Source organism: Streptomyces sp. NPDC006458 (genome assembly GCF_040612135.1).
Lineage (GTDB): Bacteria > Actinomycetota > Actinomycetes > Streptomycetales > Streptomycetaceae > Streptomyces.
The window spans coordinates 48697-105673 of the sequence record NZ_JBEXPR010000022.1 but is presented as its reverse complement, the minus strand read 5'-3'; the positions used below and the strand labels follow the sequence as shown (position 1 = coordinate 105673).

47 protein-coding genes, 9 tRNA genes and 1 other RNA gene (1 of these 57 cut by a window edge) are annotated in these 56977 nt (G+C 71.6%); 35 read left to right on the top strand and 22 right to left on the bottom strand.

Going from position 1 to position 56977, the window contains the following annotated elements; genetic code table 11:
• The 12 genes from ABZZ79_RS27700 to ABZZ79_RS27645 all read left to right on the top strand — a co-directional run.
• A protein-coding gene (locus ABZZ79_RS27700) for a hypothetical protein (RefSeq protein ID WP_356693131.1) crosses the window boundary here: on the top strand, nucleotides 1-40 show its final stretch. The gene continues 182 nt to the left of window position 1, outside the view; the window shows 40 of its 222 coding nt (coding positions 183-222); the start codon falls outside the window, past its left edge; it ends in the stop codon at nucleotides 38-40.
• Nucleotides 37-780 carry a hypothetical protein gene (locus tag ABZZ79_RS27695; protein WP_356693129.1) on the top strand — a complete coding sequence of 248 codons (744 nt, stop codon included), beginning with the start codon at nucleotides 37-39 and terminating at the stop codon, nucleotides 778-780. The genes ABZZ79_RS27700 and ABZZ79_RS27695 overlap by 4 nt, the downstream gene beginning before the upstream one ends.
• A 69-nt stretch (nucleotides 781-849) precedes the next feature.
• The gene (locus ABZZ79_RS27690; protein ID WP_356693127.1) at nucleotides 850-1260 is read left to right on the top strand and encodes a phage tail tube protein; all 411 of its coding nucleotides are present in this window, start codon (nucleotides 850-852) and stop codon (nucleotides 1258-1260) included.
• 29 nt (nucleotides 1261-1289) lie between these two features.
• Nucleotides 1290-1769: a hypothetical protein gene (locus ABZZ79_RS27685; RefSeq protein WP_356693125.1), complete on the top strand. Its 480-nt coding sequence runs from the start codon at nucleotides 1290-1292 to the stop codon at nucleotides 1767-1769.
• Nucleotides 1770-1779: 10 nt separating this feature from the next.
• A complete protein-coding gene (locus tag ABZZ79_RS27680; protein WP_356693123.1) occupies nucleotides 1780-2190 on the top strand; it encodes a hypothetical protein in 411 nt (136 codons plus the stop codon).
• Between the two features lie 189 nt (nucleotides 2191-2379).
• Nucleotides 2380-5313 carry a phage tail tape measure protein gene (locus tag ABZZ79_RS27675; protein WP_356693121.1) on the top strand — a complete coding sequence of 978 codons (2934 nt, stop codon included), beginning with the start codon at nucleotides 2380-2382 and terminating at the stop codon, nucleotides 5311-5313.
• A gap of 11 nt (nucleotides 5314-5324) precedes the next feature.
• Nucleotides 5325-8663 carry a hypothetical protein gene (locus ABZZ79_RS27670; RefSeq protein ID WP_356693119.1) on the top strand — a complete coding sequence of 1113 codons (3339 nt, stop codon included), beginning with the start codon at nucleotides 5325-5327 and terminating at the stop codon, nucleotides 8661-8663.
• A gap of 18 nt (nucleotides 8664-8681) precedes the next feature.
• On the top strand, nucleotides 8682-9134 hold the full coding sequence (locus ABZZ79_RS27665; RefSeq protein WP_356693117.1) for a hypothetical protein: 453 nt from the start codon (nucleotides 8682-8684) through the stop codon (nucleotides 9132-9134).
• Between the two features lie 70 nt (nucleotides 9135-9204).
• Entirely contained in the window at nucleotides 9205-9918 is a 714-nt protein-coding gene (locus tag ABZZ79_RS27660; protein WP_356693115.1) for an N-acetylmuramoyl-L-alanine amidase, read from the top strand.
• A gap of 3 nt (nucleotides 9919-9921) precedes the next feature.
• The gene (locus ABZZ79_RS27655) at nucleotides 9922-10137 is read left to right on the top strand and encodes a holin (RefSeq protein WP_356693113.1); all 216 of its coding nucleotides are present in this window, start codon (nucleotides 9922-9924) and stop codon (nucleotides 10135-10137) included.
• A complete protein-coding gene (locus ABZZ79_RS27650; protein WP_356693111.1) occupies nucleotides 10137-10571 on the top strand; it encodes a hypothetical protein in 435 nt (144 codons plus the stop codon). Before ABZZ79_RS27655 ends, ABZZ79_RS27650 begins: the two co-directional genes overlap by 1 nt.
• Nucleotides 10571-10843, top strand: a complete 273-nt coding sequence (locus ABZZ79_RS27645; protein ID WP_356693109.1) for a hypothetical protein — start codon at nucleotides 10571-10573, stop codon at nucleotides 10841-10843. The genes ABZZ79_RS27650 and ABZZ79_RS27645 overlap by 1 nt, the downstream gene beginning before the upstream one ends.
• A gap of 114 nt (nucleotides 10844-10957) precedes the next feature.
• Here ABZZ79_RS27645 and ABZZ79_RS27640 read toward each other — a convergent pair whose 3' ends face one another.
• Together ABZZ79_RS27640 and ABZZ79_RS27635 are read right to left on the bottom strand one after the other, a co-directional pair.
• The gene (locus tag ABZZ79_RS27640; protein WP_356693107.1) at nucleotides 10958-11491 is read right to left on the bottom strand and encodes a flavoprotein; all 534 of its coding nucleotides are present in this window, start codon (nucleotides 11489-11491) and stop codon (nucleotides 10958-10960) included.
• Nucleotides 11488-12702 carry a helix-turn-helix transcriptional regulator gene (locus ABZZ79_RS27635; protein WP_356693105.1) on the bottom strand — a complete coding sequence of 405 codons (1215 nt, stop codon included), beginning with the start codon at nucleotides 12700-12702 and terminating at the stop codon, nucleotides 11488-11490. The genes ABZZ79_RS27640 and ABZZ79_RS27635 overlap by 4 nt, the downstream gene beginning before the upstream one ends.
• Nucleotides 12703-12807: 105 nt before the next feature.
• Here ABZZ79_RS27635 and ABZZ79_RS27630 point away from each other — a divergent pair, with 105 nt between their 5' ends.
• From ABZZ79_RS27630 to ABZZ79_RS27620, 3 genes are all read left to right on the top strand, one after another.
• Nucleotides 12808-13068 (top strand): hypothetical protein, encoded by a 261-nt coding sequence (locus tag ABZZ79_RS27630; RefSeq protein ID WP_356693104.1) that lies wholly within the window; start codon nucleotides 12808-12810, stop codon nucleotides 13066-13068.
• Nucleotides 13065-13247, top strand: coding sequence for a hypothetical protein (locus ABZZ79_RS27625; RefSeq protein WP_356693102.1), 183 nt, complete (start codon nucleotides 13065-13067; stop codon nucleotides 13245-13247). The genes ABZZ79_RS27630 and ABZZ79_RS27625 overlap by 4 nt, the downstream gene beginning before the upstream one ends.
• Nucleotides 13248-13562: 315 nt before the next feature.
• Nucleotides 13563-13973 (top strand): hypothetical protein, encoded by a 411-nt coding sequence (locus tag ABZZ79_RS27620; protein ID WP_356693100.1) that lies wholly within the window; start codon nucleotides 13563-13565, stop codon nucleotides 13971-13973.
• 109 nt (nucleotides 13974-14082) lie between these two features.
• Here the strand turns inward: ABZZ79_RS27620 and ABZZ79_RS27615 are convergent.
• The 4 genes from ABZZ79_RS27615 to ABZZ79_RS27600 form a co-directional block, all read right to left on the bottom strand.
• Nucleotides 14083-14155: transfer RNA gene (locus ABZZ79_RS27615), tRNA-Lys, on the bottom strand.
• Nucleotides 14156-14243: 88 nt separating this feature from the next.
• Nucleotides 14244-15779 carry an amino acid permease gene (locus tag ABZZ79_RS27610; RefSeq protein ID WP_356693098.1) on the bottom strand — a complete coding sequence of 512 codons (1536 nt, stop codon included), beginning with the start codon at nucleotides 15777-15779 and terminating at the stop codon, nucleotides 14244-14246.
• Nucleotides 15780-15905: 126 nt separating this feature from the next.
• On the bottom strand, nucleotides 15906-18149 hold the full coding sequence (locus ABZZ79_RS27605) for a DEAD/DEAH box helicase (RefSeq protein WP_356693096.1): 2244 nt from the start codon (nucleotides 18147-18149) through the stop codon (nucleotides 15906-15908).
• A gap of 844 nt (nucleotides 18150-18993) precedes the next feature.
• Nucleotides 18994-19344, bottom strand: a complete 351-nt coding sequence (locus ABZZ79_RS27600) for a metallopeptidase family protein (protein ID WP_043502155.1) — start codon at nucleotides 19342-19344, stop codon at nucleotides 18994-18996.
• A 128-nt stretch (nucleotides 19345-19472) separates the two neighbouring features.
• Here ABZZ79_RS27600 and ABZZ79_RS27595 point away from each other — a divergent pair, with 128 nt between their 5' ends.
• The 8 genes from ABZZ79_RS27595 to ABZZ79_RS27560 all read left to right on the top strand — a co-directional run bounded on the left by ABZZ79_RS27595 (nucleotide 19473) and on the right by ABZZ79_RS27560 (nucleotide 26804).
• On the top strand, nucleotides 19473-20951 hold the full coding sequence (locus tag ABZZ79_RS27595; protein ID WP_356693093.1) for a metallophosphoesterase: 1479 nt from the start codon (nucleotides 19473-19475) through the stop codon (nucleotides 20949-20951).
• Nucleotides 20952-21031: 80 nt separating this feature from the next.
• Nucleotides 21032-21104, top strand: a tRNA-Glu gene (locus tag ABZZ79_RS27590).
• Between the two features lie 36 nt (nucleotides 21105-21140).
• Nucleotides 21141-21215, top strand: a tRNA-Asp gene (locus ABZZ79_RS27585).
• A 24-nt stretch (nucleotides 21216-21239) separates the two neighbouring features.
• Nucleotides 21240-21313 (top strand) — tRNA-Phe (locus ABZZ79_RS27580).
• A gap of 73 nt (nucleotides 21314-21386) precedes the next feature.
• The gene (locus tag ABZZ79_RS27575) at nucleotides 21387-21713 is read left to right on the top strand and encodes a hypothetical protein (RefSeq protein WP_356693091.1); all 327 of its coding nucleotides are present in this window, start codon (nucleotides 21387-21389) and stop codon (nucleotides 21711-21713) included.
• 69 nt (nucleotides 21714-21782) lie between these two features.
• Nucleotides 21783-25754, top strand: a complete 3972-nt coding sequence (hrpA, locus tag ABZZ79_RS27570; RefSeq protein ID WP_356693089.1) for an ATP-dependent RNA helicase HrpA — start codon at nucleotides 21783-21785, stop codon at nucleotides 25752-25754.
• A gap of 96 nt (nucleotides 25755-25850) precedes the next feature.
• Nucleotides 25851-25925 (top strand) — tRNA-Asp (locus ABZZ79_RS27565).
• Between the two features lie 672 nt (nucleotides 25926-26597).
• Nucleotides 26598-26804 (top strand): DUF6274 family protein, encoded by a 207-nt coding sequence (locus tag ABZZ79_RS27560; protein ID WP_356693087.1) that lies wholly within the window; start codon nucleotides 26598-26600, stop codon nucleotides 26802-26804.
• Nucleotides 26805-27353: 549 nt separating this feature from the next.
• Here ABZZ79_RS27560 and bldC read toward each other — a convergent pair.
• Both bldC and ABZZ79_RS27550 read right to left on the bottom strand, forming a co-directional pair.
• A complete protein-coding gene (bldC, locus tag ABZZ79_RS27555) occupies nucleotides 27354-27560 on the bottom strand; it encodes a developmental transcriptional regulator BldC (RefSeq protein ID WP_003949541.1) in 207 nt (68 codons plus the stop codon).
• 501 nt (nucleotides 27561-28061) lie between these two features.
• Entirely contained in the window at nucleotides 28062-28904 is an 843-nt protein-coding gene (locus ABZZ79_RS27550; RefSeq protein ID WP_356693085.1) for a hypothetical protein, read from the bottom strand.
• A gap of 223 nt (nucleotides 28905-29127) precedes the next feature.
• Between ABZZ79_RS27550 and ABZZ79_RS27545 the strand changes: the two genes are divergently transcribed.
• Nucleotides 29128-30228: a Glu/Leu/Phe/Val dehydrogenase dimerization domain-containing protein gene (locus tag ABZZ79_RS27545; protein WP_356693083.1), complete on the top strand. Its 1101-nt coding sequence runs from the start codon at nucleotides 29128-29130 to the stop codon at nucleotides 30226-30228.
• A gap of 303 nt (nucleotides 30229-30531) precedes the next feature.
• Nucleotides 30532-30786, top strand: a complete 255-nt coding sequence (locus ABZZ79_RS27540; RefSeq protein WP_356693081.1) for a DUF3073 domain-containing protein — start codon at nucleotides 30532-30534, stop codon at nucleotides 30784-30786.
• A 69-nt stretch (nucleotides 30787-30855) separates the two neighbouring features.
• Here ABZZ79_RS27540 and purM read toward each other — a convergent pair whose 3' ends face one another.
• From purM to purS, 7 genes are all read right to left on the bottom strand, one after another.
• Entirely contained in the window at nucleotides 30856-31956 is a 1101-nt protein-coding gene (gene purM / locus ABZZ79_RS27535) for a phosphoribosylformylglycinamidine cyclo-ligase (protein ID WP_356693079.1), read from the bottom strand.
• 34 nt (nucleotides 31957-31990) lie between these two features.
• Nucleotides 31991-33520: an amidophosphoribosyltransferase gene (gene purF / locus ABZZ79_RS27530; RefSeq protein ID WP_356693077.1), complete on the bottom strand. Its 1530-nt coding sequence runs from the start codon at nucleotides 33518-33520 to the stop codon at nucleotides 31991-31993.
• A 61-nt stretch (nucleotides 33521-33581) separates the two neighbouring features.
• Nucleotides 33582-34346, bottom strand: coding sequence for an META domain-containing protein (locus ABZZ79_RS27525; protein WP_356693075.1), 765 nt, complete (start codon nucleotides 34344-34346; stop codon nucleotides 33582-33584).
• 36 nt (nucleotides 34347-34382) lie between these two features.
• Entirely contained in the window at nucleotides 34383-35177 is a 795-nt protein-coding gene (locus ABZZ79_RS27520) for a sterol carrier family protein (RefSeq protein WP_356693073.1), read from the bottom strand.
• Between the two features lie 84 nt (nucleotides 35178-35261).
• Nucleotides 35262-37520: a phosphoribosylformylglycinamidine synthase subunit PurL gene (purL, locus tag ABZZ79_RS27515; RefSeq protein ID WP_356693071.1), complete on the bottom strand. Its 2259-nt coding sequence runs from the start codon at nucleotides 37518-37520 to the stop codon at nucleotides 35262-35264.
• Nucleotides 37517-38221, bottom strand: a complete 705-nt coding sequence (gene purQ, locus ABZZ79_RS27510; RefSeq protein WP_356693069.1) for a phosphoribosylformylglycinamidine synthase subunit PurQ — start codon at nucleotides 38219-38221, stop codon at nucleotides 37517-37519. The genes purL and purQ overlap by 4 nt, the downstream gene beginning before the upstream one ends.
• Nucleotides 38218-38481, bottom strand: a complete 264-nt coding sequence (purS, locus tag ABZZ79_RS27505; protein ID WP_015659417.1) for a phosphoribosylformylglycinamidine synthase subunit PurS — start codon at nucleotides 38479-38481, stop codon at nucleotides 38218-38220. The genes purQ and purS overlap by 4 nt, the downstream gene beginning before the upstream one ends.
• Before the next feature lie 311 nt (nucleotides 38482-38792).
• Between purS and ABZZ79_RS27500 the strand changes: the two genes are divergently transcribed.
• The 8 genes from ABZZ79_RS27500 (at nucleotide 38793) to ABZZ79_RS27465 (ending at nucleotide 43375) form a co-directional block, all read left to right on the top strand.
• Nucleotides 38793-39110, top strand: a complete 318-nt coding sequence (locus tag ABZZ79_RS27500) for an Lsr2 family protein (RefSeq protein WP_356693066.1) — start codon at nucleotides 38793-38795, stop codon at nucleotides 39108-39110.
• A 162-nt stretch (nucleotides 39111-39272) separates the two neighbouring features.
• A tRNA-Gly gene (locus ABZZ79_RS27495) sits at nucleotides 39273-39344 on the top strand.
• 80 nt (nucleotides 39345-39424) lie between these two features.
• A tRNA-Gly gene (locus ABZZ79_RS27490) sits at nucleotides 39425-39497 on the top strand.
• 156 nt (nucleotides 39498-39653) lie between these two features.
• The gene (locus ABZZ79_RS27485; protein WP_356693064.1) at nucleotides 39654-40604 is read left to right on the top strand and encodes an ABC transporter ATP-binding protein; all 951 of its coding nucleotides are present in this window, start codon (nucleotides 39654-39656) and stop codon (nucleotides 40602-40604) included.
• Nucleotides 40601-41413, top strand: coding sequence for an ABC transporter permease (locus ABZZ79_RS27480; protein WP_356693062.1), 813 nt, complete (start codon nucleotides 40601-40603; stop codon nucleotides 41411-41413). Before ABZZ79_RS27485 ends, ABZZ79_RS27480 begins: the two co-directional genes overlap by 4 nt.
• Nucleotides 41414-41426: 13 nt before the next feature.
• The gene (locus ABZZ79_RS27475; RefSeq protein WP_356693060.1) at nucleotides 41427-42665 is read left to right on the top strand and encodes a histidine kinase; all 1239 of its coding nucleotides are present in this window, start codon (nucleotides 41427-41429) and stop codon (nucleotides 42663-42665) included.
• Complete coding sequence (locus ABZZ79_RS27470; protein ID WP_356693058.1) at nucleotides 42662-43276, top strand: response regulator transcription factor; 615 nt, start codon at nucleotides 42662-42664, stop codon at nucleotides 43274-43276. The genes ABZZ79_RS27475 and ABZZ79_RS27470 overlap by 4 nt, the downstream gene beginning before the upstream one ends.
• A gap of 23 nt (nucleotides 43277-43299) precedes the next feature.
• Nucleotides 43300-43375 (top strand) — tRNA-Gly (locus tag ABZZ79_RS27465).
• An 82-nt stretch (nucleotides 43376-43457) separates the two neighbouring features.
• On the opposite strand, the gene ABZZ79_RS27460 is transcribed toward ABZZ79_RS27465, so the two are convergent.
• The 6 genes from ABZZ79_RS27460 to ffs all read right to left on the bottom strand — a co-directional run bounded on the left by ABZZ79_RS27460 (nucleotide 43458) and on the right by ffs (nucleotide 52385).
• Nucleotides 43458-44357 carry a phosphoribosylaminoimidazolesuccinocarboxamide synthase gene (locus ABZZ79_RS27460; protein WP_356693056.1) on the bottom strand — a complete coding sequence of 300 codons (900 nt, stop codon included), beginning with the start codon at nucleotides 44355-44357 and terminating at the stop codon, nucleotides 43458-43460.
• Between the two features lie 134 nt (nucleotides 44358-44491).
• The gene (locus ABZZ79_RS27455) at nucleotides 44492-46000 is read right to left on the bottom strand and encodes a N,N-dimethylformamidase beta subunit family domain-containing protein (protein WP_356693054.1); all 1509 of its coding nucleotides are present in this window, start codon (nucleotides 45998-46000) and stop codon (nucleotides 44492-44494) included.
• A 345-nt stretch (nucleotides 46001-46345) separates the two neighbouring features.
• Complete coding sequence (locus tag ABZZ79_RS27450; RefSeq protein ID WP_356693259.1) at nucleotides 46346-48178, bottom strand: hypothetical protein; 1833 nt, start codon at nucleotides 48176-48178, stop codon at nucleotides 46346-46348.
• 293 nt (nucleotides 48179-48471) lie between these two features.
• Nucleotides 48472-49746: a phosphoribosylamine--glycine ligase gene (gene purD, locus ABZZ79_RS27445; protein WP_356693052.1), complete on the bottom strand. Its 1275-nt coding sequence runs from the start codon at nucleotides 49744-49746 to the stop codon at nucleotides 48472-48474.
• A gap of 142 nt (nucleotides 49747-49888) precedes the next feature.
• Nucleotides 49889-52201: a DNA polymerase III subunit gamma and tau gene (locus ABZZ79_RS27440; protein ID WP_356693050.1), complete on the bottom strand. Its 2313-nt coding sequence runs from the start codon at nucleotides 52199-52201 to the stop codon at nucleotides 49889-49891.
• 87 nt (nucleotides 52202-52288) lie between these two features.
• Nucleotides 52289-52385, bottom strand: an RNA gene (gene ffs, locus ABZZ79_RS27435) — signal recognition particle sRNA small type.
• A 72-nt stretch (nucleotides 52386-52457) separates the two neighbouring features.
• On the opposite strand from ffs, the gene ABZZ79_RS27430 reads away from it, so the two are divergent.
• A tRNA-Ser gene (locus tag ABZZ79_RS27430) sits at nucleotides 52458-52545 on the top strand.
• A gap of 441 nt (nucleotides 52546-52986) precedes the next feature.
• Nucleotides 52987-54090, top strand: coding sequence for a M23 family metallopeptidase (locus ABZZ79_RS27425; protein WP_356693048.1), 1104 nt, complete (start codon nucleotides 52987-52989; stop codon nucleotides 54088-54090).
• Nucleotides 54091-54897: 807 nt separating this feature from the next.
• Here ABZZ79_RS27425 and ABZZ79_RS27420 read toward each other — a convergent pair.
• Nucleotides 54898-56745 (bottom strand): copper resistance protein CopC, encoded by a 1848-nt coding sequence (locus ABZZ79_RS27420; RefSeq protein WP_356693046.1) that lies wholly within the window; start codon nucleotides 56743-56745, stop codon nucleotides 54898-54900.
• Nucleotides 56746-56977: the final 232 nt, after the last annotated feature.

Here is a 56977-nt window from a genome sequence, read left to right as displayed (position 1 = left end):
CCGCCGCAGGACGGCCGACACCGAGAGCGAGGCGACGTGAGCAAGACGGTCCTGGTCAACGTGCGCGCGTTCGCCGCCGGCGTCGACCTCACCAGTCAGTCCAACAAGATCGAACTGTCCTCGGAGGTCGAGGACAAGGAGACCACCAACTACGGCTCGAACGGCTGGAAGGAGAGCATCGGCGGCCTCGGCTCCGCCGAACTTTCCGGAGAGGGGCAGTGGGAAGCGGGCGACCCGGGCAAGGTCGACGACGCGTCATGGGCGCACCTCGGCACGGTCATCCCCTGGTCCGTCAGCGCGAACAACGACGCCAGCGTGGGCAGCCTGGCCTACCTCATGTCTGCGCTCCGCTCGAACTACACGCTCGGCGGAACGGTCGGCGACGTCGCCCCGTGGACCGGCACCGGCAAGTCGTCGAGCCCGCTGGTGCGCGGGCAGTTCGCCCACCCGCCCGGCCTCGCCCGCACCGCGACCGGCACCGGCACCGGCCTCCAGGTCGGCGCCGTCCCCACGGGCCGACGGATGCACGCCGCGCTCCATGTCCTGTCAGTGGCCGGCACCGCCACCCCGACCATCACCGCCCGCATCGAATCCAGCGTGGACAACACGTTCGCCGCGCCCACTACCCGGCTGACGTTCACCGCGGCGAGCGCCGTCGGCGGGCAGATCCTGCGCACGTCCGGCAGCGCGATCACGGACACGTGGTGGCGGATCGCCTGGACGATCTCGGGCACCACGCCGTCGTTCCTGTTCGTCGGCTCGCTCGGCATCGGCGCGTAGCCACCCCGCACACCCCGCACCCCGGCCCGCACCGGGGCCACACGCCTGCCCTGGAAGGGGGCCCACACCATGCCCAAGATGGTCCTGCTCGCCGAGTACCTGAGCATCAACGCGAACGTCCTGAACACGTACACCAAGAAGGCCGAGGTCTCGATCGAGGTCGAGGAGAAGGACGTCACGACGTTCGCCTCCCTCGGCTGGAAGGAAGTCCTCGGCGGCCTGAAGAGTGGCGAGCTGGGGCTGGAGCTGTTCAACGACTACGCCGCCGCGGCGCTGGACGCGATCATGTGGCCGCTGCTCGGCACCGTTGTCCCGTTCGAGGTGCGCGCCGACCAGGGCGCGGTCAGCACCTCGAACCCCAAGTACACCGGCAGCGTGCTGATCAAGAGCTGGAACCCGATCACGGGCAGCGTCGGCGACGAGGCCACGGTGTCGGTCACGTACCCGACCTCGGGCGCGGTGACCCGCGCAACCGTCTGATGTCCGGCGGGCCGCCGTTCTCGCTCGGCGTGGAAACGCATGAGGGCCTGGCCGCCCTGGTGCGTGCGATCCGCGCGGAGGAGGACGGCAAGCAGCTGCGCAAGGAGCTGGCCGCGAACATGCGGGCAGCGCTCAAGCCCGGCGCCGACGAGGCAAAGAGCCAGATCATGTCTCTGTCCTCGGCCGGCCTCAGTACGGCGCCCGCGCTGCGGACGTCCGTGGCCCGCAAGATCCGGCCCGAGGTGAAGCTGGGCGGCCGCTGGTCGGGCGCCCGCGTGAAGGCCTTCAAGTTGAAGAACGTGCGGGGTTTCGCGAACGCCCCGAAGAGGCTGAACCGCGCGGGCGGCTGGCGGCACCCGGTGTACGGCAACCGCGAGATCTGGGTCCAGCAGCACGGCAAGGTCGACTGGTTCGACCGCGCATTTCAGGGCCGTGAGGGCGAGTACAAGGCGGCCGTCGAGGCGGCCATGGAGAACATGGCCCGGCGCATCGCTGCGCGGGCAGACTAAGGAGACCCCGTTGTATCTGGTCTACAGCCCCGAGGGCAGCGACGAGCCGAAGCGCTTCAAGTACAACCCCCGCAAGATCATGTCGGTGGAGCGGGAGAACATCGAACGCCTCACCTCCCGCAACTGGTCGGCGTTCACCAAGGACGTGATCCAGGGCAACAGCCTGTGCCGCCGCGTCCTGCTGTTCACGTACCTCAAGCGCGAGCACCCCACCGTGAAGCTCGACGACGTCGATTTCGCGTGGGACGAGCTGAAGCTGGAGTACTCCAAGGCCGAGCTGATCCAGCTGCGCGAGGGCGTCTCGGAGAACGCGACCGGCGACGAGCGGGCGGCCACCCTCGCGCAGCTGGACCTTGAGATCGCCGAGGCCTTCGACGACCCGGAGGACGAGGGAAAAGCGAGTCTGCCCGTCGCCGACTGAGCCGCCTCGGCGATGCGGCCCACCTGCTGGGCATCCTGGCCCGCGACTGGGACGCCTTCACCGTCGAGGAGACGGACGTCTATCTCGCCTGGCTCGACGCCTACGAGGAAGCCCAGCGCAAGGCCAGTGAAGAACTGAAGAACAGCTGAACAGGGGCCGCCGTGCCCCCTGACCACAGGGGGTGCGGCCGTGAGCGACACGTCGCTGGTCTTCAACCTGGTCGCCCGGGACAACACCGAGCAGGGCCTGTCCTCCGCCCGGGAGCGGTTCGACACGGCGGCCGCCGGCATCGGCGCGGGGGTGGCGGCCGCGCTCGGCGCCGGCATCGCGGCAGAGATGGACCTGGAGGCGGCCAGCACCAAGCTGGCCGCCCAGCTCGGCATCGGCCCGGCCGAGGCGGCCGAGCTGTCGCAGATGTCCGCGCGCGTCTACAGCGAGGCCTGGGGCGACTCCACCGAGACCGTCAACGAGGCGATCCGCGGGGTCTACCAGAACATCGGCAAGAGCACGGCGGCCGAGAGCGGCCTGGAGGACGTCACCACCAAGGCACTCGCGCTCGCCGAGACGTTCAACACCGAGGTCGGCCCGGTCACGGCTGCAGTCGGCCAGCTCGTCCGCACGGGCCTGGCCGACAGCGCAGACGAGGCGTTCGACATCATCACCACCGGATTCGGCACCTCCGCCAACAAGGCGGATGACCTACTGGAAACGCTGAACGAGTACTCGACGCAGTTCAGACGGGTCGGCCTGGACGGACAGACCACGATCGGCCTGATCCACCAGGGCATCGTCAAGGGCGCCCGGGACGCCGACGCGGTCGCCGACGCCATCGGAATTTTCGGCGAGGTGGCGCTCGGCAGCAGCAAGGCCACACAGGCCGCGTTCGGCTCGATCGGCCTGGACGGCCTGAAGATCGGCGCGATGATGCGCGCCGGAGGCAGCCAGGCCACTGAGGCACTCCAGATGACCATGGACGCGCTGCGGGGCACCGAGAACAAGACGACCCGGCTGAACGCGGCGCAGGCGCTGTTCGGTGACCTGGCCAACACCCAGGCCGACGCCCTGTTCGCCCTCGACCCTGCCAGCGCTGCGGCGGCCTCGGGCATGGACAAGGCGACCGGTTCCACCGACAAGCTCGCCGACGCCATGGACGACAGCGCGTCGAAGGCGTTGACGAGGTTCAAGCGCACGGCCCTGCTGGAGATCGGCGCCGTCGCCGGCGTGTTCCTCGACTTCGCCACCGAGAACGAGGCCGTGATGCGGCCCCTGATGTACACGCTGCTCGGCCTCGCCGGGGTCGTCCTGGTCGTCAAGGGCGCGATGATGGTCTACGCAGCGGGGGCGGCCGTCGTGGGCGCGGCCCACTGGCTGATGGACACCGCGGCCATGAAGACCACCCTCGGGTGGCTGCGGATGAACGCGGTCGGGCTGTGGGCCTACGCCCGCATCGCGGGCGCCGCCATCGTCTCGGGCGCGGCGACCGCCGCCGCGTGGACGGGGTCGGCGCTGGTGGCGATCGGCACGTGGATCCTGAGCGTGATCCGGGCCGCCGTCGTCTCCTCCGTCCAGTTCGCCATCATGGCCGCCAAGGCGGTCTGGTGGGCGGCGACCATGGCCGCCCAGTGGCTGATTGCCATGGGCCCGGTCGGCTGGGTCATCGCGGTGGTGATCGGCCTGGTCGCGCTGGTCATCGCCAAGTGGGACAGCGTCAGGCGCTGGACCGGCCTGGTCTGGGACTGGGTCGTCGGCAAGGTGGCCTCGGCTGTCGGCCGTGTCCTCGCCGTCGTCACGTGGATGGGCCGGATCCCCGGCTGGGTCTCCGGGTGGTTCAACTCGGCCAAGAACTGGGCGGTCAAGAAGGCCCTGGAACTGGTCGGCTGGATGGTGAGCTGGCCCGGCCGGATCAACGCCGCCATCGGCTCCATGCGCGGCCTGCTCGTCAGCAAGGGCATGGACGTCGTCCGCGGCCTGTGGAACGGCATCAGGTCCATGGGCGGATGGCTGCGCAGCCAGCTGTACTCCTTCGCGAAATCGGCCGTTCCGGGCCCGATCGCCAAGGCCCTCGGGATCGCCTCGCCCTCGAAGGTGACCCGGGCCCAGGGCCAGTGGATCGCGCGCGGCCTGGTCCTCGGCATGACCGGGTCGCGCAAGCAGGTCCAGGCCGCCGCAGCGAAGCTGGCGGACATCATCCGTGCCGCGCTCGCCCCGGGCGGCCGGCGCACCAAGGCCCTGGCCAAGGCGGACTTCGGCACCGAGCGGCTGCTGCGGCTGGCCGACCGCGAGGCAGTGGTGGCCACCAGACTGAAGACCGCCACCAAGCGGCTGGACGACCTGGTCAAGGCCCGCGCCAAGCTGGTCGCGGACGTCAAGAAGGGCGTTCTCGACAGCGCCAACATCACCACCCTCGCCGGGCAGGGGCCGGTGTCGGCGGAGACCCTGCTGACGAACATGACCGACAAGCTGGCCGCCGCCAAGAAGTTCGCCGCCGATCTGGTCGCACTGCGCAAGAAGGGCGTCCGGTCCGACCTGATCGCGCAGATCGCACAGGCCGGCGTCGAGGGCGGGGCGAGCGCCGCGGCCGCCCTCGCCACCGCCAGCAAGGGCACCATCAGCCAGATCAACTCCACCCAGGCGCAGATCGTCGCCGCGGCGGGCAAGGCGGGCACGGTGGCGGGTGACGCCCTGTACGGGTCCGGCATCCACGCCGCCAAGGGCCTGGTGGCGGGCCTGAAGGCCGAACAGAAGAACATCGAGAACGCCATGCTCACGATCGCGCTGGGCATGCAGAAGGCCATCAAGAAGGCCCTCGGTATCAAGAGCCCGTCGACCGTGCTGGCCGACCAGGTCGGCCGGTGGATCCCGCCCGGCGTGGTGGCGGGCATGCAGCGCACCGCGCCGCAGCTCGACGAGGCCATGCGGACCCTGGTCCGGCCCGAACTCGCGGCCCCCGCACGGCCGCTGACCGCGCCCACCATGGCGCCGCTCATGGGCGCCCAGGCCGCAGGCGGCACCGCCCGCGTCGTGCTCGATATCCAGGGCGCGGACAGCGAGCTCAAGCGGCTGTTCCGCAAGATGGTCCGCGTCGACGGGCGCGGCCGGGTGCAGATCCTCACCGGAGAATAGGAGGCTCGGTCGTGGCGTTCCCGCAGACCCCGCTCCAGGTCCAGATCGAGCTGTTCGCGGGCGGGGTGTGGACGGACATCACCACGGACGTCTACACCCAGGACCGGATCACGATCGAGCGGGGCCGCCCCGACGAGGGGCAGCGCACCGACCCCTCGCGGTGCTCTCTCGTCCTCAACAACCGGTCCGGGAAGTACTCCCCCCGCAACCCGCTGTCGCCCTATTACGGGCTGATCGGCCGCAACACGCCGGTCCGGGTGTCCGTGCTGGCGGGCAGCCAGTTCCTGCGGATCCCCGGCGCCGTCGGCGACCACGCGTCCACCCCGCACAACGCCGCCCTCGCCATCACCGGGGACATCGACGTGCGGGTGGACGCGCTGCTGGTGAACTGGCTGGACGCCGGCGACGGGCTGGCGACCACCGAGATCATCGGGAAGATGGCCGCACTGGCCTCCGACAAGGCCTGGTTCCTCGGCGTCCGCAGCAACCGGCTGTATTTCGAGTGGTCGGCGGACGGGGTGAACGTGCTCGGCGCGTCGTCGACCGCCCGGCTGGTCGTCCCGCCCTCGGGCCGCCTCGCCGTCCGGGCGACGCTCGACGTGGACAACGGGGCCGGCGGACGCACCGTCCGGTTCTACACCGCGCCCTCGGGCACGGCCGGACCGTGGACGCAGCTCGGCGCCGACGTCGTCCAGGCCGGGACGACGTCCGTCTTCAACGCCACCGCCGCCGACCTGCGCATCGGCGATGCCACGGTCACGTCGATGACCCCGGCGGCCGGCCGCTGCATGGCCGCCGAGGTCCGCAGCGGCATCGGCGGCACGGTCGTGGCGAACCCGGTGTTCACCGCACAGGCCATCGGGACGACGTCGTTCGCCGACGGGGCGGGCCGCACGTGGACGCTCAACGGCGGCACCCAGATCACCAACCGGCGCACGAGGTTCGTGGGCGAGGTGTCGAACTGGCCGCCGCGCTGGGACGTCTCCGGGCGGGACGTCCGTGTGCCCATCGAGGCGGCCGGCGTCCTGCGCCGCTACGGGCAGGGGCAGAAGCCGTTCGACTCCACGCTGCGGCGCCGTATCCCCGCCTACAGCCCCGCCGCCTACTGGCCGCTGGAGGAACCGTCCGGCGCGACCCAGGGCTACAGCCCGCTCGCAGGGGTGCGGCCGATGGCCGTGTCCGGGGTGGCGTTCGGGGCGGACGACACCCTCGGCGGCGCCTCCACCGTGCCCGCCTTCGACCAGGACGGCGAGGGCCGCGGCACCATCCCCGCGATCCCCGCGGGCGCCTGGCAGGTCGAGTTCGTGTACCGGCTCGACACCATGCCGTCGTCGCTGAACACCGTGCTGGAGGTCAGCACCACCGGCACCGCGAAGAAGTACACGATCCGGGTCCAGACGAACAACGTCCGGGTGGAGGCCCTCGACGACGACGGCACCGTCCTTGCGACCATTTCGACGACGGCCCCGGATTTCACCGGCCGCTGGAACCGGCTCATCCTGTCCGCGGTCCAGAGCGGCGGGAACGTCGACGTGCACGTCGGCTGGGTCGGTGTCGGTATCTCCGGCTGGGGCGCGAACACGCTGTACGCCGCCACCGAGGGACGGCCCACGTCCGTCAGGGTGATGGGCGTCCCCGGGAACCTGAAGGCGGGCCACATCACGGTGTTCCCCTCGATCGACCCGGCCGCGTTCATCGGCGCCGACGACGGGTTCGCCGGCGAGAGCGCGGGCGAGCGACTGCGCCGCCTGTCCGGCGAGGAAGGCAAGTACGTCCTGGTCCACGGCGACACCACCGCCCAGGTCGTGATGGGCGCCCAGCGGCCCCAGACGTTCCTCGACCTCATCGAGGAGGCTGCGGACACCGACGGCGGAATCCTCTACGAGCGCCGCGACCAGCGCTCCCTCGCCTACCGCGGCCGCGAGACCCTCTACAACCAGCCCGTCACCCTCGCTCTCGACTACCAGGCGGCCGGACTCGCGCACCCGCTGGAGCCCGCCGACGACGACCAGGGCGTGCGCAACGACCGCACCGTCGAGCGCGCCGGCGGCTCGTCCGCCCGTGCCGTCCTGGAGTCCGGGCCGCTGTCCGTCCAGGCCCCGCCCGACGGAGTCGGCCCCTACGACGACTCGCTCACGGTGAACGTCGACAGCGACGGCCAGCTTGAGCAGCACGCATCCTGGCGGCTGCACCTGGGCACGGTCGACGAGCTGCGCTACCCCGTCGTGGGCGTCGACCTCGCGGCCGGACCCGGCCTGATCGACGCGGCCACGGCCCTGGACTGCGGCGACCGCCTCACCATCGCCAACCCTCCGCCCTGGCTGCCGCCCGGCACGATCGACCTGCTCATGCAGGGACAGACCGAGGTCATCGGCCACCCGGTCGACTGGAACATGACCTTCAACTGCACCCCCGCGTCGCCCTGGAGGGTGGCCGTGCGCGACGACACCGTGCGGGCCCGCCGGGACACCGCCGGCGCGCAGCTGGCCGCCGCGGCCGCATCCGCCGCCACCGCCCTGCACGTGCTCACCGCCACCGGCCCGCTGTGGACCACCGACCCGGCCGACATGCCGCTCGCCCTCACGCTGGGAGGCGAGGACGTCACCGCCTCCGCGATCACGTCCTGGCTGAAGGACACCTTCACCCGGACCGTCGCAGGCGGCTGGGGCAGCCCCGACACCGGCCCGGCCTGGGCGGTCACGGGCGGAGGGACGACGGCCGACTACAGCGTGGGCAGCGGCTACGGCGTCCACGTCCTGGCGACGCTGGACGTCTCCCGGCGCACCTCGCTGGCCGCGGTCCACCCGGACGCGGACGTCTACGCCGACATCACCACCAGCGCCCTCGCCACCGGCACCGACGGCCTCTACGGGGCGGTCACCGCGCGCACCCTGGACGGCAGCAACTTCTACATGGCCCGGCTCCAGTTCAGCCAGACGAACACGGTCACGCTGTCCGTCCGCAAGGTCGTCGCGAACGTCCAGACACAGCTCGGCAGCGCGTACACGCTGCCGGGCGTGACCCACGTCGCGGGCCAGTACATCCGCCTGCGCCTCCAGGTCTCCGGCAGCACCCTGCGCGCAAAGGCCTGGCTCGCGACGGCCCCGGAACCGACCGGGTGGCACATCGAGGCGGCCGACACCTCCCTCACCGCGGCAGGCCAGATCGGCACCCGCTCGATCCGGGCCACCGGCAACACCAACGCCGCCACCGTCGAGGTCCGCTACGACAACGTCGAGGTCGTCAACCCGCAGACCATCACCGCGGCCAGATCGGCCAACGGCATCGTCAAAGCACAGACAGCGGTCACAGCCGTCCGGCTCACCCAGCCCGCCGTCCGGGCACTGTAGAGACAAGGAGAGTGACCCGTGCCCGACCTCTCGGCCGGATCCACCGTCAAGGCCCTCGACACGCCGCCGACCGCGGCCGACGCACAGTCCGCGTCGGTGACCACCACCTCGACGTCCTACACCACCACCGGCACCGACTGCGCCGTGAGCTTCGTCGCCCCGACCACCGGCCGGGTGATGATCCACACCGCAGCCCGCATGGTCAACAGCAACGCCACCTCCGGCACCCTCGCCGCCCCCGAGACCCGCACCGGGGGAGTCATCGGCGCCGGCACCCTCGTCGAGGCCGCCGCGGACGCCATCGGCGCCAGCCACTACGGCTCGACCTTCGCACGCTCCGGCGTCGTGCACCTGCTGACCGGCCTCACCCCCGGCGCCACCTACAACACGCGCCTCCTGATGCGCACTTCGGTGGGCACCGACACGGCGACCTTCGCCATGCGCGAGCTCATCATCGAACCCGCCAGCTGACCACCACCCCACACCACCCCACGCCCCGAGCCAACGGCCGGGGCTTCCTCATGCCCTGGAGGACTCACGCATGGCCACACCACTGACCGCCGCCACGTTCCTCGACGCGCTGCGCGACGAGGGCCTGGCCGTCGTCGAGGTCGGCGACTGGCGCACCCACAACCGCAACCACAAGGGCCCCTGGGGGCCCGTGCACGGGGTGATGATCCACCACACCGTCACCAAGGGCTCGGCCGCCACCGTCGAGCTCTGCCGCAAGGGGCACCCCGACCTGCCCGGCCCGCTGTGCCACGGCGTCATCACCAAGGACGGCCGCATCCACCTCGTCGGCTACGGCCGCGCCAACCACGCCGGGAAGGGCGACGACGACGTCCTCCAGGCCGTCATCGCCGAGGGCCCGCTGCCGCCGGACAACGAGGCGAACACCGACGGCAACCGGCACTTCTACGGCTTCGAGTGCGAGAACCTCGGCGACGGCCGCGACCCGTGGCCCGCCGTCCAGATCGAGGCGATCGTCCGCGCCGGCGCCGCGCTCTGCCGACGGCACGGCTGGACCGAGCGCTCCCTGATCCGGCACCTCGACTGGCAGCCCGGCAAGGTCGACCCCCGCGGCGTCGACTGGACGGCGATCCTCGCCCGGGTCGCCGAGCGCCTCAAGCACCCGGCCAGCTGGTCGCCGACCCCGCCGAAGCCACCCACGCCCAAGCCGCCCGTTCCGCCGCTCACCGTCGAGCAGCGGCTCACCGCCCTGGAGAAGCGCGTCACCGCGCTGGAGAAGGAGTAACCGATGGCACGCGTAGAGAAGAAGGTCACCGCCGCTACCGCCGCCGCATACGTCGGCAGCACCGGCCTGCTCGCCTCCCTTGAGGCCGTGCAGGATCACGCCGAGCTGGTCGGATGGATGCCGCCCGCGCTCGCCCCGTTCGTCCTCGCCCTGGTCCCCGCGGCTGTCGCCTTCGTGTCCGGCTGGGCCGCTAAGCACACACCGCGCACGGACGCCTGATGCGGGGCGTGGCGGCGCGGCGCCGGTTCTCCCACCGCCGCGCTTTCCTCATCACCGTCGGCCTCGGCTGGGCCGGATACGGCGGCCTCGGCATCGTCGGCCAGCCCCGCTACGGCACCGCCCGCGGCCTGGCGGACCTCACCAAGCTGGTGCCTGGCGGCCTCAACTCCCTCGGCTGGATGTGGGTGGGCTGCGGCGTGCTGGCCGCGCTGGCTGGCCTGCTCATCAACTGCCCCCGCTTCCAGGCCCTCGGCTACGTCTCGCTCGCCGTCCCAGCCGGACTGTGGGCAGGCGTCTTCTCGGCGGCCGCGGCCAGCAGCTACCCGCCGGCCGTCGGGTCGGCGTGCGGATGGGGGGCATTCACGATCGGTGTGGTGCTGGTGTCCGGGATGGACGACCCGCCCCCACCGCACCTGCGAAAGAGAGCACGCTGATGGATGTAGGGGCACTGGTCGGCGGCGCCGTCGCCCTGGTCGTGGGCCTGCTGTCGTGGGGGCAGTCCAGAGCGACGAACAGGCGCGAGGGATTCCGCGCGATCACGGACCGGCTGGACAAGGAGCTGGCCGAGGAACGCAAGCAGCGCAAGCTGCTGACACGCGCCTACCTGGACATGCTCCAGTGGGCCCGCCGGGTCGGCCCGAAAACGCCAGCAGGGCCCGCGCCTGAACCGCCGGCCGAACTCGACCTCACCCCCTGGCACCTGTGACCGCGGCCCCGCTCTCCTTAACGGGAGGGCGGGGCCGCTTTTACGTCTGAGGAGTGCCACCGCCGTGCCGTCCTCCGGGCGGTGCTGCGGGGGCTACTTTTCCTATCTGGGCGGTCAGGTGGCGGCCAGGCGCCGCACCCCGGCGAGCGCCTTCGCCCACGGGAAGACGGCCGGGTTGCCTCGCTTCGGGGGATGTGACGCGTACCCGCCCTCTCCGTCCAGGAAGAGGACTCCCTGCTCCCGCAGGGCGGTAATCGACCGCGCCACCGCGGGCTGCGAGCCCTGCGCCTGGTTGAAGTAGGGCATGGCCGCCACCGGCACGCCCATGTGTACGGCCTCGGACGGGAGTCCGATCGCCAGGGTGTCGCTGATGCCAGCGCCCCACTTGTTCAGCGTGGTGCAGGACATGGGCGCCACGAGCATGGCGGCCGCCTGCGGCAGAGCGTCTTTCTCCCACGGCAGCTTGTATTGCGACCGCACCGGATGCCCGGTCAGCTCCACCAGTTCGGCCATGCGGGGCTCCCACCATCTGGCGGCGGACGGGGTGAGGATCAGGCATACGTCCCATCCGTCGGCCTGGGCCGCGCGCACGCCGTCGTCGATGTACTGAGTGGGACCTGCGGCGCAGGCGATCAGGTACAGGATCATGCGCGGAGTCCACAGTGTTCGGCCAGCACCCGCAACTCGCCCCCAGGGTTGGGAGTTGCTCCGACCACGTCCTTCACCAGGTCTACCGTGCTTGGCCTGCTCCGCACGTCCTCCGGCGCCAGCCGGTCAGCCTCCAGCAGCTCCTGCGCCGCCGCTTCCTTACGCCGTGTCAAGAGCGAAGCGCGTGCCATCGCGACGCGGTGGCCGGCCTGCCGCTCCCGGCTCAAGCCGGCGAAGGCTTCCGGGCCGATCGCGTCGGCGGCTTCAAGGGCGGACCAGCCGTCCTCGAAACGGACGAGCATGTCAACCCGGTGCAGTTCCACGTTGGTCGGCCCGAACATGGTCCAGTCCTCGTCGAGATCGCCGCCCTGCCGGTCGGCCACGTCTGCGGCCTCGTCGACGAAGTCGGTCGCCGTGCGGACCCTGGCGGTGGTCCGTTCCTGCGATGAGGCGGCGAGGGCCGCGGACAGGTACAGCATGCCGAGAGTGGACAGACCCAGCGGCCCGCGCTCGGACAGGTCGTCCTCCAGGCGCCGGGCGGCAGACGTCGCGAACTCGACGGCCGCCTCCGGGCGCTGCTGGTAGACGAGGCTCTTGGCCACGCGCCGGGTTGCGGCCCCTATCTGGACCGGGTCGCCGGACCGCTCCGCCGCGGCGAGGGCCCGGTCTGCGGCGAGGGCGGCCTGGATGGCGGACGCCTGACCGTACTTGTGCAGGTACGACGTCGTCAGCTGGTAGACGCGGGAGTGGAGCGAGGCCGCCTCCGATCGCGCTCCGTCCGGAGCACTGTGCTCGGTCTGGCCGGCGCCTGTGATCAGCGCTGGCAGTTCGCGGGCGAGCGTCGCGTAGTGGCAGGCCTGGAACGCCTCGCAGCAGTAGGCGAGCCGCTTGTGCAGCACGGACAGCGGGGCTGGCTCGGTGGAGGGCGGGGCGCCGTAAAGCGCGTCGATCACGGCGAGGGCACCCGCAGGCGGGGCGCTGCCGGGCGGGGGCGGGGGCGTGCTGTCTGCCAACAACTGCTCCAGGGGGATGCGCAGGACGTCCGCCGCGCGCACCAGCACTGAGAGGCGGGGGTCTTGCTGCCGCTTGCCGCCTTCGATGTCCTGGACCCAGCGCCTCGTCTGCCCCATGAGCTGGCCGAAGTCGGTCTGGGTGAAGCCGCGCCGGTCCCGCCAGTGGGCGATGCGGCGGCCGATACCCGAAGTGTCCATGGTTGCCCCCGAGTCAGGGCACGCAAAGTGCGTGCCTGCCTCTGTTGTACCGCGCTCTACGGTCTCGTGTGTGAGAGGGAATCCCGCACGTCAGGAGGAGTGCCCATGCCGAGCGACGCCGCGACCACCGCACCGGCCGGTGGCGAGGACCGGGAACCGCGCCTGGGCGACACCATGAGGGACACCACAAGCGGCCGGGTCGGCCGGGTGATGGGCTTCCTGGGCCCCTACGTCCAGCTGCGCCCCCTCGGTGGCGGCCGCGAGTGGGACGCACAGCCGGAGCGGCTCCGGCCGGCCACGTCGGAGGAGATCCTCAGCGCAGGAGTGGCAGCGGCCAACACCCGGTCGAGAGGCGAACAGCTGTGACCTGGGAGACGGCGGAGGAGTACCTGTCGCCCGAGTGCACCCTGGCCCGGCAGGACGGGTACGGGGACCTGCACGACCGGTGCCGCCGGGCCGAGGACCTGCCGCTGCCCGGCGCCAAGGGCGTGCTGCTGGTCCGCCGCTGCCCGTGCCGCTGCCACGGCCCTGACGGGCCCGCCTGACCCCGTCCGGCCCCGTGACCACCCGGGGCCGGACGGACACCGCGGTCCCCGGCCGACGCCCCCGTCGCTGGCCGGGGACCGCACCATTCCTCGGACACCGGGGCGCCCTTACGTGCCTTCCATGGCCAAGGCGCTTGAGCCCCACTCGACGACGCCTCAAGTTCCCTTCCGGCCAACTGGCTTAAAGGCGTATCACTCTATTGGGCATCAAACCGGAATGCCCCATACCTGGGTCCACTCACTACCAACGAGGTCTCGGCGCCCGGCCGAGTCTCGCCCAACTCTGGCCCTGATGCCATCCCGAGAGAGTCGCCCATGCGCACCAACCGTCTCGTGTCAACCACCACACCTGCCCCGACCACCCGCCCGGACCTGCCCACCAACGCTGACCGTGCGCAAGACGGCTGCACGTCCATACCGGCCCGCCGCGCACGGCCGGCTCATACCGAGTGGCCCGATCCCCAGGCGGAAGCGCCCCGCGTCATCGGCGCAGCAGTCGGCATGACGGGCGCTTACGCGGGCCGCCTGCGGGACAGTGGGCTGATGGAGTTTCGCCTGGAGGAGTGGCACGGCGAACGCATCGGCCTCGCGTTCTACGGAGATGGCACGTGGCCAACCCTGAACCTGGAAGAGGTGGACGAGCTGATCGGCGACATGGCGTCGCACCTCGCGGACCTGATCGCTGCACGGCGCCACCTGGCGGACTTGCTGGGTGCGGGCCGCTGACACGGCGCCTGTCCCTTCGGGCCAGCTAAGGGCCAGCAAACGATCACTCGACCTACCGAAAACGGACAGGACCCCAGCTCAATTGCCGCTTGAGCTGGGGTCCGTCTCGTAGGCCCTGTGGGACTCGAACCCACAACCAATGGATTAAAAGTCCACTGCTCTGCCAATTGAGCTAAGGGCCCTGGCGATGTTGCCTACCCGAGCATAGCCGGACGTGGCCGGGTCTCCGATCGGGTATCGGTGACCCGGCCACGTCACGGTCGGGAAAGGTCAGGGATCGACCGGTTCGGGGCGGGCCGCGCGGGCCGCCGTCCAGGCGATGGTCCGTTCGTGGTCGGGGTTGAGGAACCAGTGCCGGGCGGAGACCAGCCACCAGGTGGCGGCGAAGCCGAGGACGGCCAGGACGGCGACGGGGGCGTAGTTGAACGTCTCCCAGGTGACCGGGGAGACCTGCGGCAGCATGAACAGCACGGTGATCACGCCGACCCAGACCACCGCCACCACGCCGACCACGCCCGACCAGCGGCCCAGATGCCACGGCCCCCGCTCGAACGCGTCGCCCTTGCGCACCCGCAGCAGCGTCGGGATGACGTAGGCGATGTAGAGGCCGATCACGGCGATCGAGGTCACCGCCGCGTAGGCCGTCACATTGATCAGGTACGGCAGTCCCAGTGCGAGCGCGGAGAGCGCGGCCAGCCACACCGCCGCCACGGGGGTGCGCGTACGGGGGCTCACGGTGTGCCAGACGTGCGAGTACGGCAGCGCGCCGTCCCTCGAAAAGGCGTAGATCATACGGCTGTTGGCCGTGACCGAGGCCATGCCGCAGAACAACTGCGCGCCGATCACCACGAGCAGCAGCAGCTTGCCCGCGGTCGCGCCGAGGCCGTCGAGCAGGATCTGCGCGGGCGGCGCGCCGGTCGGGGAGGTGCGGGCACCGTCGTAGGACTGGATGGCGAAGGTGAAGCCGAGCAGGAGCACGAATCCGGCGATCCACGACGTCCAGATGGACTGCACGATGCCCTTCGGGCCCGCGGTGGAGGCGTCGTGCGTCTCCTCGGTCATATGGGCGGAGGCGTCGTAGCCGGTGAAGGTGTACTGGGCCATGAGCAGACCCAGCAGCACGACGTACGGCCCGCTGCCCCAGCCCGTGTTGTTCACGAACTCGCCGAAGACGAAGGACGCGGACTGGTGCTCGTCGGGCACGAAGGTCAGCGCGCCGACGATCACGACGACACCCAGTACGTGCCACCACACGCTGACGTTGTTCAGCAGCGCGACGATCCGCACGCCGAAGGTGTTCAGCAGGCCGTGCAGCACCAGGATCGCGGCGAACAGCAGGATCGTGCGCCCGGGGGTCACCTCGAAGCCGAACTGGAGGTTCAGATAAGCCCCGAGGAAGGACGCGGCCCCGAAGTCGATGCCCGCGGTCACCGCCACCTGGCCGAGCACGTTGAACCAGCCCGTGAACCACGCCCAGGCGGCGGCCGACCGCGGCGGCGCGAGCCGGTGCGCCCAGAAGTACAGGCCGGCCGAGGTCGGATAGGCCGAGCAGATCTCGGCCATGGCCAGCCCCACGAACAGGGTCATCAGGCCGACGGCGACCCAGCCCCAGGTGATCACGGCCGGCCCGCCGGTGTTCATCCCGAACAGGTACAGCGTCAGGCAGCCCGACAGCACCGAGATGATCGTGAACGACACCGCGTAGTTGGAGAACGCCGACATCCGGCGCGCGAGCACCTGCGTGTAGCCGAGCTGGGCCAGCCGTTCCTCGTCCGACGGCCCGCTCTCTCTGGCGTCATCTGTCATGCCCCCAGCAATTCCCCCGCCCGGGGCGTGACATGCGTCACAGTCGACTAAAAGAGGCCCTCACAGACCGAGGGCCCGTACGACATCGGTCGTACGGGCCCTCGGGGGTCAGCTGCTCAGCCGGCGTCAGCCGTTGCGCTTCCAGCGCGGCTTGTCCTCGCGGCGGCCGGCGGAGGGACCGGTGCCACGGTGGTCGTCACGGCGGCCGTAGGGACGCTCGTGGCCGCCGGAACGGAAGACGGGGCGGTCGCCCTGACGGTCGCGGTTGAAGGGACGGTCGCTGCCGCGGTGGCCACCGCGGTCGTCACGGCGGAAGCCGCCACGGTCGTCACGGTCGCGGTTGAAGCCGCCACGGTCGTCACGGCGCTCGAAGGGACGGCCACCGCGGTCGTCACGGTTGAAGGTCCGGCCGCCACGGTCGTCACGGCGCTCGAAGGAGCGGCCGCCACGGTCGTCGCGACGCTCGAAGGAACGGCCACCGCGGTCGTCGCGGTCGCGGTTGAAGCCACCGCGGTCGTCACGACGCTCGAAGGAACGACCGCCACGGTCGTCACGGTCGCGGTTGAAGCCACCGCGGTCGTCACGACGCTCGAAGCCGCGCTCACCACGGTCACGGTTGAAGCCGCCGCGGTCGTCACGGTTGAAGGTCCGGCCACCACGGTCGTCACGACGCTCGAAGGAACGACCGCCACGGTCGTCACGGTCGCGGTTGAAGCCACCACGGTCGTCACGACGCTCGAAGGAACGGCCGCCACGGTCGTCACGGTCACGGTTGAACGGACGACGCTCCTCGCGGCCGCCGAAGCCACCGCGCTCGTCACGGCGCTCGCGGCGCTCCTCGCGCTCCGTCTGGTCCACGTCCTGCGCGGCCGGCTGCTCCGGCACGACGACCTCGGCGACGGCCTCGACGGCCTCGGCGGCCTCGGCGGCGGCGGCGACCGCGGCCTCCGGGTCCTCGCCGCGCTCACGGGCGGCACGGGCCAGCAGTCGGTCGGACTCCTCGCGCAGCTCGGTCGCCCGGCGCTGGGCGCGCTCCAGCTGCTTGGTCAGGTGGGCCACGTCACGCTCGGCCTGCGAGGCGGCGTTGCCCGCCGACTCGGCCTGGACCTCGGTCATCGACCGGGCACCGGTGATCTCGGCGACCTCCGGGTCGAAGGCGCCGGCGCCCTGGATGATGTGGCGCGAGGCGTCGACGCCCGCGTCCTCCATCAGGCGGAAGATCTGCCGGCGCTGGTGCGGCAGGGCCAGCGAGACGACCGTGCCGGTGCGGCCGGCGCGGGCCGTACGGCCGGCGCGGTGCAGGTAGTCCTTGTGGTCACCGGCCGGGTCCACGTTCATCACGAGGTCGATGCCGTCGACGTGGATACCGCGCGCGGCGACGTCGGTGGCGACCAGGACGTTGACGTAACCGTCCTTGAAGTCGGCCAGCGTGCGGGTGCGCGCGCCCTGCGTCATGCCGCCGTGCAGCGCGTCGGCCTTCGCGCCGGCCTCGCGCAGCTGCTCGGCGACGCGGTCGGCGCCCAGCTGGGTGCGGACGAAGATGATCGTGCGGCCCTTGCGGGAGGCGATCGCGGCGGTGACCGGCGCCTTGTCCTTGGGCTTCACGATGAAGATGTGGTGGGACATCGTCGTCACCGCGCCCTGGGCCGCGTCCACCTCGTGCGAGACGGGGGCGTTCAGGTAGCGGTCGACGAGGGTCTGGATCTCGTTCTCCATCGTCGCTGAGAACAGCATCCGCTGGCCGCCCGCCGGAATCTGGTCCAGCAGCTCGGTGACCTCGGGCAGGAAGCCCAGGTCGGACATCTGGTCGGCCTCGTCGAGAACGGCGATCTGCACGTCCTCCAGGGAGCAGGCGCCGCGGTTGATGATGTCGCGCAGTCGGCCCGGGGTGGCGACCAGGATGTCGACGCCCTTCTCCAGGGCGTAGATCTGGTTGCCCATCGACGTACCGCCGCAGACGACCTTCATGCGCAGGCCGACGACGTCGCCGTAGGGCTGCAGGGCGTCCGCGACCTGCATGGCCAGCTCGCGGGTCGGCGTCAGGATGACCGCGCGGGGGCGCTTCTTCTCGGTGCGGCCGCCCGCCAGCCGGGCGAGGGTCGGCAGACCGAAGGACAGGGTCTTGCCGGAACCGGTGCGGCCCCGGCCGAGGATGTCCTTGCCCTCCAGCGCGTCCGGGATGGTCGCGGCCTGGATCGGGAAGGGGGCCGTCACGCCGTTCTGCGCGAGCTTGCGCACAACGCCCTCCGGCAGACCGAGGTCCGCGAAGGTCAGCTCGGGGGTCTCAGAGGTCTCGGAGGCCTCGGCCCCGACGATGCCCTCTTCGAGGTTCTCGGGCAGGACGACGTGATCGGAACTGGAAATGGACATGCGTATGCGAAACCTTCCGGAGTCTCATCGGCACGCGCCCGTCAACTCCGTGAATCGCACACGACCGCCTCAATGCGGTCCGACACGGCAAGGGAGAGTACGCGCCACACGGCGCGCTCTGCTGTGGCGCCGGGCAAATGGGATCAAACGATCTACCACCATACGCACCCACCACCCCGGAAGGCAAACTGACCCGTTCCCGCGCAGGTCAGAGCCCTGGAAGCACAGCTACGCGGGCGACCCGGCCGCAGGCGCCGGCTCCCGCGACTCCAGCTGCGGACCCGGCTCCGGATGCGCCGACGACGACGGCTCCGCCTCCGTCGGCGTCGGAGAGGCGGGCGGCTCGGGCGACACGGGCGGCGGCTCGGACGACGGCTCCACCCACGACGGCGACGGCACGCCCGGCTCCGGCGGCCCCCCGGGCTCCGGCACCCCGGGCCGGTCCGGGCGCCCCGGCCGCGCGGGTGCCGACGCGGACGCGGACGCGCTCCCGGACGGCGACACCGAGGGCGACGCCGACCCCTTCGGCCCGCCCCGCCCACCGCCCTTCGGCCGCGGATCCTCCAGCCCGCCCGCCGCACCGCCGTACCCGGCGCCTCCCCCGCCCGGCACCGCCGCACCGTCCTCGGGCGCCCCGTCACCGCGCTCACCGGCCGACTGCCCGGGGCGCGCCCGGCCCCCGTCGTCCTCTCCCACACTCATACAACCGGCGGCGGCCGCCACGGCCACCACCGCGGCGGCCAGGCGGACAGGAACGTACAAGGGGCGCACGGGCAGCCACCTCCGGGAACACGGGGACGTCACGCTGCCCAACTCCCGCCACCCGCAAGAGGACACGCCAGGCTCAGCCGTAACCCAGCGCGTGCAGCCGGGCGTCGTCGATCCCGAAGTGGTGCGCGATCTCGTGCACCACGGTGATCTCGGTCTCCGCGACGACGTCCTCGCGCGACTCGCACATCCGCAGCGTCGGCCCCCGGTAGATCGTGATCCGGTCCGGCAGTACCCCCGCGTACCACTCGCCACGCTCGGTCAGCGGAGTTCCCTCGTACAGCCCGAGCAGCTCCGGATCGTCCGCGGGCGGCTCGTCCTCGACGAACACCGCGACGTTGTCCATCAGCCGCGTCAGCTCCGGCGGAATCCGGTCCAGCGCCTCGGCGACCAGTTCCTCGAACTCCTCACGCGTCATCTCCAGCACACCGCCCATTGTCCGGTACGACACCCCGGTACGGGGCTCACCCGGGCAACCGCCCTCCCCGTCACCGCCGCCCGGTGCGCACCGCGACCCGGCGCATACGGTGGCGCATCTCGGGGCATACGCGACCAATGGCCCGCCGCACCAAAGCCCCGCCCCGCCTCGAACTCGACGACCGGCCCAACCCCTGGCTGCGCGCCCTCGGACTGTGCGCCGTCGTCCTCGTCGGCGCCTGGCTGGGCCTGCTGATCGTCGGCAGCGTCCGCGTCCCGGTCGGCCCGATGGACACGACCATGACCCTGCGGCCCTCGCTCACCGGCGGCACGAAGATCAACGTCTCCCCGCTCGGCGCCCTCGAACTCGACAGCCACACCGCGCCCGTGCGCCTCGACGTCAACGTCGACCAGCTCGACCCCGCGCGCTCCCAGGCCCTCGTCGACCGCCCCGAGCGGCTCTCCGGACTGCAGGACGAGGTCGCCGAGGACGTCGGCAGCGGCACCCTCGACCTCGCCGTGCGCTCCGGCGTCGCCGTCGTCACCGGCGCCACCGCCCTCGGCCTCGCCGTCTACCGCCGCCCGCGCCGCGCCCTCACCGCCGGCGGACTCGCCCTCGCGCTGCTCGCGGTCTCGGGCGGCACGGCGTACGCCACCTGGAACCCGAAGTCCGTCCTGGAGCCCCGCTTCTCCGGCCTGCTCACCTCGGCGCCCTCACTGGTCGGCAACGCGCGCAGCATCGTCACGGAGTTCGACGTCTACCAGAAGGAACTCGCCCGCCTGGTCACCAACGTCACCAAGCTCTACGACGCCACGTCCACGCTCCCCGCCTACGCGCCCGACCCCTCCACGATCCGGGTCCTGCACGTGTCGGACATCCACCTCAACCCCGCGAGCTGGAAGATCATCGCCTCGCTGGTGGAGCAGTACGACGTGAACGTCATCGTCGACTCCGGCGACACCATGGACCACGGCACGGCCGCCGAGAACGGCTTCCTGGACCCGGTCGAGGATCTCGGGGCGCCCTACGTCTGGGTCCGCGGCAACCACGACTCCCGGGGCACCCAGCGCTACCTGGAAGGCCTGAAGAACGTGCACGTCCTCGACGACGGCCGGGCGAAGACCGTCGCGGGCCTGCGCCTCGCGGGCGTCGGCGACCCCCAGTACACCCCCGACCGTTCGGCCAAGCCCGGCGCGGACGCGACCCAGGAACTGGCGGGCGCCCGCCTCGCCTCCGCCCTGCGCGACCAGCGCGCGGCGGGCACCCCGGTCGACGTGGCGCTCGTCCACGAGCCCTCGGCGGCCCGCGAGACCGACGGCGAGGCCCCCCTCGTCCTCTGCGGGCACCTGCACCACCAGGAGACGGAGGTCCTGCGCCACGGCACCCGCCTGCGCGTCGAGGGCTCCACGGGCGGCAGCGGCCTGCGCGCGATCGAGGGCGAACACCCCGACCCGATCGAGGCCTCGATCCTCTACTTCGACCGCGACACCCGCCGCCTCCAGGCCTGGGACGAGATCCGCCTGGGCGGCCTCGGCCTCACGACGGCCGAGGTCAGCCGACACCTCCCGGAGGAGAACCGCCCCGGCGCGACCCCGTCCCCGAGCACCCGTCCGTAAACCGTTTTGGCGATACCTCCCGCCATCCCATATGCTTCTCACGTCCCCGAGGCGCTGCAAAGCGCCCAGGCGGGCCGATAGCCCTCATCGTCTAGCGGCCTAGGACGCCGCCCTTTCAAGGCGGTAGCACGGGTTCGAATCCCGTTGGGGGCACGCAAGAACGTGTGCGACACTGTCGTACGCCGACTTGGTCCTGTGGAGCAGTTTGGAGTGCTCGCCACCCTGTCAAGGTGGAGGCCGCGGGTTCAAATCCCGTCAGGACCGCTGAGGTTTCCCCGGAAACCTCGTGGCTGGGTAGCTCAGTTGGTACGAGCGATCGCCTGAAAAGCGATAGGTCGCCGGTTCGACCCCGGCCCCAGCCACAAACAGAGCCCCGATCTTCGGATCGGGGCTCTTTTGGTTCCGAGAGGTGGTTCCGAGAGGACGGGGGACGTTGTGAGCCGGAACGAGAGCAGGGCGGGCGAGGTCGAACGGTCGCGGGCCCGGTACGGGTTGCAGGCCGTGCTGGGGAGCAATCTGGCCATCGTCGCCGTCGCGCTGTTCGGGGTGTGGCGGCTCGACGGGGACCCGGCGGTCGTCGTGGGGGTGCTGACCACGGCGTTCACCGCGATCAGCGGCGTGACCACCGCGTATCTGGGCATCAAGGCGGTGTCGAACACCGCCCAGAACATGGCCCTGGCCGGCAGTGCCAGGCAGGCCCGGGAGACCGCGCCCGCCGCCGCTCCGCCCGCGCCGCGGGCCGGCGAGGTCGCGGGCGGCTGACGTCCGCCGCGGCGGCCGGGGCAAAAGCGTTCGCCACGGATTTGGCGGGGATGAGATCCTGGACCGCGTATGTCTACGCAGCCTGCCCCCGCCCTGGGCTCCCTCGCCTCCCGACTGACCGAGCTGTCCCTGCGCGAAGCGCATCGGCTCGGCCGGAGGCTGGAGGGTGCGCGCAAGATCCGTAAGCCGGAGGCCCGGACCGCCGTTCTCGCGGAGATCGAGACCGAGGTCGCCAAGGCCGAGGAACGGATGGCCGAACGACGCGCTCGCGTGCCCGGGGTGACCTACCCCGAGCAACTGCCCGTCAGCCAGAAGAAGGACGAGATCGCCGCGGCCATCCGTGATCACCAGGTCGTGATCGTGGCCGGTGAGACGGGGTCCGGCAAGACCACGCAGATCCCGAAGATCTGTATGGAGCTGGGACGAGGAGTGCGCGGCATGATCGGGCACACCCAGCCCCGGCGTATCGCGGCACGCACGGTCGCCGAGCGGGTCGCCGAGGAGCTGCGGACGCCGCTCGGGGAGGCGGTCGGCTGGAAGGTGCGGTTCACCGACCAGGTGAACCCCGACGCCACCTTCGTGAAGCTGATGACGGACGGCATCCTGCTCGCGGAGATCCAGACGGACAGCGAGCTGCGCGCATACGACACGATCATCATCGACGAGGCCCACGAGCGGTCCCTCAACATCGACTTCCTGCTCGGCTATCTGGCCCAGCTGCTGCCGAAGCGGCCCGATCTGAAGGTCGTCATCACCTCGGCGACCATCGACCCGGAGCGGTTCTCCCGGCATTTCTCCGACGCGCCGATCGTCGAGGTCAGCGGCCGTACGTATCCCGTGGAGGTGCGCTACCGGCCGCTGCTGGAGGAGGACTCCGAGGACGCCGACCGGGACCAGATCACCGCGATCACCGACGCGGTCGAGGAGCTGATGGGCGAAGGGAAGGGCGACATCCTCGTCTTTCTCTCCGGTGAGCGGGAGATCCGGGACACGGCGGACGCGCTGACCAAGAAGCAGTACCGCTTCACCGAGGTGCTGCCGCTGTACGCGCGGCTGTCGCACGCCGAGCAGCATCGCGTCTTCCAGCCGCACACCGGCCGCCGGATCGTTCTGGCGACGAACGTGGCCGAGACCTCGCTGACCGTCCCAGGCATCAAGTACGTCATCGACCCCGGCTTCGCCCGGATCTCCCGTTACAGCCACCGCACCAAGGTGCAGCGGCTGCCGATCGAGGCGATCTCGCAGGCCAGCGCCAACCAGCGCAAGGGCCGCTGCGGGCGTACGTCCGACGGTGTGTGCATCCGGCTGTACGCGGAGGACGACTTCCTCGCGCGGCCGGAGTTCACGGACCCGGAGATCCTGCGGACGAACCTGGCGTCCGTCATCCTGCAGATGACCGCGGCCGGACTCGGCGACATCGAGAAGTTCCCCTTCATCGACCCGCCGGACCACCGCAACATCCGGGACGGAGTGCAGCTGCTCCAGGAGCTGGGCGCGCTGGACCCGGCGGAGAAGGACCCGCGCAAGCGGCTCACGCAGACCGGCCGCAAGCTCGCCCAGCTGCCGGTCGACCCGCGGCTCGCGCGCATGGTGCTGGAGGCCGACCGCAACGGCTGCGTCCGCGAGGTCATGGTCATAGCCGCCGCCCTGTCCATCCAGGACCCGCGCGAGCGGCCCGCGGAGAAGCAGGCCCAGGCGGACCAGCAGCACGCCCGCTTCAGGGACGAGACGAGCGACTTCCTGGCGTACCTGAACCTGTGGCGGTACGTGCGGGAGCAGCAGAAGGAGCGGGGCTCCAGCTCGTTCCGCCGGATGTGCAAGCAGGAGTACCTGAACTTCCTGCGCATCCGCGAATGGCAGGACATCTACAGCCAGTTGCGCACGGTCGCCAAGCAGATGGGCATCCATCCCGACGAGACTCCGTCCGATCAGGGGGCTCCGCCCCCGGGCGCCCCCGTCGACCGCATCCATGTCTCCCTTCTCGCCGGTCTGCTGTCGCACATCGGCATGAAGGACGTGAAGGACGGCAACAAGAACGAGTATCTCGGCGCCCGCAGCGCCAAGTTCGCGATCTTCCCCGGTTCGGCGCTGTTCAGGAAGCAGCCGCGCTTCGTGATGTCGGCGGAGCTGGTGGAGACCTCCCGGCTCTGGGCGCGCGTCAACGCGAAGATCGAGCCGGAGTGGGTCGAGCCGCTGGCCGGGCATCTGATCAAGCGGACGTACAGCGAACCGCACTGGGAGAAGGACCAGGCCGCGGTGATGGCGTACGAGAAGGTCACGCTGTACGGCGTCCCGATCGTGGTCCAGCGCAAGGTGAACTACGGCCGGATCGACCCGGAGGTCTCGCGCGAGCTGTTCATCCGCAACGCGCTGGTCGAGGGCGACTGGCGCACGCACCACAAGTTCTTCGCCGACAACCGCAAACTCCTCAGCGAGGTCGAGGAGTTGGAGCACCGGGCACGGCGCCGGGACATCGTCGTCGACGACGAGACGCTGTTCGACTTCTACGAGCAGCGGGTGCCCGAGCATGTGGTGTCGGGGGCGCACTTCGACTCCTGGTGGAAGCGCCAGCGGCAGGAGCAGCCGGAGTTCCTGGACTTCGAGCGGGCGATGCTGATCCGTGAGTCCGCGGAGGCGGTGACCAAGGACGACTACCCCGACTCGTGGCGGCAGGGGCAGCTGAAGTTCCGGGTGACGTACCAGTTCGAGCCGGGCGCGGACGCGGACGGTGTGACGGTGCACATCCCGCTCCAGGTGCTGAACCAGGTGACGGAGGAAGGCTTCGACTGGCAGATCCCCGGGCTGCGGGAGGAACTGGTGACCGAGCTGATCCGCTCGCTCCCGAAGCCGATCCGCCGCCACTACGTGCCGGCGCCGAACTTCGCCAAGCGGTTCCTGGACTCGGCTGTGCCGTTGCAGGAGCCGTTGACGGTGACGATGGCGCGTGAGCTGAAGCGGATGGTCGGGGTGCCGTTCGAGGCGGACGACTTCGACGGGGCGCGGGTGCCGGACCATCTGCGCATCACCTTCCGGATCGTGGACGAGCGGCGGCGCAAGCTGGCCGAGGACAAGGATCTGGAGGCACTGCGGCTGCGGCTGAAGCCGAAGGCGCGCCAGGCCCTGTCGCAGGCCGCGGCGGCGACGGCGTCCCGCGAGGGCGGGGAGTCGCTGGAGCGGCGCGGTCTGACGGACTGGTCGATCGGCTCGCTCAGCCGGGTCTTCGAGACGCGGCGGGCCGGGCAGCCGGTGAAGGCGTACCCGGCGCTGGTCGACGACGGCGACACCGTCTCGGTCCGTCTCTTCGACACGGAGGCGGAGCAGGCCGAGGCGATGTGGAAGGGCACGCGGCGGCTGATCCTGCGCAACATCCCGGTGAACCCGGCGAAGTTCGCGAGCGATCGTCTGACGAACGCGCAGAAGCTCGCCCTGTCGGCGAATCCGCACGGCTCGACGCAGGCGCTGTTCGACGACTGCGCGATGGCGGCGGCGGACAAGCTGATCGCCGACTTCGGAGGGCCGGCCTGGGACGAGGAGTCGTACCGGAAGCTGTTCGACAAGGTGCGCGCGGAGATCGTCGACACGACGGTCCGCGCGGTCGGGCAGGTACAGCAGGTGCTGGCCGCTTGGCAGGCCTGTGAGCGGCGCCTGAAGGCCGTACGCAGTCCTGCCCTGCTGGCAAACCTGGCGGACGTACGGGCGCAGCTGGACGCGCTGGTGAAGCCGGGGTTCGTGACGGAGGCCGGGCTCGCGCGGCTGCCGCATCTGATGCGCTATCTGGTCGCCGCCGACCGGCGTCTTCAGCAGATGCCGACCGGCGTCCAGCGGGACACCACCCGCATGGAGAAGGTCCACGACATGCAGGACGAGTACGCCTGGCTCCTGGAACAGCTGCCGACGGGGCGGCCCGTGCCCGCCTCGGTCCGGGACATCCGCTGGATGATCGAGGAGCTCCGGGTGAGCTACTTCGCCCACGCCCTCGGCACGGCGTACCCCGTCTCCGACAAGCGGATCGTGAAGGCGATCGACGCCGCGGCGCCGTAGTCGGCCGCGCACAGAGGGTGAGTTCGACCAGTGGGCTCACCCTCCTGTACAGTCCTTCTCGCAGCGCAACGCAGAAAAGCAAGCGCCGCGAAACCTGGTCCTGTGGAGCAGTTTGGAGTGCTCGCCACCCTGTCAAGGTGGAGGCCGCGGGTTCAAATCCCGTCAGGACCGCATCACGGAGAAGGCCCGCACCCGCAAGGGACCGCGGGCCTTTCCCATGCCCACCCCACCACCCCGCCAACACGGAGGCCGCGCCCGCGGAGCAGCCGCCATCAGACACAGCAAATCCCGTCAGGACCGCATCACGGAGAAGGCCCGCACCCGCAAGGGACCGCGGGCCTTCTCCATACCCACCCGCCACCCGGCCAACGCAGAGGGCGCGCCAGGTCCACACACCCCAGGGGCCAAGGGTCTTCACGCCCCGCCCTCCTGCTCAGGCGGCCCCGCGCGCACTGAGGGACCACCGGCCTTCTCCCCGCCCGCCACCGCCACCAGCTCGCCACCTTGTCGAGGCGGTGCCGACGCGCAGTCGCAACCAGGCGCGCCAAAACCCGTCAGAAGCACACCCACCAGGCCCACGCTCCGTAATGGGTCGCGGGCCTTCCTCGCTCCGCCACCGTCGTCCGCCCAGCACCCCGGCAGGGCGAACCCCCGCCCCCCGCAGGGAAACCCGCGCCCGCCGGCCCGTCCCTTCGCCGTGACGTGACCCGGCGGCCCCTCGCGCCCCCGCGGGCACAACCCCTCCCCCAGCCCCTCCCGGCCGCTCGGCGCCCTTGACGGCGTCAGATTCGGTCGGTACCCCGGAAAGGGGCAGAGCATGGCTGTGGAGGGTTTGGAGGGCGTATGGGGGCTGCGGTCAGGCATGAGACGCGGGCGTTGCTGCGGGCACATCTGGCCGCGGCGGCGTCGTACCGGCATCTGACGCGGCACTGCCCGGTCTGTCATCGGCTGTTGCGGCTGGCGACGGACTCGACGGCCGAGGAGACCGACACCACAGCGGACGAGGGCGCGGACGGCGGCGCGCGGGCCGAGCGGCCCTCGGGTTCGTGACATCCGGCGGGCCCAACACCCGTACAGGGATGGGACGCTGGAACACCGGCTTCCACTAGCGCAGATACTCCGGAGGCAACAAGTACCCTGGTGTGTGACGGGAGTCACCGGACGAGTTTCCGAAACCCCGGCTCTTGCCCCACTCCTACAACTGGTCAATTTAATATGTGCAATTGCACCAGTCTTCAGAGGGCCCACCCAGGTCTCCAGGGGTCCGCCCAGCCGACTCACGGCCCACTCGCGAGACGGCGACCCGCCGCCCGACGGTCGGCCGACGGCCACTCGGAGGTCATCCACAAGGTGGTCCCGCTCCCACGCAAGGGCGCGAGAGGAACACGGTGCGTACACAAGACGGGCGCACAAAAAAGATCGCGCTGGACCCGGCGGAGTCCAGCGCGATCTACGACGCACCCTGTTTCGTGCCTGTGAAGTTCTGAGTGGCTCGGGCGTGGGCCCTGTTGGGGCAGGTCCCGCGTCGCTTGGAGCTAAGGGTTTCGGGCGTCTCGACCGGGTTGGGGGTCCGGCCGGTTTGCCCGGTTATGAAGTTGTTCAGGCCTCGCTGCGCTGCTGCGGGATACCCGCGAGCAGAGCGCGGACCTCAGCCTCGCGATAGCGGCGGTGCCCGCCGAGCGTACGGATCGACGTGAGCTTGCCGGCCTTCGCCCACCGCGTGACCGTCTTCGGGTCGACGCGGAACATCGTGGCGACCTCAGCCGGGGTCAGCAGCGGCTCGGCATCAGGGGTGCGAGCGGTCATGAGCGGCCTCCTCGGGAGAACCGAACCTTCTCGGTTCTTTCCTCTAAATTCTGCACCTTGACCCGCGTTGCCCGAAATGGCGGACGCGAGTCGAGTCGGTTATAGGACGAACGGCTTGTCCTCGGCACTACAACTACACCATCTGTCCAGCCGCGTCGGCCAAACCGATGGAATTGCCCTCCCAGGTGTTCATCAGCGACGGAAGCCGATGGACTATGCCATAGCGGACAGTCACACCGCTGTGACGATCAGTCACAGGGCGATCAGGAGTCATCAGACCCCCCAAAGCGTGCAATGCTGAGAAAGAGCCCTCCCCGGGCTCCTTGTCCTATTTTGGCACGAGGGGGGGCAAGGGGCGCAAGGGCCGCGTACGTGCGCTCCGTCACGCTTGAGGCATACGCCCGGATAGGGACCGACATCCCGTCAACTTCTTGAAGTGCGGTAGACCGTACGCGCTGATGCGGCGTTCAGGCCGTGACGTAGGTCACGTCTACCGCCTCGTCAGTTCGCGGACCGCAGATCACGTACCGCGCGCCAGCGCTCCACCAGCCCCGCGTACGCCTCGCCCGCGGCCCGGCCGTCCCCCTGGCGCAGCGCCTCGATCCCCCGGGCGACGTCCGCGGCCGAGTGATCGTCCGCCAGCTCGTCGTCCGACAGGGCGTGCACCAGCCCGCCGTAGTCGAGCTCGACCACCGAGCGCGGGTGGAACTCCTCCAGCCAGCGGCCGACGTCCACGAGGCCGTCGATGAGCGGCCCTTCGTCGATGGCGTCCCTCAGGGCCCGCAGGCCCCGCGCGACCCTTCTGCGGGCCTGGACCATCGGGGTGCGGTAGCGCAACCGGGGCGCCTGCCCGGCGGAGCCCCTGGCGTACTCCCGTTCCTCGTCGGAGACGAGCACGAACCAGTTCAGCGGCACCTGCCAGGTCGCCGTGCGGATCCAGGGGCGGGCGTCGGGGTTGCGGGCGAGCCAGCGCTCGTAGTCCTGCGCGGCCTGATGGCGCACGAGCGGCGGCAGGACGGCGTCGAGGACGGGCACCGGCAGTTCCTCGGCGAGGTCCCCGAGCGCCTGCCAGCCGCGCAGCCTGGTGCGCCAGGGGCAGATGTGGACCACGCCGCCGGCCTCCAGGACGAAGGCGTCGCCGCTCTCGTGCACCGGGACCGCCACCGGCGGGACGGGCAGCAAGTCGGCCAGGGAGCGGCGCAGTTCGTCCTGGTAGGTGGGGCGCTCGGGGCGGCGGGCGTAACGCGCCCAGTGGTCCCGCTCAGGCTCTGGGAAGGCGGCCAGCGGCTCGTACACACGCAAGTAGGCCGCGTACGGAACGATCACCGAGGACACCTTGGGCACGCCTGCTCCCTCCCCCGCCGCCGGCCAGGGAAAACTGCGGAACCCGCCGACAAAGGGGCGGGAAATCTATGCGAATCGTCGCACGGGGGTGCACCGTGAGGAGGTGATCCTGAGCACGGCGAGGTGGCCCGACCCGGACGGGTCTACTCTTCAGCCCAACGGGGCCCCGCCACCCGCACGGGACCCCTTCCCAACCGCCGCTTATTACCCAGGAGTCACCACAGTGACCGACGTAACCGACGGCGTCCTGCACACCCTGTTCCAGTCGGACCAGGGGGGCCATGAGCAGGTCGTGCTCTGCCAGGACCGCGCCAGCGGCCTCAAGGCCGTCATCGCCATCCACTCCACCGCCCTCGGCCCCGCCCTCGGCGGCACGCGCTTCTACCCGTACGCGACCGAGGAGGAGGCCGTCGCCGACGCGCTGAACCTCTCGCGCGGGATGTCCTACAAGAACGCCATGGCCGGACTCGACCACGGCGGGGGCAAGGCCGTGATCATCGGCGACCCGGACCGGATCGAGCCCTCTCGGAGGACGGCGCTGCTGCTGGCCTACGGCCGCATGGTGGCCTCCCTCGGCGGCCGGTACGTCACGGCCTGCGACGTCGGCACGTACGTCGCCGACATGGACGTCGTCGCGCGCGAGTGCCGCTGGACGACCGGGCGGTCCCCCGAGAACGGCGGCGCCGGCGACTCCTCGGTGCTGACCGCGTTCGGCGTCTACCAGGGCATGCGGGCCTCGGCCCAGCACCTGTGGGGCGACCCGTCGCTGCGGGCCAGGCGGGTCGGCATCGCGGGGGTCGGCAAGGTCGGCCACCACCTGGTCGAGCACCTGGTCGCGGAGGGCGCCGAGGTCTTCGTCACGGACGTGCGCGAGGACGCCGTGCGCCGGATCACCGAGCGACACCGCGACGTCGTGGCCGTGGCCGACACCGAGGCGCTGATCCGCGTCGAGGGCCTGGACATCTACGCCCCCTGCGCGCTGGGCGGCGCCCTGAACGATGGCTCGGTGCCGGTGCTGACCGCGCGGGTCGTCTGCGGCGCGGCCAACAACCAGCTCGCCCACCCGGGTGTGGAGAAGGACCTCGCCGACCGCGGGATCCTCTACGCGCCGGACTACGTGGTGAACGCGGGCGGGGTCATCCAGGTCGCCGACGAGCTGCACGGCTTCGACTTCGACCGGTGCAAGGCGAAGGCGGCGAAGATCTACGACACCACGCTGGCCATATTCGCACGCGCGAAGGCGGATGGCATTCCGCCCGCCGCCGCGGCCGACCGGATCGCCGAGCAGCGGATGCACGAGGCGGCCGCCGGGCGCGGACGCTGACGTTCCGCGGAGCGCGAGCCGTGGATTCGCGCGGTACCCGCCGGGGCCCGGTTAGAGAGAACTCTCACTCCAACCGGCGGGTCGTCCGCCGATAAGTGGTTAAAATCGCCACTGACCAGCGAGGACGGGGCGCCTCGAAGGTCCTGTGCACACGCGCGTGCTGCGGGCGACGTACCGTATGGGCGCGGGCTCAGGTACCGTGGAAGCCCTACGGACCGGCCTCTCCACGGAGAGTCCGTTCCGGATCATGAACGCGTGTCAGACTCTGGGGCCGTCGAGCCCCGTCACCAAGGGGGTCGAGCCATGGGGCGCGGCCGGGCCAAGGCCAAGCAGACGAAGGTCGCCCGCCAGCTGAAGTACAACAGCGGTGGGACTGACCTCTCGCGTCTGGCCAATGAACTGGGCGCATCGACTTCGAACCAGCCGCCGAACGGCGAGCCCTTCGAGGACGATGAGGATGACGAGGACGATCTTTACTCTCGGTATGCCGACCTCTATGAGGACGACGACGAGGACGAGGATGACGGTCCTTCCTCGCAACACCGTCGCGGCGCTTGACCTTGCAGTGAGCATTAACCCGGTCGGTGACTTCGGTCACCGACCGGGTTCTGTGCTGTCTTCAAGGACTCAGCTCGCGTAGTCGCCGACCAGGGCGGCACCCGTCCCGTGGTCTCCGCGGTCCGTGATCTCGCCTGCGACCCAGGCGTCGACCCCGCGGTCGGCCAGCGTCGTCAGGGCGACGTCCACCGACTCCTGCGGGACGATCGCGATCATGCCGACGCCCATGTTCAGGGTCTTCTCCAGCTCCAGGCGCTCGACCCGGCCGGTCTTCCCGACCAGGTCGAAGATCGCGCCCGGGGTCCAGGTGGAGCGGTCGACGGTGGCGTGCAGCCCGTCCGGGATGACCCGGGCCAGGTTGGCCGCGAGACCGCCTCCGGTGACATGGCTGAAGGCGTGGACCTCGGTGGTGCGGGTGAGGGCCAGGCAGTCCAGCGAGTAGATCTTGGTGGGCTCCAGCAGCTCCTCGCCGAGGGTGCGGCCGAGCTCCTCGATCCGGGCGTCCAGGGCGAGACCCGCCTGCTTCAGCAGGACGTGCCGGACCAGGGAGTACCCGTTGGAGTGAAGGCCGGAGGACGCCATGGCGATCACCGCGTCACCCGTACGGATACGATCCGCGCCGAGCAGCCGGTCGGCCTCCACGACGCCCGTACCGGCGCCGGCGACGTCGAAGTCGTCCTCGCCCAGCAGGCCCGGGTGTTCGGCCGTCTCGCCGCCCACCAGGGCGCAGCCGGCCAGCACACAGCCCTCGGCGATGCCCTTGACGATCGCGGCGACCCGCTCGGGGTGGACCTTCCCGACACAGATGTAGTCGGTCATGAACAGCGGCTCGGCGCCGCACACCACGATGTCGTCCATGACCATGGCGACCAGGTCGTGGCCGATGGTGTCGAACACGCCCATCTGGCGCGCGATGTCGACCTTGGTGCCCACCCCGTCGGTGGCGGAGGCCAGCAGCGGACGCTCGTAACGCTTGAGGGCGGAGGCGTCGAAGAGGCCGGCGAAACCGCCGAGGCCGCCGAGGACCTCGGGGCGCTGGGCCTTCTTCACCCACTCCTTCATCAGCTCGACGGCGCGGTCGCCGGCCTCGATGTCGACTCCGGCAGCCGCGTAGGAAGCACCGGGAACAGCACCCGTCGCCGGAGGCGACTGATTAGACACAGCAGACATTGCCTGGGATCTTTCGGGTTGGTTTCTACGAGGCTTACGGGCGACGGATCGCGTCGGCCGCGGCCGTCGCGGCCGGGCCCGCGGCCAGCTCGGTCTCCAGCAGCTGCTTGCCGAGCAGCTCGGGGTCCGGCAGCTCCATCGGGTACTCGCCGTCGAAGCACGCGCGGCACAGGTTCGGCTTGGCGATGGTGGTCGCCTCGATCATGCCGTCGGTGGAGATGTACGCCAGCGAGTCGGCGCCCAGGGAGGTGCCGATCTCCTCGATGCTCATGCCGTTGGCGATGAGCTCTGCGCGGGTGGCGAAGTCGATTCCGAAGAAGCAGGGCCACTTCACGGGCGGCGAGGAGATCCGGATGTGGACCTCGGCGGCGCCCGCCTCGCGCAGCATGCGGACCAGGGCCCGCTGGGTGTTGCCGCGCACGATGGAGTCGTCGACGACGACCAGGCGCTTGCCCTTGATGACTTCCTTCAGCGGGTTCAGCTTCAGCCGGATGCCGAGCTGACGGATCGTCTGGGAGGGCTGGATGAACGTACGGCCGACATAGGCGTTCTTGACCAGGCCGGCGCCGAAGGGGATGCCGGAGGCCTCCGCGTAGCCGATGGCGGCCGGGGTGCCCGACTCCGGGGTCGCTATGACCAGGTCGGCCTCGACGGGCGCCTCCTTCGCCAGGCGGCGGCCCATCTCCACACGGGAGAGGTACACGTTCCGGCCGGCGATGTCGGTGTCGGGGCGGGCCAGGTACACGTACTCGAAGACACAGCCCTTGGGCTTCGCTTCCGCGAACCGGGAGCTGCGCAGGCCGTTCTCGTCGATCGCGATGAACTCGCCCGGCTCTATCTCGCGCACGTAGCTCGCGCCGCAGATGTCCAGGGCCGCGCTCTCGGAGGCGACGACCCAGCCGCGCTCCAGGCGGCCGAGGACCAGCGGGCGGATGCCCTGCGGGTCACGGCCGGCGTAGAGGGTGTGCTCATCCATGAAGACGAGCGAGAACGCGCCCCGCACCTTCGGGAGGACCTGATGCGCGGCCTCCTCGATGGTCAGCGGCTTGCCGTCCTCGTCGACCTGGGCCGCGAGGAGCGCGGTCAGCAGGTCGGTGTCGTTGGTTGCAGCCACCCGGGCGGAGCGGCTGCTGTTGTCGTTCGGCAGGGCGGCGACCATCTCGGCCAGCTGGGCCGTGTTGACGAGGTTGCCGTTGTGGCCGAGCGCGATGGAACCGTGCGCGGTGGCACGGAACGTCGGCTGGGCGTTCTCCCACACGGAGGCACCAGTGGTCGAGTAGCGGGCGTGTCCGACCGCGATGTGACCCTGGAGCGAACCGAGCGAGGTCTCGTCGAAGACCTGGGAGACAAGCCCCATGTCCTTGAAGACGAGGATCTGGGAGCCGTTGCTTACCGCGATTCCCGCGGATTCCTGACCCCGATGCTGGAGGGCGTAGAGCCCGAAGTACGTGAGCTTTGCGACCTCTTCGCCCGGAGCCCAGACACCGAAGACGCCACAAGCGTCCTGGGGGCCTTTCTCGCCGGGGAGCAGATCGTGATTGAGTCGACCGTCACCACGTGGCACGGCTCCGAGTGTAGGCGAGATCGACCACTGGTCCGAATTGGGGATACGCGCCTTTAATGGATCACTCCGCGGCGACCGCGGTCACGGTCTCAGCGTTTTCGCTGGTCAGCGTGAGGATTCGTTGATCGATCCGGTAGTCGACGGTGCCGTCCAGCACCTTCAGGAGCCTGCGCTCGGCATTCATGAGTGAGGCTTCGCACACCATTCGGGTGGTGGCGACCGAGCCCAGCGTGATACTGCCGTCGCGGACTGTCGCCTCGGCGTTCACCCGGTTGCAGCCCGCGCTTCCGGAGACGGTTCCCGCGGCGGTGTCGAAGGTGAGGTGGGCGCGGCCGTCGCTCGCCGGGTCGGTGAGGGTCCAGCGCGTGCCGGACAGGGGGGCGGGCTTCCGCTCGGCGAGGCGGACGCGGTCGCCGTCGGCGGTGGTGAGGGTGAGCACGGCGCCGTCGCGGCGGGCGGTGAGGTCGCCGTCGGTGAGGACGCCTGCGAGTGTCTCCTCGAAGGTGACCGGGACGCCGTCGCAGGCCATCTCGGTGGCGCCGAGCTCGTCGAAGGTGACGCGGTCGCCGCGGACGTCGGCGGTGGCGCCGAAGCCGTTGCAGCCGAGACTGCCGTCGACCTGGCCGTCGGCGGATATGCGCAGGTGGGCGGCGGTCGGGGCGCGGTGTGTGCGGCCGTCGGCGGTGACGTCGGTGACGGCCCAGTGCACTCCCGTGACAGCGGGTCCGGCCGCGCCCACGGGGTCCTCGGACGGCTTCTCGGTGCCACAGGCGGCCAGGAGCGGGAACAGAGTGAGGGCTGCGAGGGTCAGTCGCTGCTTGTCCATGGCGGTGGGACGGCAGGGCCGGGCGATCGGTTCCCCTCAGCTCATCAGCGGCAGCAGCCCGCTGAGGTCCGCCCGTTCCCCGCTCGCGCTGACCTGTGCCGCGTCCCGCGCGTCCGACCAGGTCACCCGGCCGGTGGCCAGCCGGATCCAGGTCAGCGGGTCGGTCTCCACGACGTTGGGCGGGGTCCCACGGGTGTGCCGGGGTCCCTCGACGCACTGCACCACGGCGTACGGCGGGACGCGCACCTCGGTCGCGCCGCCGGGCGCCTTCGCGGCGAGCGCGTCGGCCAGCAGCCGGGTGCAGGCGGCCAGGGCCTGCTTCTCGAACGGGATGTCCAGGCCGGGCACGGCCGCGTTCAGGTCGTCGCTGTGGACGACGAGTTCGACGGTCCGGGTGACCAGGAAGTCGGTGAGGGCCATGGCACCGGCCCGCATGTCGAGGACGCGGGAGGCGGGGGCCGCGGCGAGACGGGCGGTGAGCTCGTCCTCGGTGCGGGTGTACAGCGCGTCGAGGTCGGGCTCGGCGTCGGCCAGCCGCCGGGTGCCGTCGGCGATGGCCTCGGCGAAGGGGGCGGTCACGGACGGGTAGTCGAGCAGCGCGACGTCGGCCTTCGGCGGCTCCGGACGGTCCAGGGCGCGGCTGACGGCGGCGACGGTCATGGTGAGGTGCGCGGCCAGGTCACGGACGGTCCAGTCGCCGAGGCGGGTGGGCAGCGCGAGCTGATCGGGCGTCAAAGTGCCGACGGCCCGGCGGACCGCCCCGAACTGGGCGAGCACCGCGGCACGGATCTTGGCGGGGTCGTAGCTGCGGGTGCGCTTCTTGGCCGGCATGGGGCGAGCCTATGCCGGGCCGTGGGAACGGCGGACCCCGCCCGGGCGCACCGGGCGGGGTCGTCACCGTCGTACGGGCGTCGCCTACTTGAGCAGCGCCGGGATGGTGTTCTCGTGGGCCTCGCGCAGCTCGGCCAGGGTGAGGGCGAACTCGCCCTGGACGTCCACGGAGTCGCCGTCGACGACACCGATGCGGGTGACGGGCAGGCCCCGCGCGCCGCACATGTCGTTGAAGCGGACCTCCTCGGAGCGCGGCACGGCGACGACCGCACGGCCGGCCGACTCGGAGAAGAGGAAGGTGAACGCGTCCAGGCCGTCGGGGACGACCAGACGGGCACCCTTGCCTCCGAGCAGGGCCGACTCGACGACCGCCTGGACGAGGCCGCCGTCGGACAGGTCGTGCGCGGAGTCGATCATGCCGTCGCGGGAGGCCGAGATGAGGATCTCGGCGAGCAGCCGCTCGCGCTCCAGGTCCACCTGCGGGGGCAGTCCGCCGAGGTGGTCGTGGACGACCTGGGACCAGGCCGAGCCGCCGAACTCCTCGCGGGTGTCGCCGAGCAGGTAGAGCAGCTGGCCCTCCTCCTGGAAGGCGACCGGGGTGCGGCGGGCCACGTCGTCGATGACGCCGAGGACGGCCACGACCGGGGTCGGGTGGATGGCGACCTCGCCCGTCTGGTTGTACAGCGAGACGTTGCCGCCGGTCACCGGGGTGCCGAGCTGCTGGCAGGCGTCCGCGAGACCGCGCACGGCCTCCGCGAACTGCCACATGACCGCCGGGTCCTCGGGGGAGCCGAAGTTGAGGCAGTCGGAGACGGCGAGGGGCTTGGCGCCGGTGGTGGCGACGTTGCGGTACGCCTCCGCCAGGGCCAGCTGCGCGCCCGTGTACGGGTCGAGCTTGGCGTACCGGCCGTTGCCGTCGGTGGCGATGGCCACGCCGAGGCCGGTCTCCTCGTCGATGCGGATCATGCCGGAGTCCTCGGGCTGGGCGAGGACGGTGTTGCCCTGCACGAAGTGGTCGTACTGGGACGTGATCCACTTCTTGGAGGCCTGGTTCGGGGACGCGACCAGCTTCAGGACCTGGGCCTTCAGCTCCTCGCTCGTCGCCGGGCGGGCCAGCTTGTTCGCGTCGTCCGCCTGGAGCTCGTCCTGCCAGGAGGGGCGGGCGTACGGGCGCTCGTAGACCGGGCCGTCGTGGGCGACCGTGCGCGGGTCGACGTCGACGATCTTGCCGCCGTGCCAGAAGATCTCCAGGCGGTCGCCGTCGGTCACCTCACCGATGACGGTGGCGATGACGTCCCACTTCTCGCAGATCTCCAGGAAGCGGTCGACCTTCTCCGGCTCGACGACCGCGCACATGCGTTCCTGCGACTCGCTCATGAGGATCTCCTCGGGCGAGAGCGTGGAGTCGCGCAGCGGTACGTCGTCGAGGGTGACGGTCATGCCGCCGGAGCCGTTGGACGCCAGCTCGCTGGTCGCGCAGGACAGGCCCGCCGCGCCCAGGTCCTGGATGCCGACGACCAGCTTCTCCTGGAAGGCCTCCAGGGTGCACTCGATGAGGAGCTTCTCCTGGAAGGGGTCGCCGACCTGGACGGCCGGGCGCTTGGACGGCTTGGCGTCGTCGAAGGTCTCGGAGGCCAGGATCGAGGCGCCGCCGATGCCGTCGCCGCCGGTGCGGGCCCCGTACAGGATGACCTTGTTGCCCGCGCCGGACGCCTTGGCCAGGTGGATGTCCTCGTGCCTCATCACGCCGATGGCACCGGCGTTGACCAGCGGGTTGCCCTGGTAGCAGGAGTCGAAGACGACCTCGCCGCCGATGTTGGGCAGGCCCAGGCAGTTGCCGTAGCCGCCGATGCCGGCGACGACGCCGGGCAGGACGCGCTTGGTGTCGGGGTGGTCGGCCGCGCCGAAGCGCAGCGGGTCGACGACCGCGACCGGGCGGGCGCCCATGGCGATGATGTCGCGCACGATGCCGCCGACGCCGGTGGCCGCGCCCTGGTAGGGCTCGACGTACGACGGGTGGTTGTGCGACTCGACCTTGAAGGTGACCGCGTAGCCCTGGCCGACGTCGACGACACCGGCGTTCTCGCCGATGCCGACGAGCATCGCCTCGGACTCGGGGGCCTTCTCGCCGAACTGGCGCAGGTGGACCTTGGAGGACTTGTAGGAGCAGTGCTCGGACCACATGACCGAGTACATGGCCAGCTCGGCGCCGGTGGGACGGCGGCCGAGGATCTCGACCACGCGCTCGTACTCGTCCTTCTTCAGGCCGAGTTCGGCCCAGGGCAGCTCGACGTCGGGGGTCGCGGCCGCGTTCTCGACCGTGTCCAGAGGCGTGCGGCTCATGCGGTGACCAGCTTCTTGAGGATCGAGGTGAAGAAGGGGAGGCCGTCGGAGCGGCCGGTGCCGATCAGCGGCTCCACGGCGTGCTCGGGGTGCGGCATCAGGCCCACGACGTTGCCGGCCTCGTTGGTGATGCCCGCGATGTCGTTGAGCGAGCCGTTCGGGTTGCCGTATCCGTCGGCGGCTTCGCCGCTGACCAGGTATCGGAACGCGACCCGGCCCTCGGCCTCCAGCTCGTCCAGCGTGTACTGGTCGGCGACGTAGCGGCCGTCCATGTTCTTGAGCGGGATGCTGATTTCCTGGCCCTGCTCGTAGTCGCTGGTCCAGAGGGTGTCGGCGTTCTCCACCCGGAGCTTCTGGTCCTTGCAGATGAAGTGCAGGTGGTCGTTGCCGAGCATGCCGCCGGGCAGCAGGTGGGCCTCGGTGAGGATCTGGAAGCCGTTGCAGATGCCGAGGACCGGCATCCCGGCCTTCGCCTGCTCGATCACCGTCTCCATCACCGGCGAGAAGCGGGAGATGGCTCCGGCCCGCAGATAGTCGCCGTAGGAGAAACCGCCGGGCAGTACTACGGCGTCGACCTGCTTGAGGTCCTTGTCCTTGTGCCAGAGAGCGACCGGTTCGGCGCCCGCCAGACGGATCGCGCGCTGGGTGTCCCGGTCGTCGAGACTTCCCGGGAAAGTGACGACGCCGATACGAGCGGTCACTTCGCGGCCTCCGCGACTTCCTCGACCTTGACGGTGAAGTCCTCGATCACGGTGTTGGCGAGGAAGGATTCCGCAAGATCGTGGATGCGGGCGAGCGCGGCCTCGTCGACCGGCCCGTCAACTTCCAGTTCGAATCGCTTTCCCTGGCGGACGTCCGAGATGCCCTCGAAACCCAGTCGCGGCAGTGCGCGCTGCACCGCCTGGCCCTGGGGGTCGAGGATCTCCGGCTTGAGCATGACGTCGACTACGACGCGTGCCACTGGCACTCCCGGTGTGTGGTGCTGAGCAGGTTCCTTCAGACTACCCGCACAAAATTTCTACGCGAGTAGAGTCGTAGGAACCTACGTGACCGCCATCACGATCCGGTATCGGAGGGGTGCGTTCGGGAAAAGTTCCGGGAAAGATCACCGGGCGGCCCGCGATACCTATTGCGCACGGACACGCGGAGAGATTTAGTCGGGCTTCACTTTGCAATGCCGGGCACTGTACAAATGAATTGGCAATAAGCCGACAACTCGGCACGTCATGACAGCTGAGCTGTATGAGGTGCCGCACGAAGGGACCGATATTCGTGGCGCAGAAGGTCGTGGTCACGCTCTTCGACGACATCGACGGCTCGGAAGCGGCGGAAACGATCGCCTTCGGACTCGACGGCAAGTCGTACGAGATCGACCTGAATGAAGGCAATGCCGAGAAACTGCGTGAGGCGCTCGCGCCCTACGTGGAGGCCGGCCGCAAGCGGTCGAGGTCCGGCCGGGCCTTCCGGCAGACGGAGGTCGCTCCGGACCCGGCGGCGGTCCGGGCCTGGGCGCAGGCGAACAAGATGGACGTGCCGGCCCGCGGCCGGATCCCCAAGAAGGTCTACGAGGCGTTCGCCGCGGCGCAGTGAGGGCCCTCGGCGCGGCACCCGACCGACGCCCGGTGACCCCCCGCGCCGGCGCCCGCTCACCCGCCCCTCGGCGCAACGGACTTGCACAGCACCCCGGCTGATCAGCTAGAGTCTGGAGCACGCCAAGGGGGCGGGGCCGAAAAGCCCAGCTCACAGCGGCATGCGGGTGTAGTTCAGTAGTAGAACATCCCCCTTCCAGGGGGAAGGCGCAGTGTGCGATTCCTGTCACCCGCTCTGCATCGCCGTCCCGACCACAGTTGTGGATCAGGTAGGCTGGTGCTCGCACCGACCGGTGAAAGCTGGTCGGAGGCAATGCGGACGTAGCTCAGTTGGTAGAGCGCAACCTTGCCAAGGTTGAGGTCGCGAGTTCGAGCCTCGTCGTCCGCTCTTGATGAAGACCCCGGTCCTTTCGGCCGGGGTTTTTTCATGCCTGCGCCTCTCTGGCTCTCTGGCTCTCTGGCTCTCTGGCTCTCTGACATTTGTCATGCGGAGTGATGACAGCGCGCACTGCTGCCGGCGGCCGGCCGCCGGGAAGCTGAATCCATGAACACGACAGAGCACGTGATCGAGGTCACCGATCTACGGCGTGCGTACGGGGGCGGGTTCGAAGCGGTCCGCGGGATCACGTTCCAGGTGAGTCACGGCGAGATCTTCGCACTGCTGGGCACGAACGGGGCGGGCAAGACCTCCACCGTCGAACTGCTCGAAGGACTGGCCCGGCCCAGCGGGGGCCGGGTGCGCGTCTTCGGCCGCGACCCGCACGCCGAGCGGGCCGCCGTACGGCCCCGGACGGGCGTGATGCTCCAGGAGGGCGGCTTTCCCTCGGAGCTGACCGTGGCGGAGACGGCGCGGATGTGGGCGGGGTGCGTGTCCGGGGCCCGGCCGCCCGGCGAGGTGCTGGAACGGGTCGGGCTGTCCCGCCGGACGGGCGTACGCGTCAAGCAACTGTCGGGCGGGGAGCGCAGGCGACTGGATCTGGCGCTGGCGCTGCTCGGCGACCCGGAGGTGCTGTTCCTCGACGAGCCGACGACCGGGCTGGACGCGGAGGGGCGCCGGGAGACCTGGGAACTGGTGCGGGCGCTGCGCGACGCCGGTACGACCGTGCTGCTGACCACGCACTACCTGGAGGAGGCCGAGGATCTCGCCGACCGGCTGGCGATCCTGCACCAGGGGCGGATCGCGGCCGAGGGGACACCGGCCGAGGTGACCGAGGCCCAGCCCTCGCAGATCTCCTTCCGGCTGCCCGAGGGCTGCTCGCCGGGTGATCTGCCCCCGCTGGCCGAACTGGGCGTCACCGGGCACACCGTGGACGCGGGCGTCGTACGGCTGCGCACGCGTGAGCTCCAGCGGGCGGCGACCCGGCTGCTGGTGTGGGCCGAGGGGGCCGGGATCGCCCTGCACGGGCTGGATGTGCGGGCGGCCTCGCTGGAGGAGGCGTTCCTGGGGATCGCGCGGGAGTCGGAGCGGGCCGAGCCGGGAGAGGTCGTCGTATGAGCACGAGCGCGGAAAGCCGGACGACCGCGGTGGAGAGCCGTCGCACGACGACGGCCGCCGGGCGGATCGCTGCGCTGGGGCGGGCCGAGCTGACGCTGTTCGGGCGCAGCCGGGGCATGCTGGTCGGGGCGCTGGTCGTGCCGCTGGTGCTGCCGTTCAGTGTGCGGTCGGTCGTTCAGGACATGGACCTGGCGGAGAACGGGCTCAGCGTGGGGCTGGTGCTGCTGCCCGGGGCCATCGGGTTCTCGCTGCTGTTCGCCGTGTACTCGGCGCTGGTCGCCGTCTTCGTGGGGCGGCGCGAGGAACTGGTGCTGAAGCGGCTGCGGACCGGTGAGCCGCGGGACGCGGAGATCCTGGCCGGGGCGTCGCTGCCGGCCGTGCTCACCGGGCTGCTCCAGTCGCTGGTGCTGGTGGCCGGGTGCACGGCCCTGCTCGACGTGCCCGCGCCGAAGGCGGCCTGGCTGGCCGTGCTGGGGCTGCTGAGCGGGCTGGTGATGTGCTCGGCGCTGGCCGCCTTCACCGCGAGCTTCACCCGGACCGTGGAGAGCGCGCAGGCCACCGCGCTGCCACTGGTGCTGGTGTCGATGATCGGCTCGGGGGTCACGGTTCCGCTGGAGCTGATGCCCGACCGGCTGGCCACGGCCTTCGGGCTGCTGCCGCTGAGTCCGGTGATCACGCTGGTGCGCGGCGGCTGGAGCGGTGATCTGTCCGCGGCCGAGGCGCTGGGCGCCTGCGCCCTCGCGCTGGTCTGGACGGCGGCCTCGGTGTTTGCTGTACGGCGGTGGTTCCGCTGGGAGCCGCGGCGCTAGCGGGGGAGGTCGCATGCGCGGGCCGGGGGGTTGGTGGCGCGGCAAGAGCACGCCGGCCAAGGTCGAGACGTACACGCGGTGGTCGTTCCACTTATTCGGGGTGACCGAGGTGCTCGCCTTCGGGCTCCAGGGGCTGGGGCTGGCCGGGCCGCCGGCCGGGATCTGGCTGCTGCTCGCGGTGTGCGGGCACGCGGCCGTCACGATGGTGACCGCCTCACGCGCGCTGGACTGGACACGCGGCCGGCGCGAGCAGCCGGTGCGCATGATGTGCGCGCTCGCCGCCGTCACCGCGGTGATCGCCGTCGCCACACTCGCCGTCGGGCAGTACGGTCCCGGCGGCGAGGACATGGAGACGGCGGCGGGGACGGTGTTCGGGGGCGTGTCCGCCTTCGGGGCCGGGACCATCGCGCTCGGCATCCGCGACCGCAGGAAGATGCTCGCGCTCGTCGGGGGCTTCGCGGCGGGCGCCGGGGCCGTGGGACTGCTCCTCGGGCTGTCCGCGGCGGCCGCGCTGGCCGTCGTGCTGGTCGTGCTGGTCGGCGGCGGCTTCGTGTCCTTCACCGCCGCCTTCTCGGTCTGGCTGCTCGACGCCGTCTACGAACTCGACGCCGCCCGCGAGACCCGGGCCCGGCTCGCCGTGGCCGAGGAGCGGCTGCGGTTCGGGCGGGATCTGCACGATGTGCTGGGCCGCAATCTCGCGGTGATCGCCCTCAAGAGCGAGCTGGCCGTGCAGTTGGCGCGCCGGGAGCGGCCCGAGGCCCTGGCGCAGATGGTCGAGGTGCAGCGGATCGCGCAGGAGTCGCAGCGCGAGGTGCGCGATGTCGTACGCGGCTACCGGGAGGCCGACCTCGGGGTCGAACTCGCGGGGGCGAAGGGTGTGTTGACGGCCGCCGGGATCGACTGCGAGGTGACCGGGGAGGTGGCGGGGCTGCCGGACGAGGTGCAGTCGGCGCTCGGCTGGGTCGTCCGGGAGGCGACGACCAATGTGCTGCGGCACGGGGACGCCGGGCGGTGTGTGGTGGGGCTGCGGATGGCCGGGGGACGGGTGGTGCTGACGGTGCGCAACGACGGAGCCGACGGCGGGGCGGGCGGTCCCGCGCCGGGGCGCGGCGGCTCCGGGCTGGCCGGACTGCGGGAGCGGCTGGCCGCGGTGGACGGGACGTTGGAGGCCGGGCCGGTCGGCAAGGGCGAGTTCAGGGTGGTGGCGCAGGTGCCGCTGGCGGCTTTCGATGTGAGTGAGGTCACGGCGTGACGGACGCGGTGCGGGTGCTGCTCGCCGACGACGAGCACCTCATCCGGGGCGCCCTGGCGGCGCTGTTGTCGCTGGAGGGGGACCTCTCGGTCGTCGCCGAGGCCGCGACCGGGGCGGAGGCGCTGGCGATGGCTCGGGCGCACGGGCCGGATGTGGCGGTGCTGGATCTGCAGATGCCGGGCGCCGACGGTGTGAAGGTCGCCACATCCCTGCGGGCCGAACTCCCCGGCTGCAAGGTGCTGATCGTGACCAGTCACGGACGGCCAGGACATCTGAAGCGGGCGCTCGCGGCGGGGGTGCGCGGGTTCGTGCCGAAGACGGTCAGCGCGCGGCGGCTCGCCGAGATCATCCGCACGGTACACGCGGGAAACCGCTACGTGGAACCGGAGTTGGCGGCCGACGCGATCGCCGCCGGGGACTCGCCCCTGACCGCGCGGGAGGCCGAGGTGCTGGAACTGGCGGCCGACGGGGCGCCCGTGGCGGAGATCGCCGAGCGGGCCGCGCTGTCCCAGGGCACCGTCCGCAACTACCTCTCCTCCGCCGTCACGAAACTCGGCGCGGAGAACCGTCATGCGGCAGTGCGTCTCGCGCGCGAGCGAGGTTGGGTATAGTTGCTCTCGCGCCACGGCGCACTGCGGACGTAGCTCAGTTGGTAGAGCGCAACCTTGCCAAGGTTGAGGTCGCGAGTTCGAGCCTCGTCGTCCGCTCCAGAGAAAGCCCCCCGGCCGGTGCCGGGGGGTTTCTTCGTGTACGGCGGCGAGTTGGCCCCCGGTCTCCCGGGGGCCGCTCGGCTCACGCCCAGCTCGTGCCCGTCAGCCGCTCGTACGCCTCGATGTACTTGGCACGGGTCGCCTCCACGGCCTTCTCCGGCAGCGCGGGCGGGGGCTGCTCGCTCCGCCGGTCCCAGCCGGACTCCGCCGAGGTCAGCCAGTCGCGCACGAACTGCTTGTCGTAGGACGGCTGTGCGCGGCCCGGCTGCCACTGGTCGGCCGGCCAGAAGCGGGAGGAGTCGGGGGTCAGGACCTCGTCGGCGAGGACGAGGGTGTCGCCGTCGAAGCCGAACTCGAACTTGGTGTCCGCGAGGACGATGCCCCGCTCGCGGGCGATGGCGCGGGCGCGGCCGTAGACGGAGAGGGTCGTCCGGCGCAGCAGGGCGGCGGTGTCGGCGCCCACCTGGCGGGCGACCTCCTCGTAGGAGACGTTCTCGTCGTGCTCGCCGACCTCGGCCTTGGTGGCGGGGGTGAAGATCGGGGCGGGCAGTTCGGAGCCGTCGACCAGGCCCTCGGGCAGGGCGAGGCCGCAGACCGTGCGGGAGGCGTTGTACTCGACGAGGCCGGAGCCGGTGAGGTAGCCGCGGGCCACGCACTCCACCGGGACCATGGCGAGGGACTTGCAGACGAGGGTGCGGCCGGCCCAGTCGGCGGGGGCGCCGGCGGGCAGCTCGGTGCTCAGGACGTGGTTGGGGGCCAGGTCGGCGAGCTGGTCGAACCACCACAGGGACAGCTGGGTGAGGACGCGGCCCTTGTCGGGGATCTCGGTGGGCAGCACCCAGTCGTACGCGGAGATGCGGTCGCTGGCGACCATCACGAGGTCGCCCGCCTCGTTCCGGTACAGGTCGCGCACCTTGCCGGTGTGCAGATGCACCAGGCCGGGCACCTGGATCGGCTCGGGCTTTTCGACGAATCCGGACACGGTTCCTCCCCGTGGTTTTGTCTAGTGGCTCGATTCTCCCGTATCGGGAGGCGGGCCGTGGACACGGGGTCGGGGCGCAGCGGTCCGGCCGGTCGGGTGTGCGGGTTCGGGCCGGCCGCCTGTCCGGGTTCCGGTCAGTCGCGTTTGCAGATGCGGTCCAGGAGGTTGGCGGTGGCGCGCTGCACTCGGGTGTCGACGTGGCCGGGACGGTCCAGGGACGGGCACCAGGCGAACGTTCCGGACGCGAACACCCAGGCTCCCGAGGGCGCCCGGTACAGGCTCGTCTCCTGGTGGCGGCGGACGCCCTCGCCGTCGGCGTACGGGGAGTGGGCGAGCAGGACCCGTTCGTCGTGCTCGGGCAGCGGGGCGCGCGGGAAGTAGCGGTCGGCCTCGCCCGCGACCAGGCCTTCGATCGTGTCGCCCTCGTGCGCGCCGGTGGCCTCCCACAGCCAGTGACCGGCGTTGCGGACGATCATCGGGTGCGGTTCGGGGACGCGGCCGGCGTACTGGATGCCCGTCACCTGCTGCTCGGGACGGTCGATTTCCCGCCACAGCCAGGGCTTGCCCGGCCCCTTGCGCTTGCGGCAGGTGAGCAGGCGGTCGGGGACACCGGACGGGGAGGGCCCCAGTTCGACCTGCCAGTACATGGTGTTGGCGGACAGGAAGACCAGTGAGGTGCCGGTGTCGCGGGCCAGTTCGACCGTGCGGCGCATCGGGATCGACCAGTACTCGTCGTGGCCGGGGAAGACCAGGCCCCGGTAGCGGGTGGGGTCGACGCGGCCGGCGTGCAGGTCACGGGCGTCGGCGTAGGCGAGGTCATAGCCGTAGCGCTCGGCCCAGCGGATGAAATCGTAGGCGTGGCCGACGTGCAGGGGCAGGCCCGCGCCCGCGTAGGGGCGGTCGAAGGAGACGGTCGTGGCGGCGTCGGACTCGCCGAGCAGCCGGCCTTCCTCGTCCCAGGCGTGGTAGAGGCTGGCGCCGGTGCGGCCGTCCTCCGGGTAGAGGTTGTACGCCTGCCAGGTGATGTCGGGCAGGACCAGCAGCAGGTCGGCCGGGTGGCTGTCGCGGACGGTGAAGGGGATGTGGGAGCGGTAGCCGTCGGCGGTGGTCAGGACCGCGACATAGGCGCCGTTGCTCCAGTGCGAGGGGACCTGGAGGCGCCAGGACAGCCACCAGTGGTGGCAGGAGACCGTGCGGTCGGCGGTCAGCGGCGGGGGCTGGACGATGCCGGACAGGCGCGGGCTGGTGGTGATCTTGGCCGCGCCGTCGCCGCCGTAGTGGCCGATGCGGTAGACGTCGACGCCGAACTCCTGGGGCGGGTCGACGGTGATGTGGAAGTCGAGGGCCTCGCCGGGGGCGACCGCTCCGGTGGAGGTGAAGCCCTTGATCTGGCGGCGGACGTCGTCGGCGGAGCGGGGCGCGCCGGGCGGGCCGGGGCTGTCGCGCGGGGCCGGGACGCGGGGGGTGCCCTCGCGGGCGGTGTGGCCGGGGGCGGCGTCCACGTACCAGGGGACGACCTGGCCGGTGTCGTCGAAGTAGGTCTCGCTGCCGCGCAGCCAGGGGACCGGGCCCTGACCGAAAGGGTCCGTCACGGCGTGGGCGAGTGCTCCCGACTCCCAGCGGCGGATGTGCTCCGATCCCATGTGGCTCCCCTCCCTCGGACCCCGTGTGTGTCGGCACGTCGGTTGCTGTTCGAGGTGTCGTGCGGCGGACGTGTGCGGGTGCGGTGGGTGGTTCCTCGTGCGGCGCGCCGGCCTATGTCGCGTGCGCTTGCCATGTGCGCGACGCACCCCAGCACATCACATTGCGCACCGATCCCGTCACTGTTCGTCTCCGATTGGCCAAAAGTGGAAGTACACGCTCCGGACGGGGCGGGGGCGGGCGGAGCCCGGGGCGGGGCCTCGGGACCGGGGTGGGCAGAGCCCGGGCGGGCAGGACTCAGGACCGGGATGGGCAGAGCCCGGGAGCGGGGCTCGGGACCGGGGCGGTCAGACGAGGCGTACCGGCTTCTCCGGGCGTATGCCCACCTCGGTCAGCCAGGTGCGCAGGGGCGCCGGGTCGCCGTCCTCCAGGAGGGTGAGCACCTTCGGGGCCAGGTCGGACGCGCGTTCGCCGTCGACCAGGAGAGAGGGGCCGTCCAGCCAGTCCAGGCCCGGGGTGGCGCCGGCGGTGTCCATCGCGGCGCAGCAGACCATGGCCGTGATGTGGTCGGCGAGGAGTTCTCTCGGGGTGCGGGGCGGCTGGAGCGGGAAGAGCGGGAGGGTGTCGTCCCACAGGGCCGCGTCGCTGGACCTGCCCAGGGCGGAGGCGCCCGTCGAGGGGTGGGCCTCGGCCTCCTCGCGGGCGAGCTCGATGGTGATGCCGTCCGCGAGGATTGTGCAGCGGGGGTTGTTGCGCGGCGGCCGGTCGGCTTCGGCTTCGGCTTCGGCTTCGGCCCGTTCGTACCCGTCCGCTGCGCGCGTGCGGGTCTCGTCGTCGGGTGCGGGTGACCCCTGAGGGGGGTGCTCGTCGTCTGCGGCCCACGACGGGTCGGGGGTGCCCTCGGCTTCGCCGCCGCTCGCTTCCGCGGTTGTCAGGTGGTCCAGGACCCGGGCCAGGGTCCAGCCCTGCGCGTGCGGGTCGGTGTGGCGGACGCCGAGGGTGTCCAGGACGCGGTGGAGGCGGGCGGCGTCGGTGCGCCATTTGCGGTCCACGACCTCGTCCGGATAGTCCTGCCACTCGACGGGGGACCAGGCGGGGCCCGGCTCGGCGGGGCCGCCGTGGAAGAGGCGGGCGGCGAGCAGGGAGGCGGCCTCGTCGACCAGCCCGGGTTCCTCCAGCAGATCGCAGGCGGGGCGTTCGCCCAGGCGGGAGGCGAAGCCTTCGGCCAGGCGGTCGCGGCGGGAGAGTTCGGTGAGGGCGGCCACCACGCCCGCGTCCAGACGGGAGGGCCAGCGGCCCATGCGCCAGGCGGGCAGCGCGACCCGGGTCAGCAGCCGGTCCCAGCCCGCGTACGCCAGCCCGACCTGCTCCTGGGCGACGATCCTGAGGCCGTAGTCCACAGCCTGTGCACGCTCCGCCGCGGCGGCAGCGACGGCACGCTCCATCTCCACCGCGTGCTGCCGACAGCCGCGCAGCATCAGCCGGGCCACCCAGCCGACCGCCGCCCGCGGGACGCGCGTGACGGGGCCGCGGGCCGGGGTCGCGGCGACCGCCACGGCGGCGTCCAGGCCCCGGACGAAGCGCCGGGCGGCGGCTATGTCGGGGTGCGCCGACGGTCCCGTACCGGCGACGACCGGGGCGAGGACGGCGCGCAGTTCACCGACGCGCATCCACCACAGGAACGGGGAGCCGATGACCAGGACGGGCGCGGCGGGGGCACGGCGCGCGGGGCGGCCCGCTATCTCGTCGCGGCCGCCGGTCGGCGCGGGCGGGCCGTGCGCCGGGTGGGTGCGGTCCTCCAGCCAGCTGTCGCAGTCCGGGGTCAGCGCTATCGCCGAGGGCGCGGGGACGTCGAGGCGGTCGGCCAGGTCGCGGACCAGGCGGTACAGATCGGGCGCCGTGTTCTCGGCGACCGCGACCGTCGGGCTGAGGGCGGGCCGGGCGCGGGCGACGACCAGGGCGATGGCCCCGGCCACGAGCAGCACGATCGCCGCGACGATCGCGACCGCCCAGCGGGCGGTGTCCCAGACGGACCCCACGAAATGGTCCGTGGCACCGCCGGCCAGCAGGATCACCGCGGCCGCGGCGGGCAGCAGGGCCACCGCCAGCGCCCTGCCGCGCACACGCAGCACGGCCAGGGCTCGCGCCCGAGCGGCCTGCGCACCTGCCTCCACACCCATGCCCGTCACGACCGGACCACACCCCCTCGCTGCCGCGCTGGTGCTTTCCTGGCGTTGCTCACTCCCCCACTGTGGCACCCGCCACTGACATCGCAATGCCGATGGGCCAAGTGCCGGAATGCTTGCGCCGCACCCTAGTTGGGCTCCGGGCCCCCGGTCAGGCAGTTAGGGGATCGGTCACTCGATGGAATGGCTTTGGGGAAAGGTGGATGACGGAGGGCAAGGATCAGGCCCCGGTTCCTGAGACGGATCCGGGGCCTGGAGGGTTCATCGGTGCGGGAAGGACGTCTTGTTCACGCCCCCGCGGCCTTCGCCGCGATGTCCGTGCGGTGCTGGGAGCCGTCGAGGACGATGCGGGCGACGGCCCGGTAGGCGCGCTCGCGGGCCTCGGTGAGGTCCGTACCGGTGGCGGTGACCGACAGGACCCGGCCGCCCGCGCTGACGACGGCGTCGCCGTCATGGCGGGTACCGGCGTGCAGCACGTAGGCGTGCGGGGCGTCCTGGGCGGCGACCTCGTCCAGACCGGTGATGGGGTCACCGGTGCGCGGGGTGCCGGGGTAGTTGTGCGAGGCGACGACGACCGTGACGGCCGCGTCCTCGCTCCAGCGCAGGGGCGCCAGGTTGTCCAGGGTGCCGTTGGCCGCGGCCAGCAGAACACCGGCCAGCGGCGTCTTCAGACGGGCCAGCACGACCTGGGTCTCGGGGTCGCCGAACCGGGCGTTGAACTCGATGACCCGCACACCGCGCGAGGTGATCGCCAGACCGGCGTACAGCAGGCCGGAGAACGGCGTGCCGCGGCGGCGCAGCTCGTCGACGGTCGGCTGGAGAACCGTCTCCAGCACCTCCTCGACCAGCTTCGGGTCCGCCCACGGCAGCGGGGAGTAGGCGCCCATGCCGCCGGTGTTGGGGCCCTCGTCGTTGTCGAGGGCGCGCTTGAAGTCCTGCGCGGGCTGGAGGGGGACGACCGTCTCGCCGTCGGTGATGGCGAAGAGGGAGACCTCGGGGCCGTCCAGGAACTCCTCGATCACCACGCGCCCCCGCTTCGCGGGAGGTGCACCCAGGCAGCCGGCCGCGTGCGCCCTGGCCTCGTCGAGGTCGGAGGTGACGACGACGCCCTTGCCGGCGGCGAGGCCGTCGTCCTTCACGACGTAGGGAGCGCCGAAGGCGTCGAGGGCTTCCTCGACCTCCTCCGCGGTCGTGCAGACGTACGACCGGGCCGTGGGAACGCCCGCCCCGGCCATGACGTCCTTGGCGAACGCCTTGGAGCCCTCCAGCTGAGCGGCCTCCTTGGAGGGGCCGAAGACCGGGATGCCCGCCTCGCGCACGGCGTCGGCGACACCTGCGACCAGGGGCGCCTCCGGGCCGACCACGACAAGTTCGGCGCCGAGCTCGGTGGCCAGCGCGGCGACGGCCGTGCCGTCCAGGGCGTCGACCTGGTGCAGCTCGGCGACCCCGGCGATGCCGGCGTTGCCGGGGGCGCAGTGCAGCGCCGTGACGGCGGGGTCGAGGGACAGAGAGCGGCACAGGGCGTGTTCGCGGGCGCCGCTGCCGATGACGAGGACCTTCACGGGGGTCAGCCTAACCGGAGGTGGGGTTGCGCTTTTGTGCGGGCTGCCGAGGGGGCGGGTGCGGGGCGGTTGTGGGTTCCTCCGAAAAGGGGCCGACGGCACCCCCGCCGCGCGGTCCGCCGGGCCGGGGACGGGCCCCGTCCTACTGCTCGTTCTGGAACTCCTCCATCACCGTCGCGCCCAGCTCGCGCACGATCAGCTCCTGGCCGGAGAGGGCCGATTCGTCGAGGTCGGGGTCGTCGTCCTCGGGGGTGTCGTCCTCGGGGGCCACGTGGGCGGGTGCGGGTTCCGCGGCGGGCGGGGGCGGGGCGACGGGGACGGGAGCGGCCTGGGCAGGGGCCGGTGAGGGCATCGGCCGGGCCGCGGGCCGGGAGGGCGCGGGCTGCTGCACGGCGGGGCCGCCGCCGTATCCGCCGGTGGCGGGGGCGCTGTGGCCCGAGAAGCCGCCCGTCTGCGCGGGCGCGGAGCCGCCGCCGGAGGGGTCGACGAGCGCCTCCACCTTCCACTGGACGTTGAACTGCTCGGCCAGCGCCTGGCGCAGTACGTCCTCGCTGCCGCTGCTCGTGAAGTTGTCGCGGGCGCCGCCGCTGGCGAAGGCGAGCTGGAGGGTGGTGCCGTCGAAGCCCGCGACCTGCGCGTTCTGGCTCAGCAGGATCCAGGTGAAGCGGCGGCGGTTCTTCACCGCCTCCAGGATGTTCGGCCACAGCGCGCGCGGGTCGAGGCCGCCGGGGGCGGGCGCGTACCCGGGTGCCGTGGCGGGCTGGGCAGGGGCGGCCTGGGCGGGGGCCGAGGGTGCGGGGGCCTCGGGCTGGGTTGTCGCGGCGGGTCGGGGGGCGCCGGGGGCGGCAGCGGTGGGCCAGCCACCCGGGCGGCGGCCACCGCCCGCGGGCGCGGCCGTGGGCCAGGCCCCGGGGGCGGCGGCCGGGGCGGGCTGGGGCTGCTGCTCGGGGGCGGGCGGGGCCGGCGGGGCGGCGGGCGCGGGTCGGCCCGCGCCGGGACCGCCGTACTCGGCGGCGGCCGGTGTGGGAGCGGGGGTGGGGGCGGGAGTCGTGGGAGCGGGAGCGGCGGGGGCCGTGGGGGCTGCCGGGGCCGTGGGGGCTGTCGGGGCCGTGGGGGCTGTCGGGGCCGGGGCGCCCGGACCGCCTCCGCGGACGGCCGCGCGAGCAGCGGCGGCTCCGCCGCCGGGCGGGACGGCGGCGGGGGCGGGGGCGCCCTGCGCGGCCTCGAAACCGTGCGCCCCAGGTCCGGGGGCGTACCCCATCGCGGGCATCCCCGCGGGAGCGGCCGCCGAGAAGCTGACGCCGCGCTCGATGCGGTCGAGGCGGGCCATGACGGAACGCTCGTCGCCGTAGGCGGCGGGGAGCATCACGCGCGCGCAGATGAGCTCCAGCTGGAGGCGCGGCGAGGTGGCGCCGCGCATCTCGGTCAGGCCCTCGTTGACCAGGTCGGCGGCGCGGCTGAGCTCGGCAGCGCCGAAGGTGGCGGCCTGGGCCAGCATGCGCTCGATGACATCGGCGGGGGCGTCGATGAGCCCCTTGTCGGCGGCGTCGGGAACGGCCGCGAGGATGACGAGGTCGCGCAGCCGCTCCAGCAGGTCGGCGACGAAGCGACGGGGGTCGTTGCCGCCCTCGATGACACGGTCGACGACCTCGAAGGCGACGGCGCCGTCCCCCGTGGCGAAGGCCTCCACGACGGAGTCGAGGAGGGAGCCGTCGGTGTACCCGAGGAGAGAGGTGGCCATGGCGTACGTCACGCCCTGCTCCCCCGCGCCCGCGAGGAGCTGGTCCATGACGGACATCGAGTCACGCACGGAACCGGCGCCGGCGCGCACGACGAGCGGGAGCACCCCGTCCTCGACGGGGCTGTCCTCCTTCTGGCACACCTCGCCGAGGTACTCCCGCAGGGTGCCCGGCGGCACGAGCCGGAAGGGGTAGTGGTGGGTCCGCGAGCGGATGGTGCCGATGACCTTCTCGGGCTCGGTCGTGGCGAAGATGAACTTGAGATGCTCCGGGGGCTCCTCGACGACCTTCAGAAGCGCGTTGAAACCGGCCGACGTGACCATGTGGGCCTCGTCGATGATGTAGATCTTGTAGCGGCTGCGGGCGGGCCCGAAGAAGGCCTTTTCCCGCAGGTCACGGGCGTCGTCCACGCCACCGTGGGAGGCTGCGTCGATCTCGATGACGTCGATCGAGCCGGGGCCGTTGCGCGCGAGGTCCCGGCAGGAGTGGCACTCGCCGCAGGGCGTCGGTGTGGGACCCTGCTCGCAGTTCAGGCAGCGGGCGAGGATGCGCGCACTGGTCGTCTTGCCGCAGCCGCGCGGACCGCTGAACAGGTACGCGTGATTGACCCGGTTGTTCCGCAGCGCCTGCTGCAACGGGTCGGTGACATGCTCCTGCCCGATGACCTCGGCGAACGACTCCGGGCGATAGCGGCGGTACAGCGCGAGAGACGACACGTCTACGAGGTTATAGGCGCCCACTGACAAAGCGGACCGCCCGTCGGGGCCGGACAGAGCGCCCGGAAGCCGGCCGGAACCCGGGAACGCAGACGCCCCCCACGCACCCGCCAGAGCCGACCTACCCTTGCTGCCTTCCGGCCCTGGGGGAGTTCAGTCAGATAGCGCCGCGTGAGGGGCTGCGCCCACAGTACCCGATCCCGGCCAGCGGGAACGAGTTCGCGAGCACGCCTCTCGGTCATGTAATGTTCCCAGCGGAGGATTCGCCTAGAGGCCTAGGGCGCACGCTTGGAAAGCGTGTTGGGGGCAACCCCTCACGAGTTCGAATCTCGTATCCTCCGCCATTGCTCTCACCGGGCAATACGTCGAAGGGTCCCATCGTTCGCGATGGGGCCCTTCGGCGTTCTCGGACCTCGTTGTCCATACGTGCAGCGCCCCGAAACTGCCTGAGGCGGGGACTCGGTGGCCGATGCGGCTGGACGGGTGTAGTTCGGCATCTGCCTCCGGCGCCCTCCGCCCGGAGCGGCGCGCCGCCGGATTACATGGGCCTGCGCCTCTGCGCGGGGCGTGCCGGCGTCCCTCACGGCCCCGGGTCCGACGAATGAAAGAGCGCAATGGCAGAGCGCGACCCTCGCAACCGCACTGGCCGCAGCCCGCTACTTCGCGGGCTCGCCGCTGCCGTGCTCGCGGCCGGCATGCTGGTGGTCTCAGCGGGAACCGGTTACGGAACCGGTGCGGCCCTTCCGGCGCCCGGCGCACAGTTCACGCCGTTGACGGCGGCAGTGATGACCGAACCGACGCCGTTCGTCGCCACGGACGGCAAGACGCACCTCTCGTACGAACTGCTCACCACGAGCTCACTGCCCAGCAGCACGCCGTTGCGGCTCGACCGTGTCGACGTCCAAGACGCCCGCACGCACCGGGTCGTCGGCTCGCTCAGCGGGCAGGCGCTGGCCGAGGCCGCCAATCCGGTGGGCGACCCCCTGCCGGGTGCGGACGGGCACACCCCGCCGCCCCCGCCGCCGACGCCGACCGTCATCCAGGGCTCCCAGACGTGGATCATCTGGCTCGACCTGACCCTCGACCGCGGTCAGCGCGTGCCCAAGGTCCTCGAACACCATCTCTCGGGTGCCGTCCTGACCGCCTCAGGCCCCTCCGCTTTCGAGGAGACGGTGCAGGCCACCCCGACCTCCGGCATCGCGCCGCTGAACCTGAGCCCGCCGGTCCGCCCCGGCGCCTGGTATGCCAGCGAGTCGTGCTGCGGCAACACCCACCACCGGCGCGGCCTCGGCCCGATCAACGGTCGCTTCTATGTGCCACAGCGCTTCGCGATCGACTGGTACCGGGTCGGCGAGCAAGGGCAGACCTGGGAAGGCGACCCCACACAGCTGACCAGCTACCTGAGCTACCGTCAGCCGGTCGTGGCCGCGGCCGGCGGCAGAGTGGTGGAGGTCCAGGACGGCGTCCCGGACAACCCGCCGCCCGTCACACCGCCCGTCCCGCCGATCGAGGACACTGTCGGCAACCACGTCACCCTGGAAGTCGCACCGGGCCGCTATCTGCTCTACGCCCACCTGGAACCCGGCTCGCTCAACGTCCGGGAGGGCGAGCGCGTCCGATCCGGCCAGGTCCTCGGGCTGATCGGCAACAGCGGTAACTCCACCACGCCGCACCTGCACTTCCAGGTGATGACCACAGCCGAGTTCTTCCCTACCGACAGCCCGCCGTTCACCTTCCGGCAGTTCCGGGTCCTCGGACAGGTCGAGCCCCGGATCTGGGACGACAACCTGGGCCTGCAGCCGACCGGCGTGCTGCCGATCACGCCCTCGCCGTACGAGGGCCCTCACCGGGCGCGGTATCCGCTCGACCGCGAGGTGCTGGAGTTCTGACCGGACCGGTCGGGCCGTTGTCCTGGTCTTTGTCCAGCGCGTGGACGTACACCATGGTTCACACCCGTTCGAGCGAGCCGCCTGACCGGCCACGCGAACGTCCACGGACGGCCCGGAACAGCCATGCGGACAGTTGGAAAGCGTGTTGGGGGGGCAACCCCTCACGAGTTCGAATCTCGTAACCTCCGCCATTGCTCTCACCGGGCAATACGTCGAAGGGCCCCACCGTTCGCGATGGGGCCCTTCGACGTTGTCCGTCTCGGTTTCCAGGAAAACGAGTCGTGGCCGCCGAACTGCCGCTCTCACTGCGGCCCTCCAAGGAACGCCGCTACCGCGTGGCCGGCCCGTACCCGCGCTGCTCTTCCTCGGCCCAGCGCTTGGCGCAGGGCGTGAGCAGAGGCTGGGATCCCTCCGCAAGGGGGGAGGCGCCTCCCCTCCCCTCTGACCTTGGGGTCTGTGCAGGTCGGACCGCCGCCCGTCATCCGAACGGACGACCCCTTCGTCATCCCTTCCGTGCCTCGCGCGCAGCCTCTCCGCCGACCGGTACGAGCCCGCCGCGGGCCGAGGATCGAAGCAAGGCGAGGCCGACGACAGGCCGGGCAACGGACAGCCGACGCAGAGCCGGCGGCCGGCCCGCGAAGGCCGGGCCGTGGCAGGCACGAGGCACACACGACCGCGAGGGCGCGGGTGTCGTCCCGTTGCTCCCCTGGAGTCATATCTGGCCTTCCCGGACTGCGCTGAACTGGGCAAACACCTCCATTGTTCCCCTGGTCCGGCCCGTGGGGGTCAACCGTTCGGCTGACCCCGTCAGCGTCCGATGCGGACCCGCGTGCGCTCGGTCACCTGGTCCACTTCGGAGACCCGGACGGTGACCTTCATCGTCCAGGTGCCGGCGAGGGGCAGAGTGACGTCGTCGGTGGCCCAGTAGCCGCCGCGGTCGGTCAGCCGCGCGTCGATCGGGCCGAGGTCCTGGGCGGGCAGGGTGAAGGAGATCCGCAGCTCGGGGACGGTGGCGAAGCCGCCGTCCGGTCCGAAGACCACGGCCTGGACGGAGTTCGCGCCGGCTCTCGCCGGGTCCAGGGAGACCTGGACCCTGCCACGGCCGGCGGGGGTGCCGACGTCGAAGGGGACGGTGGCGGTGGAGGTGACCGGCTCCTGCCGCGCGGGCGTGGCGGCCTCGGCGGCGGCCCGGCCGGGCAGGGTGCTGGTGAGCACGGTGGTGACGACCAGGACCAGCACGGCGAGGGTGGCCTCGACGAGGACGGAGCGGCGGAGAGCGGCCGGGTCGGGGGCGGGGGCGGGGGGTTCCTGGGCCGACGCCGGTGGTTCCGAGGCCGGTGGTTCCGGGGCGGGTGGCTCCGGGGCGGGTGGCTCCGGGGCGGGTGGTTCCGGGGCGGGTGGCTCCGGGGCGGATGCCGCCGGGCCGCCGACCGGCTGGGGTGTGCGGGCGTGTACGGCCGGCTCGGACGCCGTCGCCGTCGCCGCCACCGTGGCCGTCGTGGTCCTGCCCAGGCGGGCCGTCCACCGCCGGGAGAACGCCGCCGCCGTGAGCAGGACGGCGACCACGCCCAGCTTGGTGAGCAGGAGGCGGCCGTACGAGGTGCCGGTGAGGGCGTCGAAGGAGCCGAGGCCGCGCCAGGACTGGTAGACGCCGGTGACCACGAGGACGCTCACGCAGGTGAGGGCCAGCCGGGAGAAGCGGGTGGTCGTCTCGGCGGAGGGGGTGCTGCGCAGCAGGGCCGCGAGGCCGCCGAGCCAGACGGACATGGCCAGCAGATGCAGCACCGAGGAGGTCATCGCCGCGGGGACCTGGATTCCGGCGGAGGCGTGCTCGGCCGCCGCCCAGGTCAGGGCGAGGCCCGTGGCCAGGGCGGCACCCACGGCGTGCGCGGCCGGGGTGCGGCGGGCGGACGGCTTCCTCAGGTACAGGGCCGTGGCCGCCAGCAGGGCCAGCCGGGCCAGCAGGGCGAGGCCCGGACGGCCAGTGAGCGTGCGGTTCAGCGCGTCGGGGTCGAGGGCGGTCCAGGGGGCGGTGCCCGCCTCGTACGGGGCGCGCAGGACCAGCAGGGCGACGGTGGCCGCCAGCAGGGCCCACCAGCCCGTGCGGAGCAGGGGGCGCAGCCGGCCCGGGTCGGCCGGCCGGCAGACGGCGGTGAAGACGGCGGTCCCCAGCAGCAGGGCGGCGGCGAGGTACGCGAGGTAGCGGGCCGCGTTGTGCAGGGCCGTGGTGGCGGGGTGTTCGGGCGGGGTGGGGTCGAGGGCGGCCGTGGTGGGGGTGGGTTCGCCCACGGAGAAGGTGAACGCGCCGGAGACGGGGTGGCTGTCCGCGGAGACGACGCGCCAGGCCACGGTGAAGGTGCCTCTGCCCAGGTCCTCGGGCAGGGCGAGCCGGACGGTCCTGTCGCCGTCCGGGCCGTGGGCCGGCTCCGGCGTCTTCACGCGGTGGTTGCCGGGGTCCAGCACCCGGACCGAGCCGTCGAGCAGGGCGACCGGCTCGGTGAAGGTCAGGGTGAGGTGACGGGGGGCGGTGTCGAGGACCGCGCCGTCCGCGGGGGTGGTGGTGCGGAGCGCCGCGTGGGCCGCGGCGGGGTCGGCCGGGGCGAACAGGAGGGCCAGCAGGAGGGGGACGAGCAGGAGGACATGCCGTGTGCGCACGGGGACGTGTACGGACGGCGGCGCCGTTGTGTTCAGCCGGCGGCGGACTTCCCGCGTCACCGCCCGGTCGCGGGCACGGGGACATGTACGGACGGCGGCGCCGTTGTGTTCAGTCGGCGGCGGACTTCCCCGCGCCATGTACGGACGGCGGCGCCGTTGTGTTCAGCCGGCGGCGGACTTCCCGCGTCACCGCCCGGTCGCGGGCACGGGGACATGTACGGACGGCGGCGCC

What these genes read in the sequence shown, in the direction of transcription:
- ABZZ79_RS27690 (WP_356693127.1), top strand. Translation starts at nt 850, where the DNA reads ATGCCCAAGATGGTCCTGCTCGCCGAGTACCTGAGCATCAACGCGAAC.
- ABZZ79_RS27660 (WP_356693115.1), top strand. Translation starts at nt 9,205, where the DNA reads ATGGCCACACCACTGACCGCCGCCACGTTCCTCGACGCGCTGCGCGAC.
- ABZZ79_RS27655 (WP_356693113.1), top strand. Translation starts at nt 9,922, where the DNA reads ATGGCACGCGTAGAGAAGAAGGTCACCGCCGCTACCGCCGCCGCATAC.
- ABZZ79_RS27650 (WP_356693111.1), top strand. Translation starts at nt 10,137, where the DNA reads ATGCGGGGCGTGGCGGCGCGGCGCCGGTTCTCCCACCGCCGCGCTTTC.
- ABZZ79_RS27645 (WP_356693109.1), top strand. Translation starts at nt 10,571, where the DNA reads ATGGATGTAGGGGCACTGGTCGGCGGCGCCGTCGCCCTGGTCGTGGGC.
- ABZZ79_RS27640 (WP_356693107.1), bottom strand. Translation starts at nt 11,491, where the DNA reads ATGATCCTGTACCTGATCGCCTGCGCCGCAGGTCCCACTCAGTACATC.
- ABZZ79_RS27635 (WP_356693105.1), bottom strand. Translation starts at nt 12,702, where the DNA reads ATGGACACTTCGGGTATCGGCCGCCGCATCGCCCACTGGCGGGACCGG.
- ABZZ79_RS27630 (WP_356693104.1), top strand. Translation starts at nt 12,808, where the DNA reads ATGCCGAGCGACGCCGCGACCACCGCACCGGCCGGTGGCGAGGACCGG.
- ABZZ79_RS27620 (WP_356693100.1), top strand. Translation starts at nt 13,563, where the DNA reads ATGCGCACCAACCGTCTCGTGTCAACCACCACACCTGCCCCGACCACC.
- ABZZ79_RS27610 (WP_356693098.1), bottom strand. Translation starts at nt 15,779, where the DNA reads ATGACAGATGACGCCAGAGAGAGCGGGCCGTCGGACGAGGAACGGCTG.
- ABZZ79_RS27605 (WP_356693096.1), bottom strand. Translation starts at nt 18,149, where the DNA reads ATGTCCATTTCCAGTTCCGATCACGTCGTCCTGCCCGAGAACCTCGAA.
- ABZZ79_RS27595 (WP_356693093.1), top strand. Translation starts at nt 19,473, where the DNA reads ATGGCCCGCCGCACCAAAGCCCCGCCCCGCCTCGAACTCGACGACCGG.
- hrpA (WP_356693089.1), top strand. Translation starts at nt 21,783, where the DNA reads ATGTCTACGCAGCCTGCCCCCGCCCTGGGCTCCCTCGCCTCCCGACTG.
- ABZZ79_RS27560 (WP_356693087.1), top strand. Translation starts at nt 26,598, where the DNA reads ATGGGGGCTGCGGTCAGGCATGAGACGCGGGCGTTGCTGCGGGCACAT.
- bldC (WP_003949541.1), bottom strand. Translation starts at nt 27,560, where the DNA reads ATGACCGCTCGCACCCCTGATGCCGAGCCGCTGCTGACCCCGGCTGAG.
- ABZZ79_RS27540 (WP_356693081.1), top strand. Translation starts at nt 30,532, where the DNA reads ATGGGGCGCGGCCGGGCCAAGGCCAAGCAGACGAAGGTCGCCCGCCAG.
- purM (WP_356693079.1), bottom strand. Translation starts at nt 31,956, where the DNA reads ATGTCTGCTGTGTCTAATCAGTCGCCTCCGGCGACGGGTGCTGTTCCC.
- ABZZ79_RS27525 (WP_356693075.1), bottom strand. Translation starts at nt 34,346, where the DNA reads ATGGACAAGCAGCGACTGACCCTCGCAGCCCTCACTCTGTTCCCGCTC.
- ABZZ79_RS27520 (WP_356693073.1), bottom strand. Translation starts at nt 35,177, where the DNA reads ATGCCGGCCAAGAAGCGCACCCGCAGCTACGACCCCGCCAAGATCCGT.
- purL (WP_356693071.1), bottom strand. Translation starts at nt 37,520, where the DNA reads ATGAGCCGCACGCCTCTGGACACGGTCGAGAACGCGGCCGCGACCCCC.
- ABZZ79_RS27485 (WP_356693064.1), top strand. Translation starts at nt 39,654, where the DNA reads ATGAACACGACAGAGCACGTGATCGAGGTCACCGATCTACGGCGTGCG.
- ABZZ79_RS27480 (WP_356693062.1), top strand. Translation starts at nt 40,601, where the DNA reads ATGAGCACGAGCGCGGAAAGCCGGACGACCGCGGTGGAGAGCCGTCGC.
- ABZZ79_RS27475 (WP_356693060.1), top strand. Translation starts at nt 41,427, where the DNA reads ATGCGCGGGCCGGGGGGTTGGTGGCGCGGCAAGAGCACGCCGGCCAAG.
- ABZZ79_RS27455 (WP_356693054.1), bottom strand. Translation starts at nt 46,000, where the DNA reads ATGGGATCGGAGCACATCCGCCGCTGGGAGTCGGGAGCACTCGCCCAC.
- ABZZ79_RS27450 (WP_356693259.1), bottom strand. Translation starts at nt 48,178, where the DNA reads ATGGGTGTGGAGGCAGGTGCGCAGGCCGCTCGGGCGCGAGCCCTGGCC.
- ABZZ79_RS27425 (WP_356693048.1), top strand. Translation starts at nt 52,987, where the DNA reads ATGACCGAACCGACGCCGTTCGTCGCCACGGACGGCAAGACGCACCTC.